Annotated in this window: 50 protein-coding genes, 2 tRNA genes and 2 pseudogenes (1 of these 54 running past the window's edge); 42 read left to right on the top strand and 12 right to left on the bottom strand. The window is 41.4% G+C overall.

What is annotated here, in order from left to right; translation table 11 throughout:
• Positions 1-650: the 3' portion of a replication-associated recombination protein A gene (locus AB9N12_RS18215; protein WP_369893514.1), read on the top strand. It extends 622 nt beyond the left edge of the window; only the last 650 of its 1,272 coding nucleotides appear in the window; its start codon lies off the left edge, out of view; it ends in the stop codon at positions 648-650.
• Positions 651-750: 100 nt separating this feature from the next.
• Positions 751-1,707, top strand: a complete 957-nt coding sequence (locus AB9N12_RS18210) for a D-2-hydroxyacid dehydrogenase (RefSeq protein ID WP_369893513.1) — start codon at positions 751-753, stop codon at positions 1,705-1,707.
• A gap of 151 nt (positions 1,708-1,858) precedes the next feature.
• Here AB9N12_RS18210 and cydB read toward each other — a convergent pair whose 3' ends face one another.
• The 3 genes from cydB to AB9N12_RS18195 form a co-directional block, all read right to left on the bottom strand.
• On the bottom strand, positions 1,859-3,001 hold the full coding sequence (gene cydB / locus AB9N12_RS18205; RefSeq protein ID WP_369893512.1) for a cytochrome d ubiquinol oxidase subunit II: 1,143 nt from the start codon (positions 2,999-3,001) through the stop codon (positions 1,859-1,861).
• Between the two features lie 70 nt (positions 3,002-3,071).
• Positions 3,072-4,616, bottom strand: coding sequence for a cytochrome ubiquinol oxidase subunit I (locus tag AB9N12_RS18200; protein ID WP_369893511.1), 1,545 nt, complete (start codon positions 4,614-4,616; stop codon positions 3,072-3,074).
• Positions 4,617-4,636: 20 nt separating this feature from the next.
• Positions 4,637-4,873: a DUF4492 domain-containing protein gene (locus AB9N12_RS18195; protein WP_004300334.1), complete on the bottom strand. Its 237-nt coding sequence runs from the start codon at positions 4,871-4,873 to the stop codon at positions 4,637-4,639.
• Positions 4,874-5,090: 217 nt separating this feature from the next.
• Between AB9N12_RS18195 and AB9N12_RS18190 the strand changes: the two genes are divergently transcribed.
• Genes AB9N12_RS18190 through AB9N12_RS18165 form a run of 6 tightly spaced genes read left to right on the top strand, consistent with a single transcriptional unit; the run spans position 5,091 to position 11,616 of the window.
• A complete protein-coding gene (locus AB9N12_RS18190) occupies positions 5,091-6,488 on the top strand; it encodes a TolC family protein (RefSeq protein ID WP_369893510.1) in 1,398 nt (465 codons plus the stop codon).
• A gap of 16 nt (positions 6,489-6,504) precedes the next feature.
• Positions 6,505-7,725, top strand: coding sequence for an efflux RND transporter periplasmic adaptor subunit (locus AB9N12_RS18185; RefSeq protein WP_369893509.1), 1,221 nt, complete (start codon positions 6,505-6,507; stop codon positions 7,723-7,725).
• 13 nt (positions 7,726-7,738) lie between these two features.
• A complete protein-coding gene (locus AB9N12_RS18180) occupies positions 7,739-8,485 on the top strand; it encodes an ABC transporter ATP-binding protein (protein ID WP_369893575.1) in 747 nt (248 codons plus the stop codon).
• A gap of 58 nt (positions 8,486-8,543) precedes the next feature.
• Positions 8,544-9,764, top strand: a complete 1,221-nt coding sequence (locus tag AB9N12_RS18175; RefSeq protein WP_369893508.1) for an ABC transporter permease — start codon at positions 8,544-8,546, stop codon at positions 9,762-9,764.
• Between the two features lie 49 nt (positions 9,765-9,813).
• Positions 9,814-10,875, top strand: coding sequence for a sensor histidine kinase (locus AB9N12_RS18170; RefSeq protein WP_369893507.1), 1,062 nt, complete (start codon positions 9,814-9,816; stop codon positions 10,873-10,875).
• Positions 10,876-10,917: 42 nt separating this feature from the next.
• On the top strand, positions 10,918-11,616 hold the full coding sequence (locus tag AB9N12_RS18165) for a LytR/AlgR family response regulator transcription factor (protein WP_369893506.1): 699 nt from the start codon (positions 10,918-10,920) through the stop codon (positions 11,614-11,616).
• A 268-nt stretch (positions 11,617-11,884) separates the two neighbouring features.
• On the opposite strand, the gene AB9N12_RS18160 is transcribed toward AB9N12_RS18165, so the two are convergent.
• Both AB9N12_RS18160 and AB9N12_RS18155 read right to left on the bottom strand, forming a co-directional pair.
• Positions 11,885-12,868: a transposase gene (locus AB9N12_RS18160; RefSeq protein WP_369893505.1), complete on the bottom strand. Its 984-nt coding sequence runs from the start codon at positions 12,866-12,868 to the stop codon at positions 11,885-11,887.
• Positions 12,834-13,220 (bottom strand): hypothetical protein, encoded by a 387-nt coding sequence (locus AB9N12_RS18155; RefSeq protein WP_369888972.1) that lies wholly within the window; start codon positions 13,218-13,220, stop codon positions 12,834-12,836. The genes AB9N12_RS18160 and AB9N12_RS18155 overlap by 35 nt, the downstream gene beginning before the upstream one ends.
• Positions 13,221-13,524: 304 nt before the next feature.
• On the opposite strand from AB9N12_RS18155, the gene AB9N12_RS18150 reads away from it, so the two are divergent.
• On the top strand, positions 13,525-13,677 hold the full coding sequence (locus AB9N12_RS18150) for a hypothetical protein (protein WP_369888915.1): 153 nt from the start codon (positions 13,525-13,527) through the stop codon (positions 13,675-13,677).
• A gap of 163 nt (positions 13,678-13,840) precedes the next feature.
• Here the strand turns inward: AB9N12_RS18150 and AB9N12_RS18145 are convergent, their stop codons facing one another.
• The gene (locus tag AB9N12_RS18145) at positions 13,841-15,091 is read right to left on the bottom strand and encodes an ATP-binding protein (RefSeq protein WP_369888914.1); all 1,251 of its coding nucleotides are present in this window, start codon (positions 15,089-15,091) and stop codon (positions 13,841-13,843) included.
• 399 nt (positions 15,092-15,490) lie between these two features.
• Between AB9N12_RS18145 and AB9N12_RS18140 the strand changes: the two genes are divergently transcribed.
• The gene (locus tag AB9N12_RS18140) at positions 15,491-15,943 is read left to right on the top strand and encodes an Arm DNA-binding domain-containing protein (RefSeq protein ID WP_369888913.1); all 453 of its coding nucleotides are present in this window, start codon (positions 15,491-15,493) and stop codon (positions 15,941-15,943) included.
• A 93-nt stretch (positions 15,944-16,036) separates the two neighbouring features.
• The gene (locus AB9N12_RS18135) at positions 16,037-17,281 is read left to right on the top strand and encodes an ATP-binding protein (RefSeq protein ID WP_369888912.1); all 1,245 of its coding nucleotides are present in this window, start codon (positions 16,037-16,039) and stop codon (positions 17,279-17,281) included.
• Between the two features lie 949 nt (positions 17,282-18,230).
• Here AB9N12_RS18135 and AB9N12_RS18130 read toward each other — a convergent pair.
• The gene (locus tag AB9N12_RS18130; RefSeq protein WP_369889013.1) at positions 18,231-19,073 is read right to left on the bottom strand and encodes an IS3 family transposase; all 843 of its coding nucleotides are present in this window, start codon (positions 19,071-19,073) and stop codon (positions 18,231-18,233) included.
• Positions 19,074-19,108: 35 nt separating this feature from the next.
• Positions 19,109-19,486 carry a hypothetical protein gene (locus AB9N12_RS18125; protein WP_369889012.1) on the bottom strand — a complete coding sequence of 126 codons (378 nt, stop codon included), beginning with the start codon at positions 19,484-19,486 and terminating at the stop codon, positions 19,109-19,111.
• A gap of 850 nt (positions 19,487-20,336) precedes the next feature.
• Between AB9N12_RS18125 and AB9N12_RS18120 the strand changes: the two genes are divergently transcribed.
• From AB9N12_RS18120 to AB9N12_RS18010, 23 genes and pseudogenes are all read left to right on the top strand, one after another.
• Positions 20,337-20,693, top strand: a complete 357-nt coding sequence (locus AB9N12_RS18120) for a LytTR family transcriptional regulator DNA-binding domain-containing protein (protein WP_369893504.1) — start codon at positions 20,337-20,339, stop codon at positions 20,691-20,693.
• 2 nt (positions 20,694-20,695) lie between these two features.
• Positions 20,696-21,382 carry an FHA domain-containing protein gene (locus AB9N12_RS18115; RefSeq protein ID WP_369893503.1) on the top strand — a complete coding sequence of 229 codons (687 nt, stop codon included), beginning with the start codon at positions 20,696-20,698 and terminating at the stop codon, positions 21,380-21,382.
• Positions 21,379-22,125, top strand: a complete 747-nt coding sequence (locus tag AB9N12_RS18110; protein WP_369893502.1) for a caspase domain-containing protein — start codon at positions 21,379-21,381, stop codon at positions 22,123-22,125. The genes AB9N12_RS18115 and AB9N12_RS18110 overlap by 4 nt, the downstream gene beginning before the upstream one ends.
• Positions 22,126-22,247: 122 nt before the next feature.
• Positions 22,248-24,260 (top strand): protein kinase, encoded by a 2,013-nt coding sequence (locus AB9N12_RS18105; protein ID WP_369893501.1) that lies wholly within the window; start codon positions 22,248-22,250, stop codon positions 24,258-24,260.
• A 64-nt stretch (positions 24,261-24,324) separates the two neighbouring features.
• Positions 24,325-24,825, top strand: a complete 501-nt coding sequence (locus AB9N12_RS18100; protein WP_369893500.1) for a hypothetical protein — start codon at positions 24,325-24,327, stop codon at positions 24,823-24,825.
• 24 nt (positions 24,826-24,849) lie between these two features.
• Positions 24,850-25,284 carry a hypothetical protein gene (locus AB9N12_RS18095; RefSeq protein WP_369893499.1) on the top strand — a complete coding sequence of 145 codons (435 nt, stop codon included), beginning with the start codon at positions 24,850-24,852 and terminating at the stop codon, positions 25,282-25,284.
• Positions 25,265-27,688, top strand: a complete 2,424-nt coding sequence (locus AB9N12_RS18090) for a protein kinase (RefSeq protein ID WP_369893498.1) — start codon at positions 25,265-25,267, stop codon at positions 27,686-27,688. The genes AB9N12_RS18095 and AB9N12_RS18090 overlap by 20 nt, the downstream gene beginning before the upstream one ends.
• A gap of 249 nt (positions 27,689-27,937) precedes the next feature.
• Entirely contained in the window at positions 27,938-29,935 is a 1,998-nt protein-coding gene (locus tag AB9N12_RS18085) for a serine/threonine-protein kinase (RefSeq protein WP_369893497.1), read from the top strand.
• 18 nt (positions 29,936-29,953) lie between these two features.
• Positions 29,954-30,613 carry a hypothetical protein gene (locus AB9N12_RS18080; RefSeq protein WP_369893496.1) on the top strand — a complete coding sequence of 220 codons (660 nt, stop codon included), beginning with the start codon at positions 29,954-29,956 and terminating at the stop codon, positions 30,611-30,613.
• A gap of 180 nt (positions 30,614-30,793) precedes the next feature.
• A complete protein-coding gene (locus AB9N12_RS18075) occupies positions 30,794-31,165 on the top strand; it encodes a hypothetical protein (RefSeq protein ID WP_369893495.1) in 372 nt (123 codons plus the stop codon).
• Positions 31,166-31,167: 2 nt separating this feature from the next.
• A complete protein-coding gene (locus AB9N12_RS18070) occupies positions 31,168-32,778 on the top strand; it encodes a serine/threonine protein kinase (protein ID WP_369893494.1) in 1,611 nt (536 codons plus the stop codon).
• A gap of 61 nt (positions 32,779-32,839) precedes the next feature.
• Positions 32,840-33,766: a hypothetical protein gene (locus tag AB9N12_RS18065; protein WP_369893493.1), complete on the top strand. Its 927-nt coding sequence runs from the start codon at positions 32,840-32,842 to the stop codon at positions 33,764-33,766.
• Between the two features lie 13 nt (positions 33,767-33,779).
• Positions 33,780-34,328, top strand: coding sequence for an FHA domain-containing protein (locus tag AB9N12_RS18060; RefSeq protein ID WP_369893492.1), 549 nt, complete (start codon positions 33,780-33,782; stop codon positions 34,326-34,328).
• 4 nt (positions 34,329-34,332) lie between these two features.
• A pseudogene (locus tag AB9N12_RS18055) lies at positions 34,333-34,977 on the top strand (PP2C family serine/threonine-protein phosphatase); the annotation flags it as partial.
• Between the two features lie 273 nt (positions 34,978-35,250).
• Positions 35,251-36,129: a penicillin-binding transpeptidase domain-containing protein gene (locus tag AB9N12_RS18050; RefSeq protein ID WP_369893574.1), complete on the top strand. Its 879-nt coding sequence runs from the start codon at positions 35,251-35,253 to the stop codon at positions 36,127-36,129.
• A gap of 14 nt (positions 36,130-36,143) precedes the next feature.
• Positions 36,144-36,884, top strand: coding sequence for a hypothetical protein (locus AB9N12_RS18045; protein ID WP_369893491.1), 741 nt, complete (start codon positions 36,144-36,146; stop codon positions 36,882-36,884).
• A 7-nt stretch (positions 36,885-36,891) separates the two neighbouring features.
• Positions 36,892-37,266 carry a hypothetical protein gene (locus AB9N12_RS18040; RefSeq protein WP_369893490.1) on the top strand — a complete coding sequence of 125 codons (375 nt, stop codon included), beginning with the start codon at positions 36,892-36,894 and terminating at the stop codon, positions 37,264-37,266.
• Between the two features lie 44 nt (positions 37,267-37,310).
• On the top strand, positions 37,311-38,399 hold the full coding sequence (locus AB9N12_RS18035; protein ID WP_369893489.1) for a hypothetical protein: 1,089 nt from the start codon (positions 37,311-37,313) through the stop codon (positions 38,397-38,399).
• Entirely contained in the window at positions 38,371-40,533 is a 2,163-nt protein-coding gene (locus AB9N12_RS18030; protein ID WP_369893488.1) for a hypothetical protein, read from the top strand. The genes AB9N12_RS18035 and AB9N12_RS18030 overlap by 29 nt, the downstream gene beginning before the upstream one ends.
• Before the next feature lie 8 nt (positions 40,534-40,541).
• Positions 40,542-41,144, top strand: coding sequence for a hypothetical protein (locus AB9N12_RS18025; RefSeq protein WP_369893487.1), 603 nt, complete (start codon positions 40,542-40,544; stop codon positions 41,142-41,144).
• Positions 41,145-41,500: 356 nt separating this feature from the next.
• Entirely contained in the window at positions 41,501-42,775 is a 1,275-nt protein-coding gene (locus AB9N12_RS18020) for a DUF1810 family protein (protein WP_369893486.1), read from the top strand.
• Between the two features lie 120 nt (positions 42,776-42,895).
• Positions 42,896-43,210 carry a hypothetical protein gene (locus tag AB9N12_RS18015; RefSeq protein ID WP_369893485.1) on the top strand — a complete coding sequence of 105 codons (315 nt, stop codon included), beginning with the start codon at positions 42,896-42,898 and terminating at the stop codon, positions 43,208-43,210.
• Between the two features lie 4 nt (positions 43,211-43,214).
• The gene (locus AB9N12_RS18010) at positions 43,215-43,814 is read left to right on the top strand and encodes a hypothetical protein (RefSeq protein WP_369893484.1); all 600 of its coding nucleotides are present in this window, start codon (positions 43,215-43,217) and stop codon (positions 43,812-43,814) included.
• Positions 43,815-44,324: 510 nt separating this feature from the next.
• Here AB9N12_RS18010 and AB9N12_RS18005 read toward each other — a convergent pair.
• From AB9N12_RS18005 to AB9N12_RS17995, 3 genes are all read right to left on the bottom strand, one after another.
• Positions 44,325-46,319, bottom strand: a complete 1,995-nt coding sequence (locus tag AB9N12_RS18005; RefSeq protein ID WP_369893483.1) for a fructose-1,6-bisphosphatase — start codon at positions 46,317-46,319, stop codon at positions 44,325-44,327.
• 163 nt (positions 46,320-46,482) lie between these two features.
• A complete protein-coding gene (locus AB9N12_RS18000; RefSeq protein WP_369893481.1) occupies positions 46,483-48,147 on the bottom strand; it encodes a putative transporter in 1,665 nt (554 codons plus the stop codon).
• Positions 48,148-48,408: 261 nt separating this feature from the next.
• Positions 48,409-48,852 (bottom strand): hypothetical protein, encoded by a 444-nt coding sequence (locus AB9N12_RS17995; RefSeq protein WP_369893480.1) that lies wholly within the window; start codon positions 48,850-48,852, stop codon positions 48,409-48,411.
• A 166-nt stretch (positions 48,853-49,018) separates the two neighbouring features.
• On the opposite strand from AB9N12_RS17995, the pseudogene AB9N12_RS17990 reads away from it, so the two are divergent.
• From AB9N12_RS17990 to AB9N12_RS17965, 6 genes and pseudogenes are all read left to right on the top strand, one after another.
• A pseudogene (locus AB9N12_RS17990) lies at positions 49,019-49,244 on the top strand (hypothetical protein); the annotation flags it as partial.
• 380 nt (positions 49,245-49,624) lie between these two features.
• A tRNA-Ser gene (locus tag AB9N12_RS17985) sits at positions 49,625-49,711 on the top strand.
• Between the two features lie 65 nt (positions 49,712-49,776).
• Positions 49,777-49,848 (top strand) — tRNA-Glu (locus tag AB9N12_RS17980).
• A 34-nt stretch (positions 49,849-49,882) separates the two neighbouring features.
• A complete protein-coding gene (locus AB9N12_RS17975; RefSeq protein ID WP_369893478.1) occupies positions 49,883-50,467 on the top strand; it encodes a Crp/Fnr family transcriptional regulator in 585 nt (194 codons plus the stop codon).
• A 107-nt stretch (positions 50,468-50,574) separates the two neighbouring features.
• The gene (locus AB9N12_RS17970; protein WP_369888970.1) at positions 50,575-51,726 is read left to right on the top strand and encodes an IS4 family transposase; all 1,152 of its coding nucleotides are present in this window, start codon (positions 50,575-50,577) and stop codon (positions 51,724-51,726) included.
• Positions 51,727-51,900: 174 nt separating this feature from the next.
• Complete coding sequence (locus tag AB9N12_RS17965; RefSeq protein WP_369893477.1) at positions 51,901-54,033, top strand: Tex family protein; 2,133 nt, start codon at positions 51,901-51,903, stop codon at positions 54,031-54,033.
• On the opposite strand, the gene AB9N12_RS17960 is transcribed toward AB9N12_RS17965, so the two are convergent.
• Entirely contained in the window at positions 54,005-54,901 is an 897-nt protein-coding gene (locus AB9N12_RS17960) for a CPBP family intramembrane glutamic endopeptidase (RefSeq protein WP_369893476.1), read from the bottom strand. The genes AB9N12_RS17965 and AB9N12_RS17960 overlap by 29 nt on opposite strands.
• 103 nt (positions 54,902-55,004) lie before the next feature.
• On the opposite strand from AB9N12_RS17960, the gene AB9N12_RS17955 reads away from it, so the two are divergent.
• Both AB9N12_RS17955 and AB9N12_RS17950 read left to right on the top strand, forming a co-directional pair.
• Positions 55,005-56,054, top strand: coding sequence for a leucine-rich repeat protein (locus AB9N12_RS17955; RefSeq protein WP_369893475.1), 1,050 nt, complete (start codon positions 55,005-55,007; stop codon positions 56,052-56,054).
• A gap of 382 nt (positions 56,055-56,436) precedes the next feature.
• On the top strand, positions 56,437-57,588 hold the full coding sequence (locus tag AB9N12_RS17950; RefSeq protein ID WP_369888970.1) for an IS4 family transposase: 1,152 nt from the start codon (positions 56,437-56,439) through the stop codon (positions 57,586-57,588).
• The last annotated feature ends 83 nt before the right edge of the window (positions 57,589-57,671 follow it).

Below are 57,671 nucleotides of genomic sequence, written 5' to 3'. Positions count from 1 at the left end.
AGGCGGAGGAAACTGTTGTCATCACCGATGAAATGGTGACCGAACGTTTACAACAAAATCCACTGGCGTATGACAAAGATGGGGAGATGCATTATGACATTATCTCAGCCTTCATTAAGTCTATCCGCGGCAGTGATCCTGACGGAGCAATCTACTGGCTGGCGCGTATGGTGGAAGGAGGCGAAGATCCTGCTTTTATCGCCCGCCGGCTCGTGATTTCAGCTTCCGAGGATATTGGTTTGGCGAACCCCAATGCATTGCTTCTCGCCAATGCGTGCTTTGATACATTAATGAAAATCGGCTGGCCCGAAGGACGGATTCCTTTGGCTGAAACAACGATTTATCTGGCTACCAGTCCTAAAAGTAATTCGGCATACAGTGCAATTAACAATGCATTAGAGTTAGTCAGGGCAACCGGTAATCTGCCTGTCCCCTTGCATCTGCGCAATGCTCCGACCCAACTGATGAAACAGTTGGGATACGGACAGGAATATAAATATGCGCACAACTATGAGGGTAACTTTGTCAAACAACAGTTTCTTCCGGATGAGCTGAAAGACAAACGGATATGGCAACCGCAAAACAATCCGGCAGAACAGAAGCATGCCGAGAGAATGATACAGTTGTGGGGAGACAAATTTAAGAAATAAGAAACAAGTATAAAGTATATACATAAATACTCAAATCACTGACAGCCACAATTGTAAGACTAAAAAAACATTGATACTTAATACTAAATACTTTAAATATATGAAGATTGTAGTTTTAGATGGCTATGCCGCCAATCCCGGAGATTTATCCTGGGAAGGTATGAAAGTGCTTGGAGAATGTACTATTTATGATCGTACAACTCCGGAAGAGGTATTAGAACGTGCAGCCGGTGCAGAAGCAATTCTGACTAACAAAGTAATCATCAATGCAGACCACATGGCTGCACTGCCCGAATTGAAATATATAGGTGTGTTGGCTACCGGATACAACGTGGTAGATACAGCTGCTGCAAAAGAACGGGGAATCGTTGTTACCAATATTCCTTCATACAGCACCGCTTCCGTTGCTCAAATGGTATTTGCGCATATCCTGAACATCACTCAACAAGTGCAACATCACTCTGAAGAAGTGCATAAAGGTCGTTGGACCAACAATAAGGATTTCTGTTTTTGGAATACTCCGTTGATGGAACTGCGGGAAAAGAAAATCGGTCTGGTAGGACTGGGACATACCGGATATACCACAGCGCGTGTTGCAATCGGTTTCGGCATGCAAGTGTATGCATTGACTTCTAAATCTCACTTCCAGCTGCCACCGGAAATCAAGAAGGTGGATTTGGATCAGTTGTTCAGCGAATGTGATATTATCAGTTTGCACTGCCCGCTTACTCCGGAAACACGCGAAATGGTAAATGCACGCCGTCTCTCTATGATGAAGCCGACAGCTATCTTAATCAATACCGGTCGCGGACCACTTATCAACGAACAAGACCTTGCAGACGCTTTAAACAGTGGTAAGATTTATGCAGCCGGAGTAGATGTACTTTCCACCGAACCGCCTTGTGCCAACAATCCGTTGCTAACTGCAAAGAACTGCTACATCACTCCGCACATTGCCTGGGCAACCATCGAGGCTCGTGAACGTCTGATGAATATTGCAATCAGTAACCTTCAGGCTTACATTGCCGGAAAACCTGAGAATATAGTCAATAAATAAAAAGCGCTCTAAAAAGGTTTATACATCAAAAACTCCCCTCATTTAACTTCTCTATCATGACATAGCGAATTAAATAAGGGGAGTTTATTTGTTCCTGCAAGAATCTCAATGTTGAAATTCCATACGGACAACAGATGAGTCGGACAAAGTTTTAATATGAGTGTCCTCCTTCATCCATTTCTTTCTCGGTAATCTTATGACAATCGATACTACGCCAAGCATAGAAAATATAGGCAATTACAAACGGAACAAGAACCGAGACATACGCCATTGTCTTTAGTGTAAATTCACTGGAACAGCTATTGGCTAAAGTCAACGAACTTTGCGGGTCTGTATATGACGGATAATAAGCAGTATTGTTGTACCCTGCTACCAGCAATAAAGATAAAACTGTCAGTACTGTACCGATTCCCGTAAACCAGATTCCTTTGTCAAACGTTTTTTTAAGCAATGTCTTTCCTATGCCGAAAAGAACCAGTACCACACCCATCAGGAATAAAGCCAGCACCACCGGCATTTCGATAAAGTTAGTGAGATACTTATATGGTTGCATATAGATTTCCTGTGTATCCGGATTGACGGCAAAGCCATCGGATACCAATGTACGAATGACAAATGCCAAAAAGAATACAAGGAACAAAACCGTATTATTACGTGCTGCACGACGACATTTATCGGTCAACTCTTCATCATCAATATTGTTAATGAAATAAAGAGATCCCAACACACGTGCAAGGAAGAAGACAGCCAATCCAAGAATTACATTCCAAATGTTGGTCAGCGCATCCAATCCGTGCCACCCATTTCCCCAATGACTGATTACCGGCATAATAGTTTCTGTCATATTGGCCTTATTGATGTAGAAATCGGAACCGGTAAAGAATGTTGCCACTGCCCCACCCAGTAACACAGGACCTACCACTCCATTAATCACCAAAAAAGTCTGATATGTCTTTTTGCCTAACAGATTTCCGGCTTTACTCTGAAACTCATAACTGACAGCCTGCAATACAAAACTGAAAAGTATAATCATCCAAAGCCAATATGCACCACCGAAACTGGTACTATAAAACAACGGAAAAGAAGCAAAGAAAGCTCCTCCAAACGTAACCAATGTGGTAAACGTAAACTCCCACTTACGTCCGGTAGAATTCACCATCATCTTACGATGCTCTTCGTTTTTACCCAGACAGAACAACAATGAATTACCACCTTGTACAAACAATAAAAACACGAGTATGGCCCCTAACAAGGAAACGACAAGCCACCAATATTGTTGTAAAAATATATACATATAGCTAAAATATTAAGTAATAAGAAATAAGTCTTAAGTGATAAGTATTAAGTATTAGAATACTTAACACTTAAAATGGTCCTTTTTTAATAGCCTTTACCATAATCCCGACACCTGCAATCAGCATCACTGTAAACAGGAACAGGAAGATAAAGAAAGTCGTTTGTACAGAACTTACATCCAGTTTGGAGATGGCAGCCATTGTTGGCAGCATATCACGGATCGCCCACGGTTGACGGCCACACTCGGCAACCACCCATCCGGCTTGTCCGGCGATGTATCCCAAAGGAATCGTCAGCAGAGCAATCCAGTGCATCCAACGCATCCGGCTCAAATCTTTCTTATAGATAAAGAAGAGAACAAGAATAAAGAACAAGATGAAATATCCGCCCAAGATGACCATTATACGGAATGCATAGAAGTTCAGAGGAACATTCGGAACCAGTTGGTTCACATCTTTAATATACCCGTAACCGAAGTATGGAATATTTTCCTGCAAGACTTTATATGCAACTTGAGCGTCTTCCTCGTGTCCGGCACTCTTTGCTGCACGATAGGCAGCCAATGCAGTGATAGCCTTTTTTCCACGTTCTATCTTCTCGGCGGCAGAGAGAGCCGTTGATCCGTCTTTCTGTTGATAGCCCCCCTCGATGATATTCTTGATACCCGGAACGTACCCGTCCACATCACGTTCTGCAAGGAAAGAAAGCATGCTGGGGATTTCCAAACGGAAGAGGAAAGGAGCTTTCCCATCATCGTAAGTCTTCTTTTCAGGGTTCAACACTCCGATTCCAACCAGGCCTACATGGGTACCACCTTCATACAAGCCTTCCACAGCAGCCAGTTTCATCGGCTGTGTCTGAGCTATCTGATAACCGGAACCGTCACCTGTCCAAGCTGAAAGTAACGACGCCACTAATCCGAAAATCGCACCAATCTTAATGCTGGCAAGTGCAAACTCACGATTGCGTTTCTTCAACAGATACCAACAGCTGACACCGACAACAAAAACGCCGCCCAACACCCAGCCAGACAATACCGTATGGAAGAATTTATTGACCGCTACGGGTGACGTAGCCACTGCCCAAAAATCTACCATCTCATTACGAACCGTATCAGGATTGAATTCCATGCCCACCGGGTGCTGCATCCACGCATTGGCAACGAGAATCCACCAAGCGGAAATCGTAGCCCCCAATCCTGTCAGCCAAGTGGAAGCCAAGTGGAAACGTTTGCTTACTTTTCCCCATCCAAAGAACATGACAGCGATAAATGTGGCCTCCATAAAGAATGCCAAAATTCCTTCAATAGCCAGCGGAGCACCGAAGATATCCCCTACAAACCACGAATAATTGCTCCAGTTCGTACCGAACTCAAACTCCAGAATCAAACCGGTTGCCACCCCAATGGCAAAGTTAATCCCAAAGAGTTTCATCCAAAACTGGGCAGCCTTTTTCCAAAAATCATTGCCTGTTTTATAATACAATGTCTCCATAATGCCCATCACCACTGCCAGTCCCAGTGTAAGAGGAACAAAAATCCAGTGGTACATGGCTGTCATCGCAAATTGGGCTCTCGACCAATCGATCAGTGAGGTGTCAATACTTTCAATCATAATCCTATGTAGTTTAAAAGTTAAAAATCTGTGGATTTACCGGGGATAGCACGTTCTATCAGTTCATTTCCCACGTATGTTCCCTTGTCATCATCCGTAGGATGATCACGGAGGAAATCAGGGAAAAAGAACATTTTGAGGATGAAGAACATGACGAATAATTTCAGCAGAATGATTACCCAAAGGGTACGTCCCAAGGTCATACTACGGAAGCCCTCCAAATAGAAGTTCCAGATCGTAAGTAGTGTATTCTTCATATATTGACGTTATAATTTGTAATGAGTACAAATATACATTTTTTATAATTAAAACAAGCAACTAGTCAAAAAAGTTGTGTGATTTATTATGTTTTTCTTCAAAAAACAACCTATCGACAGAAAAAAATCATTTAACGATGAAAACATGTTATCCGTCTATCGTTTTTGCGTCATATATAATATGTACATACCTTCGCATCAGTAAATCAATAGAAGTATGAATATGATCAATGTAAGAAGATTGACAGTGATGACGTTTCTTGGAGCAGGTATGCTGTCCGACATATCCGCTCAAGTTACTCCACAGCAAGTCGGTACGCAGAAAGAAACGAAAATTCCGGCTCAATGGGATTTGCAGTCATGCATCGACTACGCAAAAGAACAGAACATCACGATTCGCAAGAACCGGATCACTGCGGCCGGCACGCAAATTGATGTGAAGACAGCTAAGGCTGCCTTGTTTCCCAGTCTTTCATTCTCTACCGGCCAGCAGGTGGTGAACCGTCCGTATCAGGAGACGAGTAGCAGGGTGAGCGGCAGCGAAATTATCAGTAGTAACAGTAAAACAAGCTACAATGGCAATTATGGACTGAATGCGTCGTGGACTCTCTATAATGGTAATAAAAGGCTGAAAACCATCCAACAGGAAAAGTTGAACAACCGGGTTGCCGAACTGGATGTGGCAACTTCCGAAAATAACATTCAGGAGTCTATCGCCCGGATTTATATCCAAATTCTTTATGCAGCTGAGTCTGTCAAGGTAAACAAAAACACGTTGCAAGTCTCCATTGCACAGCGTGACCGCGGACAGGCACTTCTGAACGCCGGAAGTATCGCTCAAAGTGACTTCGCCCAACTGGAAGCACAGGTGAGCAATGACCGATACCAACTTGTTACAGCGCAAGCCACTCTTGAAGATTACAAATTACAACTGAAACAACTGCTCGAACTGGATGGAGAGAATGAAATGAACATCTATCTCCCCGCCTTGTCCGATGAAAATATACTGGCTCCGTTGCCTGCCAAGAAAGATGTGTACATCAGCGCGTTGAGTCTTCGTCCGGAGATTGAAGCAAGCAAACTTAATGTAGAAGCTTCCAACCTGGGAATCGATATTGCCAAATCGAGTTATTTTCCCACGATCAGCCTTAGTGCTGGAATCGGCACCAACCATACCAGTGGCAGCGACTTCACTTTCGGAGAGCAAGTGAAAAACGGATGGAACAATTCTATCGGATTGTCTGTCAGTATACCTATCTTCAACAACCGTCAAACAAAAAGTGCCGTACAGAAAGCGAAATTACAATACGAAACGAGTATGTTATCTTTGCTGGACGAACAAAAAAAACTGTATAAGACCATTGAAGGACTCTGGCTGGATGCCAACAGCGCACAACAACGTTATGCGGCAGCAAATGAGAAACTAAAGAGTACACAAATCAGCTATGAGTTGATCAGCGAACAGTTCAATCTGGGAATGAAGAATACCGTAGAGCTCCTTACAGAAAAGAACAACTTGCTGCAAGCACAGCAGGAACAACTCCAAGCTAAATATATGACCATACTGAATATGCAGCTGCTGAAGTTCTATCAGGGAGATCAATTAGCAATTTAAAAAACAGAATAAACGAATGAAAACAAAAAAGATTATCTTAATCGCTGTGGCAATCGTTGTGGTAGCAGGTGCAGGAATCCGTTTCTTTGCAGGCTCACCTTCCAAGCATAAAGTCACCTATGCCACTGCCAACGTCAGCAAAGGCGATATTTCAAGTTCGGTGACTGCTACCGGAACCATCGAACCGGTGACGGAAGTAGAAGTCGGTACGCAAGTTTCCGGTATCATCGACAAGATTTACGTAGATTATAACTCGGTAGTAACCAAGGGACAGTTGATTGCCGAAATGGACCGTGCCACATTGCAAAGTGAACTGGCATCACAACAGGCAACTTACGACGGTGCAAAAGCCGAATATGAATATCAGAAAAAAAATTATGAACGTAGCAAAGGCTTGCATGAAAAATCACTGATTAGTGATACGGATTTCGAACAGGCTCTCTATAACTATCAGAAAGCGAAAAGTAGCTATGACAGCAGTAAAGCATCACTCACAAAAGCGGAACGTAACCTGTCTTATGCAACCATCACCTCACCGATTGACGGAGTAGTCATCAGCCGTGATGTGGAAGCAGGACAAACCGTTGCTTCCGGATTCGAGACCCCGACATTGTTCACCATTGCTGCCGACCTGACACAGATGCAAGTGGTAGCCGATGTGGACGAAGCCGATATAGGCGGTGTAGCAGAAGGCCAGCGTGCCAGCTTCACGGTAGATGCTTACCCGAATGACGTATTCGAAGGGGTAGTTACACAGATTCGTTTGGGAGACACCAGCAGTACGAGCAGCACGAGCACCAACACTACCGTGGTTACTTATGAAGTTGTCATCTCCGCCCCCAACCCTGAGCTGAAATTAAAACCTCGTTTGACAGCCAACGTCACAATCTATATTCTTGATAAAAAGAATGTGTTGTCCGTTCCGAACAGGGCATTACGGTTCACACCGGAAAAGCCGTTAATCGGTAATAATGACATCGTGAAAGACTCCGAAGGAGAACATAAACTCTGGACCCGTGAAGGAACCACATTCACCGCTCATCCGGTAGAAATAGGAATCAGTAACGGCATATCCACAGAGATTATCAGCGGTATTTCCGAGGGAACAAAGGTAGTGACCGAAGCTACCGTAGGAACAATACCCGGTGAAAATATGGCTGCAGAAGGAGATCGGGGAAGTGGTGGAGAAAGAAGTCCGTTCATGCCCGGCCCTCCGGGAAGTAAGAAGAAAAAATAGTACATTATTTATGATGAAAAAAGTAATTGAAATACAAAATATCAAACGCAACTTTCAGGTAGGCGACGAAACGGTCCATGCATTGCGTGGCGTCTCGTTCAATATCAATGAAGGAGAGTTTGTCACTATCATGGGAACTTCCGGTTCAGGAAAATCCACGCTCCTCAATATATTAGGTTGCCTGGATACCCCGACCAGTGGAGAGTATTTGCTCGACGATATTCCCGTACGTACGATGAGCAAGTCTCAACGTGCGATACTAAGAAACCGGAAGATCGGCTTCGTGTTCCAAAATTACAACCTGTTGCCTAAAACGACAGCAGTGGAAAATGTGGAACTACCGCTTATGTACAACTCTGCCGTCAGTGCTGCCGAACGTCGCCACCGTGCCATCGAATCTTTACAGGCCGTAGGATTGGGGGACCGTCTGGAACATAAATCCAACCAGATGTCCGGCGGACAAATGCAACGCGTTGCCATTGCACGCGCATTGGTCAACAATCCGGCAGTGATTCTTGCCGATGAAGCGACCGGAAACCTTGACAGCCGTACCTCTTTCGAGATACTTGTCTTGTTTCAAAAGCTCCATGCCGAGGGACGAACGATTATCTTTGTGACACATAATCCTGAACTTTCGCAATATAGCAGCCGGAATATCCGCCTGCGTGACGGTCATGTGATAGAAGACACGACCAATCCGAAGATTCTTTCGGCTGCCGAAGCACTGGCTGCTTTGCCGAAAAACGACGAGGATTCATAAATCGAGTTTCGGATATGCTGTTTTTCTGCACGAATAATTCAGTTAATAATTATCAATTATGAATGGAACAAATTTATTTAAGATAGCTCTCCGTGCATTGGCGAACAATAAGCTGCGTGCTTTTCTAACTATGCTCGGTATCATTATTGGCGTAGCTTCCGTCATCACGATGCTGGCTATCGGACAAGGTTCGAAGAAAAGTATCCGGCAGCAGATTTCCGAGATGGGTTCGAACATGATTATGATTCATCCGGGAGCCGATATGCGTGGAGGTGTCCGGCAGGACCCGTCTGCCATGCAGACTCTGAAGCTTTCCGACTACAAAGCCTTACGCGACGAGACAAGTTTCCTGTCCGCCATCAGTCCCAATGTTTCAGCATCGGGGCAACTCATTGCCGGCAACAACAACTACCCGGCTTCTGTGAACGGTGTCGGAACAGAATACCTCGACATCCGACAACTGACTATTGAAAACGGAGAGATGTTTACAGAAGCCGACATACAGAGTTCAGCCAAAGTGTGTGTAATCGGAAAGACAATAGTAGACAATCTTTTTCCGGATGGAAGTGATCCGGTAGGTAAGATTATTCGTTTCAACAAAATACCGCTTCGTGTGGTAGGCGTGCTCAAAGCCAAAGGCTACAACTCTATGGGACAAGATCAGGATGCAGTAGTGCTTGCGCCATACAGCACGGTAATGAAACGACTACTTGCCGTTACGTATCTGCAAGGAGTGTTTGCTTCTGCCCTTACCGAAGACATGACGGAGTACGCTACTGACGAAATCAGTACAATCCTCCGTCGCAACCATAAACTGAAAGCTTCGGATAACGATGATTTCACCATCCGTACCCAGCAGGAATTGAGTACGATGCTCAACTCAACCACCGACTTGATGACAACCTTGCTGGCTTGCATTGCAGGTATTTCACTGGTGGTGGGTGGTATCGGAATTATGAATATTATGTATGTATCTGTTACGGAGCGTACCCGTGAAATCGGCCTGCGTATGTCCGTCGGTGCACGTGGAGTCGATATTCTAAACCAATTCCTCATCGAGGCCATCATGATTAGTATCACGGGAGGTATCATCGGAGTGATTATCGGTTGCGGTTCCAGCTGGATTGTCAAGAGCGTGGCACATTGGCCCATCTATATCCAGCCGTGGAGTGTATTCCTCTCCTTCGCAGTATGCACCGTTACGGGAGTCTTCTTCGGATGGTATCCGGCTAAGAAAGCAGCAGATTTGGATCCGATAGAAGCCATCAGATACGAATAATTGATTGACAACAGTCGGTTTGTCAATCAAAAAAATTATCTTTGTCTTTATGAAACAACCCTTTACATCTGCACGTCGTCCCCTGGAGATACTGATACACGTTATCAGCTGGGGGATTATGTTCGGTTTCCCGTTCTTTTTCGTCGAACGTGAGAACGGGAACATTAACTGGCTGGCCTATACGCGCCATCTTGCCGTCCCCCTTTCGTTCATGATTGCGTTCTATGTGAATTATTTCATTCTTGTCCCACGCTATCTGTTTCAGAGTCAGGCTAAAAGATATATCATCTACAACATAATCTTTTTATGCATCATCGGCATTCTGTTACATTTCTGGCAAAGCTTGACATTCGATCCGTCATGTACACCCAAAGCCAAAAGACCGGGTATGCCTCCGGGATGGTTGTTCTTCCTTAGAGATATGTTGAGCCTCGTATTCACTATCGGACTAAGCGCCGCTATTCGTATGAGTGCACGATGGGCACAGAACGAAGCTGCTCGCAAGGAGGCGGAACGAAGCCGTGCGGAAGCGGAACTGAAGAATCTGCGGAATCAGCTGAACCCTCACTTTCTGCTGAATACGCTGAATAATATCTATGCACTGATTGCATTTGATTCGGACAAGGCGCAACAAGCAATTCAAGAGTTGAGCAAACTGCTTCGTTACGTGTTATATGATAACCAGCAGACATACGTTCCTCTTTGTAAGGAGGTTGATTTTATCCGTAATTACATCGAATTGATGCGTATCCGCCTATCAGCCCATGTACAGGTGATTACTAAATTCGATATCCGTCCGGACAGCCAGACACTGATAGCCCCGCTTATCTTCATCTCGTTAATAGAGAACGCCTTCAAACATGGCATCTCTCCTACTGAATCGAGTTTCATCCGTATTCATCTTTCGGAAAATGACAGAGAGGTGATTTGCGAAATCCACAACAGTAATCATCCAAAGACAGTAGAGGATAAAAGTGGCTCGGGAGTGGGACTGGAACAAGTCAGCCGCCGGTTGGAGATTCTTTATCCCGAGGCTTATACTTGGTCGAAAGGCATCTCAAAAGATGAAAAAGTATATGAATCGCGATTAAGTATCAAGATCAGAGAGTAAATTTCAGGAGATTGAATTATAAAAACTTTAGATATAAAAGTTATGGTATTACGTTGTGCAATGATTGACGATGAGCCACTAGCTCTTAGTTTGTTAGAGAGTTACGTGAATAAAACTCCGTTCCTGCAACTCGTTGGAAAGTACTCCAGTGCGGTTCAGGCAATGAAAGAATTGCCGGGCGAAGAGGTCGATCTCCTGTTTCTGGACATCCAGATGCCGGAGCTTAATGGTTTGGAATTCTCAAAAATGGTAAATCCGCACACCCGCATTGTATTTACTACTGCTTTCGGACAATATGCCATTGACGGTTATCGTGTCAATGCACTCGATTACCTGCTGAAACCGATCTCGTACATCGATTTCCTGCAAGCCGCCAACAAGGCCGTTCAATGGTTCGAACTTGTACAGAAGCCGGAAAAGATAGACAGTATCTTTGTGAAAAGTGACTACAAGCTGGTACAAGTGGACTTGAAGAAAATCATGTATATCGAAGGACTGAAAGATTATATTAAAATATATACAGAAGACACTTCCAAACCCATTCTATCACTGATGAGTATGAAAGCAATGGAGGAACTCTTACCTTCCAGTCATTTCATACGCGTGCACCGCTCATTCATTGTACAAAAAGATAAGATACGCATAATCGACCGCGGACGTATTGTTTTTGACAAGACATATATTCCTATCAGCGATAGTTACAAGCAAGCTTTTCAGACTTTTCTTGACGAAAGGAGCTGATGATTCATAAATTTGTCGACAAAAAAGTAAATTTTGTCGATTATAGTTTGTCAAAAACCGTTTTATATCTACCTTTGCAAAACAAAAAGGAATTGTGAAATTCCAAGAATAGAATAGTTTAGTTAAGTCTAGTTTAGTTTTTGTGTTGAATGGCTTCCTCGTCGGCGGACGAACAAGGAAGCCATTTTTACATACTATAAACCTGCTATATAGCTATTTTTGGGTCACCGGTAAAGTCTTGTGGGGTCATCGATAAAATCCTGTGGTTTTATGCATAAATTTTAGTTAGTCTATACAAGAAAAAGGGTATGTCTATAACCCCTCTAAGTTGTGCTCTGAACTGTTTAACTTTCGCATTAAATGATTCTGCAGCAGCATTTGATGCCCTATTAATATAGAAGTTTAGTATCTGCTCACTTCTGTCATATAATGTAGCAGCTATTGTGTTAAACGATTCAAATCCAGATTGTTCTACTTCTTGATACCACTTCGCTAAATTGGTTCTTGCTCCTGCCTTTATCGATCGTTTATTAAAAATCATTCTTAAAGAATGACTAAGTGAATATGCCCGTTTAATATCCGGATATTCTCTGAATAAGACTGTAGCTCTGAGCTTCTGTGCTTCAGTCCATTTTTCAGCAGATTTGAAAAGCAGATACCGGCTCCTTGCCAATAATTCCTTGCGTGTATCACCATTCTCAAAGGTAAAAGGGGTATATTTCTTTTTCAGACCTTTAGCTTCCTGCCTGACATCAGTCTCTTCTTGTATAGCTTCCCAACGGTGTCCGATTCTAATTTCCTGTACAGCATCACACGCCAGCTTTTGAATATGGAAGCGATCTATCACACGGATAGCCGAGGTGAAACATCTGCGAACGATCTTGCGCATACTTTCTGACAAATCAAGAGTGACCTCCCGCACCATCCGAAGTGCTTCTTCAGGGATTTGTTCTAGCACAGCTATGACATCGTCAGCCTTGGTACCCTTGACAATAGCCACGATAGCACCTTTACCACCGTGTGCCTCTCTGTTGATGATTATAGTATATAACTCACCATTAGAAAGGGAAGTTTCATCAATACTCAAGTACGGTCCCAGGTTCTCGGAAAACAGCAGCCAGTTTGCGGCATGGGACAGTTGATCCCACATGCAGTAGTCACTTAGATACTCTTTATATTGCCGCTCAAACTGATCACCGTCAATATGATAATAACGTTCAAGAGAGCGGGCCGTAATCGGGTATTTCTCCAAGCAATCCTTTTAAAAAAGACGCGAATTCTTTTGAATGTCGCGTTCCCTGAGCGGTAAGCTCAAAAGTGTTACAGATGATAGAACCAGTTTCCTTGTCGAGCCATTTACGACGCCGTACACATAAGCTTACCTTACGGTCACGGATAGGAAAATCACGAATATAAACCGGAGGAAGAAAACCTTTGGACTCTAAAGAGTGAACCCTAGAGGACAAGGGAGGAAGATTTTGCTCATCTAAATGAATGGTTAACATTTCAGCGGTGTTCTCTATTTTAACAATATCAAAACACTCCAACAGGTCAGCTGGGAGTATGAAGCGAGCAAGAACTAAAAGAGTATCGTAACTAGTCATAAGAGTTTTTTGAAGGCAAAGATAAGAATTGGAGAGAAGAAGACCACATGATTTTACCGGTGAACCGTAAATTTTCTAACAATAACGAGTTGGCATATGCAAATGAGTAATTGCACTCGTTTCATATACCAGTTTTATTGTGGATTTTCCATTCTGCAACCTAAAATTCATCCATTTAGACATAAGATGGCGCATAGTAACAACCCTGTGTAATCTCTCAAAAATCTATAGTTTTGCAGAAAGAAACGAATACAATGGGAAAGAACCCTTACATAGAGTTGGCAGAATGCCTGTTCTAGAAGAAATGGTTAAGTATTTCAAAAGTGTAAAAGTAGAGAAAACCGCACATACCCTTGATGTCACGTTAAAGGAACGAGATAATGGCTTTGACGGATATCCGGCAGAGGGTCTTCGTCCCAACGGCTTCTATGAAGAAAGTGCAGTCAAGGATTCCTAACAGGGGACATAAGATGACGTTCCATATAAAGCGCTTTTAATTCCGTCAACAGGTGAACAAAAATTTCCTTCTATACTTTTCCATTTCTTGAGTATTCCTTTCTGATTTTCCTCCTCAAGAGCCTACAACGCTTTCGATTTCTGTTTCGTCATTTCCAAGAATACTAAAGTTCCAAAGAATTCTCTTTCAGCAAGAAATCAAAAATACTCATCGTTGTAATTCCCTGTTCATCCCGTGTCACCGGACACTCCTCACCAAGAACTATAATCTTCTTGAAAGAATCTTCCACCTTTAATAACGAAGCCCGTTCCTGCTTTATTTTTTCTTCGGACTCCATTCTATACGCAGATTGAATGTAGTACCTACGGCTTCCCAAATTGCAGACGAAGTCCACTTCTAAATTGGCACGTTGTGGCTTTCCTTCCTCATTCTTTGTGTAAGTGGGCACTGTACCGACATCCACATTGAAGCCCCGTACACGCATCTCATTGTAGATAAGATTTTCCATCAGATGACTTTTCTCATATTGTCGAAAGTTGATACGAGCATTGCGCAGCCCTAAGTCCATGAAATAATATTTATAGGGAGAATTAACATAGCGTTTGCCTTTTATATCGTAACGGGTAGACTTTTCCACAAGAAACGAATCACACAGATAATCAATGTAATCTTTGATGGTATCGTATGATATTATAGACTTCTTTTCGCTGCGGAAAGTGTTTGCCAGCTTGTTGGGATTGGTCAAGGCACCGATACCAGAAGCCATAATGTTGATAAGTTCCTCCAAATCATCATCCTTGCGTATATCATAGCGGTCTTTAATATCCTTGATGTAAGTCTCGTCAAACAATGTTTTTAAGAACTTTGTCTTTTGTTCTTCCGTTGTATATGACAATATTTGCGGCAATCCACCATACAGCATATATTCATTCAATCCGGCTTGAACCGAACCTTTGTATGCCGACATATATTCGCGAAAACACAAAGGATACATCTTCACCTCATATCCGCGCCCCCGAAATTCCGTAATGATGTCCTTAGATAAAAATTTGGCATTACTACCTGTAACATATACATCCACATGCCGCATCTTTAGGAAACCATTCAGCACATCCTCAAAGTGTTCAAGCATCTGCACCTCATCCAATAAAATATAGTGCATCCGGTCATCCGTAATACGGCTTTCCACGTATGAATACAAATTATCAGGATTACGCAGCCCCCTGTTCTTAAAGTCTTCAAGGTCAACCTTAATGATATGGTCAGGTGCTATTCCTTGTCCTTCAAGATAAGACACAAATATATCAAACAGCAAATACGACTTTCCACATCTGCGCATTCCTGTTATGACTTTAATCATACCGTTCCCCTGTAAGGAAACAAGTTCGTCCAAATAATGATTACGTTGTATCATCGTCGTAGTCGAAAATTATGTGATATTCATCAGAGATTTCGATTACAAAGTTAAGTCCTTTTCCTGAAATGCCAAACAACTAATCGAAAAAAAACGTTACTATACACATATTTTTAGAGTAGAAACAGTGCATTACTCAAAAAATAGTATTACCTTTGCATCAACCAAAAGCCAAAGAGTGGTGCGCAAAACACAGAAAGTATCACACTGCGAAATCGGTGGAGATTATTTGGAAGATTAAAATCCGAAACTGAATATCAGGAGATTACAAGACACAGGTGAGCCCCAGGCGGATCACTTAAAAATCAGGCAGTTATCTAAATAGGATAGCTGCTTTTTTCTTTATAAATACTACGTTTTTCACTCCAAAGTTAAACCAAGAGTTAAACCGGAAATCGTATGAGTGAAACTATAAAAGTAGTGTGTTACAAGTACAAAACTCTTAGTAATGGGGAAAGCCCATTAATGATTCGTATCTGTAAAGACGGAAAAAAGAAGTACCAAAGTCTTGGCATATCCGTTAAAGCGGAACAATGGGACTTTAAGACAAACCAGCCAAAGGATAAATGTCCGAACCGTGAAAGAATAGCCGTTCTCATAAGCGAAAAAATCAATGAGATACAGAAAACCGCTTTGGACAAGAGGATAGCAGGCAAAGACTTTACGGCTACAACTCTTATTGAATCTGCCACAAACAAAACAACCCATAAAACGGTGGGTGAATACTATCTGACCTATATCCGGAACTTGCAGAAAGAGAACAGAATCAGATATGCAGGAATGTTCGAGGTGTCCTATTCGTCTTTTATAAAGTTCAACAAGCATCTTGACATCTCAGTTTTTAGTCAATAGCATCTTCGTATTGAATAAAATATATGCTTTTTTATTCAATATAGAGGTTTAATTGAATAAAAAGAGCTATATTTGCACTCTAATAAGACGGCAATGAAAAATATAATCTTCAATCAAAAGACTGAGCGCGATGAGCTGATGGCTCGTCCGTACCAACAACGGCAAACCAAACATGATGTTGAGGAGCTTCTCACCAATCCGTTGATTAAGCTGATCACCGGGGCACGACGCGTTGGTAAATCTGTGTTTGCATTGCTAATGTTGCAGGGAAAGAACTTTGCCTACCTGAATTTCGATGATGCACAGTTGTTGGAGAATTGGAATGAGGATTTGGTGATGTCGGCTCTTGATGACATATACCCCGGATATGATTATCTACTTCTTGATGAGGTGCAGAACCTGCCCAACTGGGATATGTGGGTAAGCAAATTGTATCGTCGCGGTAAAAATTTAGTTATCACCGGAAGCAACGCAAAACTCCTGAGCAGTGAAATGACGACATCGCTGACCGGACGCTATCTGAAAATAGAAATGCTCCCTTTCAGCCTTGATGAAACAATGAGCTGGAATGACATCGACATTCATGCGCCGCGTGAGGAACAGCTTGCCAAAGCTACCGTACTCGCCGATGATTATATGCGCAACGGCGGTTATCCAGAAACCATAAAGGCGAGAGCCATTACAAAGAACTATCTTTCCACATTGTTTGACTCCATATTGTTGAAAGATGTTGCGAAGCGACATAAGGTAAGGAACACAACCGATTTGTATAACCTTGCCATATACCTACTTTCCAACTTCTGCAACCCGATTTCCTCAAACGAACTTGCGGTAGAGTTAGGACTGTCAAGTGTGGCAACCACCAAGAAATTCTGCGACTATCTTGCCGAGTCTTATCTGTTCTTCTATCTTCCACGCTTCAACAAAAAGCTGAAGCTGATGAAGAAAGCTCCGCGCAAGGTCTATGTAGTGGATAACGGATTTGTGCAGAGCACCGCATTCAATCTCAGCGAGAATCTCGGACGCCTTTTGAAAAACCAGGTGTTCGTGGAACTCATGCGCCGAGGCTATGAACCCGGCAACACATTGTTCTATTACCGCACCCGCAACGACAAGGAGATAGACTTCGTGACCCGTCGCGGCACAAAGGTCGAGCAACTGATCCAAGTATGCTACGACATGACCTCCGAGAAAACCCGCAAGCGCGAACTCGATGCCCTCGTCGAAGCCGCCGAAGAACTCCACTGCGACAACCTCCTCGTCATCACTAATGACTTAGAAGAAATGACTATATGGAGAAATAGCAGCATCAGAATAGTTTCCATCAATCAATTTTAGTCCATCCATTTACACCCAAATAAAATTACGATTATGAGTGTTTTTTATATGAACTCCCGGAAGAAAACGGATTTTTTGATGCCGTATTGACGGTGTTGAAATTGGATCCAAAATATTGAATATCCTCTTTTTTCTTTATAAAAATAACGTTTTACAGCATTTGTGTAAACCAGTGTGTAAACCGGAAAACCGAATGAGTGAAACTTATCAAACATTTTATGATTTTAATGCAACTATCCCACGGCTCTTTCCATTTAAGATAAAAATATAGCCATACTGCCCCTTATCCGGTCCAATGCGAGCCGGGTAATCCGGAGGAACCTACATCCGATTCCTATACAAAAGAATATATTTATGGTAATTATCTGCCATCTGCAACAATTTCGTTGTATCTAATTGAAATATAATGGCTTATGGCGTTGCAGATACCTGTTGCAGATAGGTTGCAGGTCAAGTATCTGCAACATATCTGTTTTAGCTCATGATGGTCTGACAACATGATAAACTACTCTTTCAATCTCACAAGTAAACTCGTATGTTTTGCTATTTTGTATTTGTTGTTACTTCAGAACCACTTTGTTTCAAGGCGCTGAACACTTTGTTTCAATACGGTGAACACTTTGTTTCAATACGGTGGAACACTTTGTTTCAATACGGTGGAACACTTTGTTTTGACTTATACTAGAAATGGTTGTCACTTTTAGAGGCTAGTTACTAAATAAGTTGTCACATTCTGTTATTCATAACTAAAACAGTTGTTAGTTTCTTCCCTTTGCTCCTAAGATAGTTGTCATACGTAAAAACAATGGACAAATCTGAGTGTGCTCGGGCTCTCGGTAAAAGTCAATAGGGTTCGACACCCTATTGGCTTTTGTGAGACAATGGCTTAAACCGTCATGTCCCGGGTTCTCGGTATCGCAAATATAGTATTTATTTATCATATGGAACCTTATTTTTTCCACAATGATTTTCCCGGCACCTCTCCATGATATACGTCCATGGGTTTTTTCATACCTATGCTCATATGCGGTCGTCCATTATTATAGAAGTCAATCATTCGCGTAATCTGCTCCCGTGCCATCTCTTTATCCCTGAACAGCGACATGCCGTATATCCATTCCGTTTTCAGGATGCCATTCATCCTTTCTGCTACCGCATTGTCCGTCGGGTTGTAATCTTCAGTCATGCTCACACGTATATGATGAGTGACCAGTGTGTCGATATAGGCATCGCAGGCATACTGTACCCCCCGGTCGGAATGGTGGATTGTGCCGCAAAGATTGCCACCTCCGGCCTCATTGATGGCCTGTTCCAGTGCCTGTAGCGTATATTCGGCATGCAAACTGGGAGAGAGCACCCATCCTAAAACGGCATGTGAGTACATGTCCGTTACAAGATGGAGGTAGCATACGCCACCTTCAATCCAGATGTAAGTGATGTCACATACCCAGATATGGTTCGGGTATTGTGCCGTTACCCCCTTGATCAGATTCGGATACTTCTTGTAAAGATGGTGGGAGTCCGTCGTATGCCTGGGTTTCTTCGGGGGCAGCATAAGGCGTTCCGAACGCAGCAGATGAAGGAAGGCATCCCGCCCTCCGGTTATCTCGCTTCCATAAAGGGAGCGGAGCTCATGGTATAATTTCAAACCACCGATGCCCGGAGCCTTTGAGCGGTAGAAGAAGACGGCATCCAAGATGGCTGTTCTGATCTGATGACGCGACAAAAGATTTTTTTTCTTTTTGTAATAGGCCTGGGAAGACATGCCAAACAGTCCGCAAAGGGTTTTCACACTGATGTGAGGAAACTCTTCACGAAGGCCGGTGACTATTTGGCACCATCTTTTTTTAAGATGGAAATCCCTTCTTCTCTTTCTGTGAGTTCAATCAGTCTTTCAAAGGCATGGGAACGAAGTTTTTCAAGTTCCAAAGCCTTTCTCAGACGCAAATTTTCCGCTTCAAGAAGTTCTTCTTTAGATTTTGATTTTGGATTCTTTTTCATTTGAAGATCTGACAGAAGTTCGGGGGACAAAGATAAGGAATCCGAATCAATTGCATAACACTTTTGCCAACGCAGAATATAAGTATGGTTGGGTAAACCCCATTTCTTGGCAGTAGCAAACATTGACAAACCGCTACTGAAGTAATCACGGAGAACTTCCAATTTGAAAGTCTCAGAATAAATCTTACGAGATAATTTAGACATAATTTTTCTTTTTTTATGTCTCTAAAAAGGTGTCAACCTAAATCCGTATAAGACATTTTATCGGTTTGAATACTTGTTTGCACTACATAAACATTGTGCGGTGTGTAGGCAAACTGTACTAATCCGGTATTTGAATAGTATGTTGCAGATAACTTTATCTGCAACATACTGCAACAGGTATCTGCAACAGCATAAGTCTCTTGTGTTCATCGATTTAGCATGATTTTGTTGCAGATGGCAGATGTTTTGTGCCTTTCAAACATAGAGAAGAACTCCTGATATGATGTCTTTCTGCATCGACATGGTGTCGGCTGTGGCCCATAAAATAAGACCATTTTTGAGAAAACAAAACAGGTTTTAATGGAAAGAGCCGTACAACTATCCTGCTTTTTCAGGGTAAACTATTGTTTTAGAGGAAAATGTTTTTTACTTTTGCGATGTTTCCTACGCCGGTGCTTTGTTTTTATGAAAGCGGTTGGGTGGGGAAACGGACATATATTAAGAAAGACGTTTACTTGACGTTTTGTTCTTGGCACATCAAGACTTCGCAACTTTTGACCATCGCCGAAACAAAGCAACAGTAGGTGTCTGCGGGATATGTTTATGTCCTTGGTGTGCCTAAACTAAAAAGGTACATCCAAGTTGTTATACATATCGGCGTGGGCTTCTGCGTTGCTCGTTTAGCGATGGTGGGCAATGCGAAGGCCTTGATGTGCAGGACGAGTAACAGGTACAGATTCCCGCGCTTTTTCTTTATATATGCGTATCCTTTAATTAAAGTTTAGAAATTCCGGTCCGGGAGTCTGTCGGTAAAAGCCTATAAGAGAAAACGTACATCGTTGCATAAGCCATGGAAATACTACTATTTAACACAAGGGACGAACTGATAAGAGTGGATTTAAGCCATGTCGTCTATTTTGAAGCGGATGGCAATTATACTCACATTATATTTTCGAATGCAGCAAAAGCGACTTTGCTATATAGTTTGGGAAACATCGAAACGCTGATTGACGAAAAATTGAAAGGGCAAACGCAGACTTTTATCCGCATCGGAAAACGCTATATTGTCAACAGTACATGTATCTTTCAGATTAATACTTTGAAACAGAAACTGCTTCTTACCAATTTCGAAGCTCCTCACCTGTTTACTCTTTCAGTTTCAAAAGAAGCTTTGAAGAACCTAAAAAACTTATATACACAGAAATAGCCATGGAAATCATTGTTGGACGTAAAGGGCAACAATCGGTTGCTATTACCGATTTAAGCGTCAGCAGGGAACATTGCAAGTTAACTTCCAATTCGGACGGGACTTATACCTTGGAGAATTTGAGTGTCAACGGAACTTTTGTAGATGGGAAAAGCATTGTCCGTACACAGGTGACCGTTAATACCGAAATTCGCTTGGGCAGCAGTTTCATTGTCCGTGTAAGGGATTTGTTGCCTTCTCCTGTTTCTGTCCCTTCGGGACATTCATCGCAGGCAGCAACCCTGAGTTCCATTGAAAAAGAGTATCAGGAAAAGTTCCGCAAGCTGAAAGCTGTGTACGACCGCTACTCTGCGGATAAAATTGCCATTCAGAAGGAAGCCGGGATAAACAATTTTTATAGGATGCTCCCTATGACGTTGATGTCACTTGTGGGCCTGACGGCAGCCGTCTTGCCGGGACTGGGTAACTTCGCCCCTGTGGTAGGTACGGCTGGCATTGTTTTATTGATATATTCTTTAGCCAAATCCTACAAAGGAAGCAAAGAGAATCCGGAAAAAATGGAGGCGCTAAACAAGCAGTTCATGATTGATTATGTCTGCCCCAAATGTGGAAATTTCTTAGGCTTTGTTCCTTATGAGACATTGGCAAACAAATCGGTATGCAGTTTCTGCAAATGCAAGTGGACATGAACAGACTGGTTTTATTTTTCTTATTCCCTTTCCTTTTTGTATGTTCCGAAGGAGAGGCTAAAGGCGATGTTTATGTAGTAGTGGTAGGCGTGTCAGGCTATCAGGAAATTCCTTCCTTAGTACTTCCCGAGAAAGATGCGAAAGCTATAGCCGCTCTATACAAACTTCAGACCAAGCATGTCATTCTGATAACCGGCAAGTATGCCACCAAAGCTGTATTGCTGAAAAGCCTGAAAGACCAGTTCTCCCGTGCCAAGGAGGACGACATGGTGGTATTTGCTTTTAGCGGACATGGTTATGCGGACGGCATTTGTCCTTATGATATGCCAGCGAAAGGAGGAAAAGGGATTACTTATCGAGAGATACAGAGCATCTTGAAACAGTCACGTGCAAGTCGGAAAGTCCTCTTCCTGGATGCTTGCTTTTCGGGCGGCATTCGGGGAAACGCCTCCGGCATACATTCCCACGCTGTAAATACTCCCGATGTCTTGCTGTTCCTCTCTTCGCGTACCGGAGAGGCCTCCATCGAGAGCCCGTTCATGGCGAACGGGGTGTTCACCACTTATCTTTTGAGAGGGTTACGTGGTGGAGCCGATGCGGACAAGAACCGGAAAATTACGGCTAAGGAGTTGTTTCGATACGTCAGCCGGAAGGTTGGGGAAAAGACCGATGGCAAGCAGCATCCCGTGATGTGGGGAAAGTTTGAAGATGATACAGTGCTGTTCGACTGGAACAGACGATAGCGTATCCTTATTTCATTTCATCAACTAATCCGCACAACTCATCCATTATTCTGTTTATAAATTGTTTGTTCCATTCATTCTCCATTAATTTGTCTTGATAAGTAAAAAAGACAAATTAGCAGATGCGACAATTAAAGATGAACACCCTCCTTCAGGGAGGCAAATACAAAATAGAGAAAGTGCTGGGACAGGGTGGCTTTGGCATCACCTACCTTGCCACACAAGAGTTGTTGAATCGCAAGGTCTGCATCAAGGAATTCTTTTACAAGGAGTATTGCGAACGCGACGAAGCCACCAGTCATGTCACACTCGGCACACAGAGCAACCGGGAAGTGGTGGAACGCTTTATGACCAAGTTCATCAAAGAAGCGCGCACCATCTCGCAACTTAACCATCCTCATATCATCCGCATTCACGATATCTTCAAGGAGAACAACACGGCTTATTATGTGATGGAATATATCGAGGGGGAATCCTTGGCAGAAAAGGTGAACCGCGATGGCATGTTGTCCGAAGCGGAAGCGGTGGATTATATCAGGCAGGTGGCGGATGCGCTGAGTTACATACATGGCAAAAACCTCCTTCATTTGGATATCAAGCCGGGGAATATCATGGTAGATTGTTCCGGTCATGTCATTCTCATTGATTTCGGCCTCTCCAAGCAATATGATTTTGGCGGTGACCAGACAAGCACGACTCCCGTAGGCATCAGCCACGGTTATGCCCCGATGGAGCAATACAACGTCGGCGGTGTAAGCAATTTCTCACCTCAAACGGATATCTATTCTTTAGGGGCAACGCTCTACAAGCTGGTGACAGGTGATACCCCTCCGCAAGCAAGCGATGTATTGAACGAGGGACTTCCCGTATTACCTTCCCGTCTTTCCGATGGAGTGAAGAATGCCATAGAATGTGCTATGCAGGTGAAGAAGAAAGACCGGCCGAAAAATGTGGATGCTTTTGTTTCTCTGCTGGATATGCATGACAGTTATGTTTTGGAAGAGAAACATCAATCATCGGAAACGGCCTATGAGGAAAAGGAGACGAAAGTGATTCAGGCTGAGAATGCAAAAGAGCCGGAGCAAACTCTATCTATTTACTCTTCCGCTGAAGATTTATATCAGAAAGGAATGGAATATTATAAAAATTCACTTTATACGGAAGCAATTCCTTTTTTGGATAAAGCTGCCAATCAAGGATATGTGGTTGCGCAATGCAAATTGGGAGTTTGCTATGATTACGGTAACGGTGTGGAAAAAGATTCGGTAAAAGCGGTGGAATGGTATAAGAAGGCCGCTGAGCAGGGGAATGCAGAAGCGCAATACCGCTTGGGGATGTGTTATAATATCAGTGAAGGCGATTGGGTAAAAGCGGTGGAATGGTATAGGAAGGCCGCTGAGCAAGGAAATGCAGGTGCGCAATACTGCCTGGGGATTTGTTATAATTACGGTAAAGGCGTGGAAAAAGATTCGGTAAAAGCGGTAGAATGGTATAGGAAGGCCGCTGAGCAAGGAAATGCAGGTGCGCAATGCAAATTGGGAGTTTGCTATGATTACGGTAACGGTGTGGAAAAAGATTCGGTAAAAGCGGTGGAATGGTATAGGAAGGCCGCTGAGCAAGGAAATGCAGATGCGCAATGCTGCTTGGGAATTTGTTATAATAGCGGTGAAGGCGTGGAAAAAGATTCGGTAAAAGCGGTGGAATGGTATAGAAAGGCCGCTGAGCAAGGAAATGCAGATGCGCAATGCTGCTTGGGAATTTGTTATAATAGCGGTGAAGGCGTGGAAAAAGATTCGGTAAAAGCGGTGGAATGGTATAGGAAGGCCGCTGAGCAAGGAGATGCAGATGCGCAATACTGCTTGGGAATTTGTTATAATAGCGGTGAAGGCGTGGAAAAAGATTCGGTAAAAGCGGTGGAATGGTATAGAAAGGCCGCTGAGCAAGGAAATGCAGATGCGCAACTTAATTTAGGACATTGCTATTATAACGGCGAGGGTATAAAAAAGGATATAGTAAGAGCTGTAGAATGGTGGAAAAAGTCTGCTGATCAAGGAAATGAAAGGGCGATAGAAGCATTAAAGAGATACAACAAAAAAACTCTGAAATCATGGATAATGAAGAAACTAAAATTCTGAATCAGCCCTAAGAATAGAAAATAGCAATTTACAAAAAAGAAATCACTACTTTAAATAATGAACTATGAATATATATCATGTAGTCAGTAACGATAATTACTGTAAGTATTATGAGAATTGCAAAGCTATTGATACATCAGCAATAAATCGAGATATAAATAAACTTTCTGAGAAGAAGAAGAAATTGGAGAGTTTGTTTGAAGACGTTCGAGTAAATCAGTTTGCAGATTGTCCTTCAAGATTGACATCCTTATTTGTATTTTCTGATATAATGAAAGATGAATATGAAGCAGAGTGGGCTAATGTGTTTGGCAACCCCCAATATATACTTCTGACATTAGAAATAGAAAAAGGTTGTGTTAAATGGTTTGATTCATCAGTATATATGATTAATGGGATAAATGCCCAGACAGCAACACAATATTGGAAAACGTCTTCCCTTAATTTTGATGAAATTAAATCAGATTCTGTAGAAGGACTATTTCAAGGGGTTGCAAAAATCATAAAAAGGGAGAGTAAGTTTTATACAAAGGGACAAGGAATAGTAATGATGGAAGAGTTGTAAGGTACATAAAATATCTCAGGAAACATGGATAATTGTTTAAATAGGTTTAGATGTCAATATCAAAAGGGACAAAGTGACTATGTTTCAGAATTGGTTGAATCTAAGCGACCAATTTCAAGTGCACAGATTATTGTTGCATTAGCAAGTTTAGCGTTAAAAGTAAGAGATAAATTTGGGAAGAAAAAAGGAGGGAAAGTTGCATTGCAAGTTCTCAGAATCCATGAATATATAATAAAAAACATACATAATACAATGGGATCTGGAACAGGTGCTTCAAAGAGCTATTATCTTGACAAAAGGAATAAAAACAAGCAAAATAGAACGGAAAGAATAGACATAGAATTCTATGGTGAGTATGGATTTGAAGACAAAAGTCATATTTTAAATCCATACATCATTAAATATAGGGAAACAAAAGGTTGGTTCAAAAATAGTAATAATGCAACAATTACCAATTAATGTCCTCCTTCAAGGAGGCAAATACAAGATAGAGAAAGTGTTGGGGCAAGGTGGTTTTGGAATCACCTACCTTGCCTCACAAGAGTTGTTGGATCGCAAGGTCTGCATCAAGGAATTCTTTTACAAGGAGTATTGCGAACGTGACGAAGCCACCAGTCATGTCACGCTCGGCACACAGAGCAACCGGGAAGTGGTGGAACGCTTTATGACCAAGTTCATCAAAGAGGCGCGTACCATCTCGCAGCTTAACCATCCTCATATCATCCGTATTCACGATATTTTCAAGGAGAACAATACGGCTTATTATGTGATGGAATATATTGAGGGGGAATCCTTGGCTGAAAGGGTGAACCGCGATGGCATGTTATCCGAAGCGGAAGCGGTGGATTATATCAGGCAGGTGGCGGATGCACTGAGTTACATACACGGCAAAAACCTCCTTCATTTGGATATCAAGCCGGGGAATATCATGGTAGATTGTTCCGGTCATGTCATTCTCATTGATTTCGGCCTCTCCAAGCAATATGATTTTGGCGGTGACCAGACAAGCACGACTCCCGTAGGCATCAGCCACGGTTATGCCCCGATGGAGCAATACAACGTCGGCGGTGTAAGCAATTTCTCACCTCAAACGGATATCTATTCTTTAGGTGCAACGCTTTACAAGCTGGTGACGGGTGACACCCCTCCGCAGGCAAGCGATGTGTTGAACGAAGGGCTTCCCGCATTGCCTCCCCGTCTTTCCGATGGGGTGAAGAATGCCATAGAATGTGCCATGCAGGTGAAGAAGAAAGACCGGCCGAGAGATGTGGATGCTTTTGTTTCTCTGCTGGATGTGCATAACAGTTCTGTTTTGGAAGAGAAACATCAATCATCGGAAACGGTCTATGAGGAGGAAGAAGAAACGAAAATGATTCAGGCTGAGGATGTGAAAGGAACTGTTCATTCTGAACCACAAGCTATTATTACTGATACAAAGAAGAAGGAAAGCGGTAAGCATAAAAAAGTTTGGTTTTTAGTCTGTCTTTTAGGTATAACAGGTGTATTCTTTTCTATTCGCCCTTTTGCTGAAGATTTGTATCAGAAAGGAATAGAATATTATGAAAATTCACTTTATGCAGAGGCGATTCCTTATTTTGAGAAGGCTGCCAAAAAAGGAAATGCAAGTGCACAATTCAAGTTGGGAGTTTGCTATGCTTACGGTGAAGGTGTGGATAAGAATCCGGTAAAAGCAGTAGAATGGTTTAGAAAAGCCGCCGAGCAAGGACATGCAAAAGCGCAATTCAATTTGGGAGTTTGCTATGCTAACGGTGAAGGCGTGGATAAGAATCCTGGAAAAGCTGTTGAATGGTATAGGAAAGCCGCCGAGCAAGGAGATGCAACAGCGCAATACAATTTGGGAGTTTGCTATGATAACGGTAAAGGTGTGGAGAAAAATCTGGTAAAAGCGGTAGAATGGTGTAGAAAAGCCGCCGAGCAAGGAGATGCAAGTGCGCAATTCAATTTGGGAGTTTGCTATGATAACGGTAAAGGTGTGGAAAAAGATTTGGTAAAAGCGGTAGAGTGGTATAGAAAATCCGCTGAGCAAGGAAATGCAGAAGCGCAATGTAATTTGGGCTATTGTTATGAATACGGTGAAGGTGTGGAAAAAGATTTGGTAAAAGCGGTAGAGTGGTATAGAAAATCCGCTGAGCAAGGAAATGCAGTTGCGCAACGCAATTTAGGGCTTATGTATGAATATGGATATGGAATATCTCAGGATTATGTAAAAGCCTTTGAATGGTTTAGTAAAGCCGCAGAGCAAGGAGAAGAACTAGCAAAAAGTAATGCTATGCAATTAAAAAAGTATATGGTGGTTTATGGTAAAAATTCAATGGGAAGGATAAATAAATATGAGTATGTTGATATTGGATTGAGTGTCAAATGGGCAACACGTAATATTGGAGCTAATTATCCATATGATTTTGGTGATTATTACTCATGGGGAGAAACTTCAACTAAAGCTAAATATGGTATCAATTATAGTAATATAAAAGAATTATCTAGTATGGATATATCAGGTTCATCGATTGATGTAGTACATAACAAATGGGGAGGAACTTGGAGAATGCCTACAAAATCTGAATTTATTGAGCTTAAAGACAAATGCGATTGGGAATGGTTTGATGAAAATAATATAAAAGGTTATATAATTACTGGTCCTAATAGTAATTCCATTTTTCTACCTGCAGGTGATAGTAAAACAGAAATATCATATAGGGATAAAAATGCAGGCGATTATTGGAGTAGTACATCAAATGATGATAATTCAGCATTTGCACTTTTATTCGGAAAAGAATATTTAACCGAAGTAAGACTTCTTCGGTTTGGATATGGATTAACGATTCGTCCTGTCTCAAATTAACAATATAGAATGAAACAATGTTTGTAAAATATTCCACTTGCGAGCCCTCGGCAGCTCAAAAATTTGCCGGGGGCTTCTTGCTGTTCACGTAAGCGGCCGAGCAAGGGCATGAAGAAGCGAAAGATGCATTAAAAAAGTACGGAATAAGTTATAAATGAAACAAAAGATTTTATAGACACTTATTCAGGTGTCAAATCATCTATTCAATAGCTTGGATAATTCGTAAAACAACAACAAATAAGTCAGCAGATGCAACAGTTGAAGATAAACAGCCTCCTTCAGGGCGGCAAATACAAGATAGAGAAAGTGTTGGGGCAAGGGGGCTTTGGAATCACCTACCTTGCTTCACAAGAGTTGTTGGACCGCAAGGTCTGCATCAAGGAATTCTTTTACAAGGAGTATTGCGAACGCGACGAAGCCACCAGCCACGTCACACTCGGCACGCAGAGCACCCGGGAAATGGTGGAACGCCTCATGACCAAGTTCATCAAAGAGGCACGTACCATCTCGCAGCTTGATCATCGTAATATCATCAAGATTCACGATATTTTCAAGGAAAACAATACGGCCTATTATGTGATGGACTATGTGGAAGGGGAATCATTGAATGATATGGTTAATCGCAGAGGTGCATTGCCCGAAAAAGAAGCTGTGTCATATATTGAGCGGGTGGCAGATGCTTTGAAGTATATCCATCAACATAACATTAATCATTTGGATATTAAGCCGAGTAATATCATGATTCGTCAAGGAGATTACAGAGTGATTCTCATTGACTTCGGTTTATCCAAACAATATGATGCCCAAGGTGGACAGACAAGTACCACACCGGTTGGTATCAGTCATGGCTATGCTCCGATGGAACAGTATAAACAAGGTGGAGTGAGTGCCTTCTCACCGCAAACTGATATTTATGCTCTTGGTGCTACTCTTTATAAATTGGTAACAGGTAATACTCCTCCACAAGCTATGGATATATTGGATGAGGGATTGCCTTCATTGCCAACTTCCCTTTCATCATCAGTTGTGGAAACCATAAAGAGAGCGATGCAGCCTCGTAAGGTGGATAGACCGAATAGTATTGATGAATTTTTAAAAGACTTAAATGTTTCAACTCAAAATACAGATACTGTTCAAGATGATGTTAAGGTTCAGTATAAGCAGAGTGAAAATGAAGCTACAATGATACTGAATCAACCAGAAAATAAGGAAAGAAAACAACTATCTGAATATGTTGATGATAGATCAAAGCCAACGATTTCATTTGAACCAACGGAAAAGCAGAAAGAAAAATTTTCTTGGAAATGGTTTATAGCTCCATTCTTAGTCTTTGTTATTACCTCTTATTTTTGGAATGACTCTGAGAAATCAGAAGAAACCGACCATGTAACAAAGGTCATAGAGATGAAGCAACAATTAATTAATGATTCTATTGCAGCTGCTCGTATGAAAGAAATTGAAAAGAAAAGAATAGATTCCATTAATGCTATTGAAGAACAGGCACGACTTGCTGAAATCCGTAAACAAGAAGAAAAGAAACGGTCAGAAGAAACGCCAGAAGAACTTTATAGCAAAGGATTGAGGCTATATAATAATAGTCAAATACCTATCAAAAAGAAAGCTATACCTTTATTTGAAAAAGCAGCGAAAGAAGGGCATGTGAAGTCTATGTATTATTTAGGAGAATGGTATACATGGGCAGGAGGAAATAAAGATAATGGAGTTATGTGGTGGGAGAAAGCTGCAGATAAAGGTTCTTTTGATGCTATGTACAAATTAGGGAGACTGTATCTTAGCGGTGGTATTGGACTTCATTCTCTTAATTCTACGGATAAAGAAAGAGGATATAGGTGGTTAGAAAAGGCGGCTTCTAATGGACATCTTGAAGCACAAACTTTTTTGGGAGAATGTTATTTTATGGAGGGGCTAGATACAAATGCTCTTTATTGGTGGCAAAAAGCAGCAGGGAAAGGTTATGCACAAGCTTACCAAGAATTGGGAAATTATTATAGGGGTGTAATTAGAGGTAAAGTTATTGACTACAACAAGGCTATTGAATGGTATGAAAAAGCAGCTAATGTAAAAACTAGTGAAGGACGTGCTGCTCGTTCTATATTGGTGAACATATATTATAAAAAAGAGGAATATCGGAATTTAAATAAAGCAAAATATTGGTGTCAAGTAATGATTGCTGACGGATGTCGTCATCAGATTGAAAATGAAATATTGGATTATTTCGGATTATAAAGTAGAATTATCAGTATTATGAAAAATCCTAGTGAAAACATAAGAAAGAGAAAACCTGATTTGTCTCCCTATTTGTTCCATTTTACAAGTATCGAAGAACCTATAGATATAATGATAAATATCTTATCTGAAAGATGTTTGAAATCAAATGAACTTGAATATATCTGTTTTACAGAATCTCCGCTTAGTCATTCTATAGAGCAATTTAACTACATGTATTCATTCTATCCTTGGAGGAATCCGATGTATTCTAAATTTGGCATAGGTTTTGATAGAGATATGCTTATTAGAGAATATAAAGCTCGTCCTGTAATATATGGTGATTTGAAAGAGTATAATTTATTGGACGATTCTTTAAGGTGGAGATTTGAGAAATTAGACTTAGACGAACATGATTATACATGGTTGAGAGAATGGAGGATAAGAGGAAATAGTTTTGATTTTTCAAAGGTTTCACCGGATGATATTATTGTTATAGCACCAACGAAAATAGATTTAGCACAACTCGTTTTAGAAAAAGAGTTTGATGAGTTAGATTTCAATTTTGAGGATGGAACCTGTTATCCTTATCCAATTTATCGTTTAGCAAAAGTATGGAAATGCATAACAATTGAAGAAGCGAATACCTATCCAAATGATTATAAAGTTAAAGAAATAGTAGATAAACAACAATTATAGGTGATATATGCAACAATTACCTAAAAACAAATTCCTCCAAAGGGGAAATATAAGATAGAGAAAGTATTGGGCCATGGTGATTTTGGTATCACTTACCTTGCTATTCAATATTTGTAAAAATATTTATAAAACAGTATGGTAGCAATTTGGTAGTTCTTTTATTGATTAAATATTAAGCATATGATAGTACGTATAATTAACGAAAATAATAAAATAATATCCGAAGATTTGTATGACGAGCAATCAAAATTGATATTATGTAGTTTATATTGTATCAGAAGACCATTAACTAAATTACATTTGTTTTTTAACAAAGAACGTATCTTGATACTTGCTGCACTCACAAGGGAAAACAGGTTGAAAGAAGTTCATTTTTCAGATAAAATCAAGGAAAGCATATACAATGATTTGTTGACTAAAAAAGACACAAATGCAGGTTGTAACTATATGCTTAAATGGGAGTTTTTAGAAACTAATAATTTAGGTTTTGGTATAACTCCTGTAGAAGAAGCTGAACTAACCAAGCTACTTGTTAATAAGCAAATTATATAATTATGCAACAACTTCATAAAAACACGCTCCTTAAAGGAGGAAAATATAAAATAGAAAAAGTATTGGGTCAAGGTGGTTTTGGAATCACCTATCTTGCCTCACAACACGTTGTCATTGAAGGCTCTATCGGAAAGATAGAGACAGACATAAAAGTGGCTATCAAAGAATTCTTTATGAAAGAAATTTGCTACAGAGAAGAAGGAAACGATGTCGTAACGATTCCTTCCATTGGTAGCAAACAGCAGGTAGAACGCTTTAAGCAGAAGTTCATAAAAGAAGCTCATAACATAGCCAAGCTGAATCATCCACATATAATAAAGGTAGTGGACATTTTTGAAGCAAACAATACGGCTTACTATGTAATGGAATATCATGACAAAGGATCGTTGGGCGACTATATCAAGGAGAAAGGGACTCTTTCTGAAGATGAGGCACTTTCGTATGTTCTGCAAATAGCCGACGCTCTTGATTATATTCATCAACAACAAATGAATCATCTGGATATAAAGCCCGACAACATATTGCTGAATAAAGAAGGAAAAGTTGTATTGATAGATTTTGGGTTGTCTAAATGCTACGATGCAAATGGAGAACAGACGAGCACAACTCCAGTCGGAGTAAGCGTGGGCTATGCACCTTTGGAGCAATTGCGCATGGGAGGAGTAGGTACGTTCTCTCCTACTACTGACATATATGCCTTGGGAGCTACTCTCTATAAAATGCTAACTGGACAAACTCCTCCTGATGCAAGTGTTGTTTTGAACGAAGGATTGCCGGAGATGAGTGGTAGTATAAGTTTAAAGGTGCAAAAAGCCATTGCTAAAGCGATGGACCCAGTCAGAAAGAAACGCCCTCAAAACATTACAGAGTTTTTGAATCTATTTGAACTGGTAAATCTCCGAGAAAAGCAGCATAGAGTTTGCAATGCTTTTGATGCAACATCCGGTACATCATTTTCAAAGGAACAAAATCCATTTGAGGTTCCTCTTATAGCCAATAGGGAAGAAACACTATTGCTTCATCCTTTCAAGAAAGGCTTTGAAGAAATAAGTTTTTCACTTTCATCTTTAGGGGTGCAGGATTTAGGAACACTAACCGCAGTGGATTTAGGATTGAGTGTAAAATGGGGCAGTTGTAATGTGGGTAGCCTGTGTACAGCGGATAAAGGACCATTGTATTGTTGGGGAGATGTCTCCGGTGAGGAAATGTCTGAAAGTTATTACTTGGACGGCCGTTCTTTTCCCGACAATATTGCAGGAACTGAATATGATATTGTTACTCATCGGTTTGGAAAAGATTGGTGTCTTCCTACTCCGGATCAATGGAATGAATTGATTCTTTGTTGTAACTGGGAATGGGTTGAATTGCCTTCTATCTCGGGTTACATCATAACAGGTAGCACACGGCAAAAGATTTTCTTGCCATGTGCGGGACGTCGTTATGGTTGTAAAACCTATTTCTCTGAGAATTATGGCTATTATTGGAGTGCGATGGTTGATAAGTCTCATAAGCATCAGGCTGTTTATTGTATCATTGCCAAATGCGGTGTGGATGCTTATTCTACGGCACCCTATTATGTCGGGCGCTCTGTAAGAGGTGTTACAAGCAGATGAGAAAACAAATGTTTAAACAAATATTGATATATAGTAAAGTGACGATTAAAACTCTGAGATCATGGATAAAGAAGAAACTAAAATTCTGAATCACCCCCAAGAGGAAACAGAGAACAACAATCCACAGAAAAGAAATGTGGGTGGGAAAATGGCTTATGCCGTAGGCGGATATGCCACCGGTGTGGCAAGTGGTGTTACCGGTAGTGCTTTTGCAGCTACAGGTCAGGCAGAAACGGAAGAGATTGTTCCTTCTGCCGAAACGCAAGTGGAGGAAACGGCGCAAAATACAGCCGAGAATGTACAAACGGAGGTGCAAGAAGAAGTTGTCGCGTCCGTGCCCAACCAAGAAGATGTACTATTGGCTACGAATGAAGGAGTGCGCATTGCGCAAGTGAATGATGACGCCTCGTTTGATGAAGCCTTTGCCGATGCGCGAAGGCAGGTAGGTGCGGGAGGCGCGTTTGAATGGCGGGGACATGTATATGGCACGTATTATGAAGAAGAGTGGAACGGTATGTCTATGGAGGAACGGGCACAGTATCAGGCTAAAATAGATTATCGGACAATAGCTGGGGAACCGGAGGAAAGAACCGCTGTGGCAAACTCAGGGATGGAAAAGCCACGGATGGAGAGCCATGCGGAACTGGTGGATGAACAGTCTGCCACCAATGAGAGCATAAAGATACTGGGCGTAGAGGCTGTGACGGATCAGCAAGGGAACCCCATGACCGTGGCTGCCGTGGAAGTGGAGGGGAACCAAAGTCTGCTGGTGGATGTGGACAACAACGGGATGATGGATGTAATCATGATAGACGAAAACCGAGACGGACAGATAAGTGAAAATGAGATCTATGATGTGTCTGATGCCCGTATCACTACTGCCGACTTGCAACAGATGATTTCAAGCCCAAACCCGGGGATGATGACTGCTTGTAATGACGGGATGCCGGATTATGTGAACGATGCAGACATTAGTTCAATGGCATGAGTGATAGAATCGTATGAGAAAGATGTTTTTAGTTTGCCCCAATTGCCGCACCCGTCTCTCTTTTCCGGAAGCGCCCGGCTATGAGGAGAAGATAGTGGAATGCCCCATTTGCCATTTCAAGGCAAAGGCCAACGTGTATCAGGGCGGTGCGATTGCAAAAGGCGGTCTGGGAAGCGCAGAGGAGGAGACGCAGTTGCCGGGATACAGGGTGCCGCAGAACTTTGATATCGGACAAATAAGAGTCGATGGTACAGAACAACATTGCCCGCTGAAAATGGGAGTGAACATCATCGGGCGCATTGCTAAAAACAGCGATGCGGATATTCAGATTACTCATGACGAATACATGAGCCGTCGCCACCTTCGGATAGACGTGGTGAAAACAGTGCATGGCATTGAGCATCACCTTGTGGAGATAAATTCAAAGAATGTCATTGCCCTGAATGGAAAGCCCATTCAGCGGAATGATATTTTGAAACTACAGTTAGGTGACAAGCTAACCTTAGGAAAGACGGACGTCTATCTGGAGGCGACAGACGAAGAAGCGACTCAAATAGTATAAACGTATGAATATAACTATCAGAAAGCCAATTGGATTTAGCGAAATAGGGCAAAAAGACAATCAGGAGGATTGCACCTATCCTTCTATGAAACAATTAAACCCCAAGAACCGTCTCTTTATTCTGTGTGACGGCATGGGAGGGCATGAGCATGGAGAAGTGGCGAGCCGGACGATATGTATGGCATTGGGACGGTATTTGGAATGCCACTATCCGAAAGATGGATTCATGTCTCCGGAGCTTTTTAAAGAAGCATTGGACCGTGCATACGACGAACTGGACAAAAAGGATGACAATGCGATGAGAAAGATGGGAACCACCATGGTTTGCCTTTGCCTGCATCGGGGTGGTTATCTGGTTGCCCATATTGGTGACAGCCGCATTTACCATATCCGTCCTTCGTATGTGGATAAAGCCAATGACCGGCTCGGCATCTTGTATCAGTCTTCCGACCATTCGCTGGTTAATGACCTACTGAAGGCCGGTGAGTTGACGGAAGAGGAAGCACGGAATTTCCCTCAGAAGAATGTGATAACCCGTGCCATGCAACCCAACTTACCACATCGCTCCAAAGCTGATGTATTTAATTTTTCGGATGTGGAAGAGGGAGATTATTTCTTCCTTTGCTGCGACGGTGTTTTGGAGCAGTTGACGAATGACGAACTGTGTTCGATATTGGCAGACAAAAAGCTTACTGACACCGAAAAGTTGCAAGCAATCAAGGACATCTGCAATGGCAGGACAAAAGATAATTATACTTGCATTCTCATTCCGGTTGATAAGGTGGAGAGAGGAATAGAAGAGAAGGACGTAGTGAATGATTTGATGGTGGCTTCGGTAGTGGCTGAACATGCTGAGAAAGAAGCCTCACCTCATGATCGGACTAAGGGAGGGCTGACAGGATGGAAAACCATTATAGTTTGTATGGTAGGAGTTTTGCTGATATTACTTGTCGTCTTTACGGCTTACAGGTTTACCAAGATAAGTGCAGCCCCGGTTTCTACCATAGACAGCACATTGCAGGTGAAAGTTGATTCCATCCTGCAAAATAAGTTGTCCGAACTTAACGCTATATCGGGTCAGGTTATTGTAATGGAAGTTCAAACGGGTGAAATCAAAGCTTCTGTCGGTTCTGATTCCATCCTGCAAGAATCGGGATTGGTGCGCATCGCCTCACTTTTGGCTGCACTGGAGACAAAGACAGTCAAACTATCCGATACGGTGGATGTTGGAAATGGAATTTTAGTTATTGATAAAGATACATTATTAGACCGTAATTGGCATCGGGGTGGATATGGAGAAATTACAGTGGAGCAAGGTGTGGGAGTCGCTTCCAACATTGCCAATTATAAAACTGTCAGAAAGGCGTTTGGGGATGAACGAGCCTTTGCGGAGACACTTGCCAGATACGGTTATCAAGTGAAAGACACAAGCTTTGTTTATAATCCTCTGGGATATGGCATCCTCACCACTCCATTGCAGAACCTGACCTTCTACAATGCCATTGCCAAAGGTACTGCCGCATCCGTTGACAGTGTGAAGCAGACATTGGAATATGCCGTTACCGATGGATTAGCCAAACCTGCCAAATCTGATAAGGTCAAAGTGGCAGGAGCAACGGGAACAGTCCGCCTTCCAAATGATGAATATGCTGTGGAGTTTTGTGGTTACTTCCCTACCGATAGCCCGAAATACAGCATTATCGTTTCCATTCGCAAGAAAGGATTGCCTGCAAGCGGTGGATTGATGGCAGGGGATGTGTTTAGGCAGATTATGAATGATATAGTAGAAGAAGAATTATAGACACAGCTATTACTTTGATAGTATCAAGTGCAATAACGAATACTCTTGGCTATAGGGTTGCATATAGCCTACCACAAGATGGAATACCCAAAAAAGTTGAGTGTACAGAAATAAATCATAATGGTAAAATAGAAATTGAAGCGATGGGAAATTGGAATATAGTAGAAGCGACAAAAGCGTTGTTCGATGGAACAATTGGAATCGAACAGTTTTTGGAAAAATATAATATGGAAATCCGTTCAATGGAAAAAGGACAAAATCGCAATGAAGTCCTCTCATTGGTAGGCGTCTATTTTCAATATGGAAAAAATCTTGCAGAAAACGGATATTGTAAAGACTCACTATCTTATATTGATGATGCTTTATCTGTTTTGGGAAAAGGAATAAACCTCATTAGCAAAGAAGATTACAAAGAAATATATGAAGCGATTTTAAATCTTAAATCAACAATTTTACTCAGATTGGAAAGATATATGGGGGCTTTAAAATATCTGAAAGAATTGAAACAACAATACCCTACTAAAGATGAATACAATATTCATTATCACAATTGTTATCAAGCAATGATTAACAAGTCCACTTCTCCTCTTTACGTTTTTATAATTCTTTATTGGGCTGTTTACGTTATAGACCATTGGCTTCTAAATACAGATTTTCTCCCATCATGGACTTTTAACATGTGTTGGCATATGTGGCTTGTTTTAATTGTTATTCAATTTGGGTGGACTTGGATTGTAAACGTAACAGATAAATAAAAAGATTATGAAAGAACAAAGAACAGAACAAGAAAATCAAGATTTAGTCAATCAAATCTATGCTTTTGCTGCCGATTTATTATTTAAACAGCATCGGACTATAAAAGATGTGAAAAACATCTTAGCAGAAAAAGGATTAAATGCAGAAGATGCGAACATAATAGTGTCCAATCTTCAACAACAGATGAAAGAAGCAAAAAGCAAGGCTGCTAATAAAAATATGTTATATGGTGCTTTATGGTGTATTGGAGGATTGCTGGTTACCGCTGTTACTTATTCCAATGCAGCCCGTGAGGGTGGAACATATATTGTTACATGGGGAGCCATCATCTTTGGGGCAATTCAGTTCTTATCAGGTCTTTATCAGAAGATAACGGCTTGATGTAAAGAATTTGAGTCAATAATCAGATTAGCAAAGAAAAAATTATGAATAAGATTAAGAAAGGGATGGGATCTCTTGTCCTACTATTCTCCAATACTACGCACCCGTTTGCAGACATAGGTAATCGTGGTAAACATGTGCTCACACTGATTAAAAATAACGATATGAACCCACTTAAAGTTTGGTTGATATTAGCCGCCACCGTTATTTTTATCTGTTGCGGTCGCAAAAACAATTCTGTAACCGAAGAGAGTGTCAACGTAACAAAACACAATTCTATTTATCACTGGAAAACCGTATTCGATATTGACTCCATCGAGACATCATTCCTGCGAAAGCACAACATCAAACGTATTTATGTGCGTATGTTTGATGTTGCTACCGAGCAGAACTATCAAACAGGAAGTGTTGATATTGTACCAATCGCCACAACCAAGTTCTTGTCGGCCGTTCCAGACAGTTTAGAGATTATACCAGTAACATACATTACAATTGATGCCCTCCGAGCAATGGGTGGCAGGGAAACAGAGTTTGCCTCACTTATTACTGAAAGGTTATTGGCCATGAGTTCATACAATGAGTGTGGTGAGATTCGGGAAATTCAACTCGATTGCGATTGGACGGAATCAACAAAAGACAGTTATAGCCGATTGTGCCAAACCATAAAGGACTCTTTGCATCCAAAGAATATTGAGCTGAGCATAACGGTAAGGTTACATCAGTTGCAAGAAATGCCCCCCACTGCAGATGGAGGAGTGCTAATGCTTTACAACACAGGAGCACTACAGAATCCCAATACAAAAAACTCTATTTTGGATATTGCTGATGTAAGACCATATATCAAGCCCATAAAATACCCGATCCCTCTCGATTTCGCTTATCCGTTTTTTGGTTGGGGGGTAAAGTTTGAAAACAATAAGTTCGTATCAATAGTGTCGGCGGACAGTGCGACATCTTCTGGTGACAGACATATCAGATACGAAAGACCTACGCCATCTGAAATTTTTCACGTCAAGGGGCTTATTGAGCAAAATTTAGGGAAGCCACACAGAGGCAACATACTTTATCATTTGGATGAAAAACAATTAAAAAACTATACAGACGATGAAATCGACCGGATACTTTCTCTTTAGTCTCGTTATTTTACTTGCTACTAATGAGGCACTGGCTTGTTGGGGACCATGGTACTCTCCAGAAGGATATTATATGTACAGGGTACACAATAGCCACCCAAAGGCAGAACTAGAAATTAAGGGATGTTATCCCGGTGCTAACAGGAACTGCAAGGAGTGGCAGAAACTGACCTCTCATACCATCCCATTGAAAGATATCTATCATGTCGTTTATGAGATGCCACTCGAAGAGTTTGAGTTACTTTATGACAATAAAGCAACCACCGGTAACAATAAATTTGTAAAGTGGATAACCCAAAGAGACACTTCGATTTTGGATTTCCTCCTTTTAGCAAAGACAAATGAGTACATCCGTCTAAAACGTAACTCACGCTGGTATTATCCTTCGATGAAAATTGGAGCAAGAATGACACTTGAAGAGATTGCAGAAAAATCATTGTCTGTGAATGATGCAAGACTACGCGACAGATATCTATTGCAAGGCATTAGAGCACTGTTCTCACTGGCCAGATATGAAGAGTGTATTGATTTTTGGGAATCAGAAGTTACCCTACTTTCTGAGAATAATCTTATGCGCCAACTTATTTATCCCTACATAGTCGGTGCTGAATTCCATATAAAACGTTCTGAAAAAGCTATGGAATATTTTGCCCAGCTTGGTGATGTGCAATCGATGCTTTTCTGCGCAGGACGCACAGGAGAGAAACTGTCTACAGTGGAAGCTCTTGAACTTGTATGTGAATACGCTCCAAACAGTAACTATATAGCAGAGACCCTGCAAGAATATGTAAGAAAGCTTGAGCCATTAGGGGAGTTTGATTGGAATCCTAAATTTGAGGTGACAACAGAACAGAACAAGCTATATTCTCTTTGTTTGAAAATGGCTGGAAGTGGCAGAAGTGACAATCCTGCAACGTGGTATTATACAGCAGCATTTTTGGCAGACCTTAAAGGTGAGACCACTAAAGCATCTTACCTATTGGAATTGGCCGAAAATAGCCGTTCTTCAGAATTTATCAACGAATCGGTACAAGTGTTCAGGATGTATTTGGATGCGAAGCTGCAACCATACAATTCAGCCTATGAGAACAAGTTGTTCAGTCAATTAAAGTGGCTTGATTTAAAAATCACCGAGAATATCGACGAGAATGTTCGCCTTGAAACCGCAAGAGGTTATATGTTATCCTACTGTGAAAGTTATTACTATTGGAATGACATGATGCGCAGAATATTATTGGCAGAGGTATGTCCTCGAATGATTAAGGCGGGCAAGACTATCCGAGCGTTACAACTTGCAAATATGGCAGACAATCGCTTGCTTAACCTTGTAAACAAACAAGAACTAGATGAAGTAAACGGGAAGCATGAATATATGCCTGTAACATATACGATGTCAGAATATCGATATTCTAACAATTTCAATAGCTACGACTATAGTAATCACTTCTTTGAGATGATAGATAGCCTTGGAGTGAACACTGCCATTAAATATGTACAGTGTGTGCAAAAGCCAAAGTCTGAATTTGACCGCTATCTTAATGCACGAAGCTATACAGGCACTGATTATTTAAATGACATTATTGGTACACTATGCCTACGCAATATGCGGTATGCCGAAGCCGTAGAATATCTTGGGGCAGTCAGTAAGGCATATAAGAAGCACCTCAATGTCCATATGGGATATGATCCTTTTAGCGTAATGCACAAAAAGAGAAAAATAAAGTCGAATTTCAGATATGATTTTGCAAGGAGAATGTACTCTTTGGAACAAAAAATGAGCCTGACCACGGAACCCAACCATAAAGCCCAACTCATGGTGAGATATGCCATCGGACTGCAGAACTCATTTAATTGGTGTTGGGAAATTACCCAGTATTACAAAGGTGCCAGTTATTTGGGACAGGTATGTAAAAAAAGAGACTGGGAGAATGATGAGTATACAACAGCTGCCAAGAATAGAGCAAAACAATTAATCAGACTTGCTTGTGAAATTGTAACAGATGATAAGGTTGCTGCAAATATCCATTACGAATTATGCAATTTTAAAATGGTGGCAAATAAATATCCCAACACAGAGAAAGGACAATTAGTCAAAGGTAAGTGCGATAGCCTTTATGATTATAACCTATTATAACTCAAAACATGGAAAGCTGGATAGTATTAGGCATTATATTTATATTTGCCGCTTATTTCTTTGGCAGAGTGGGATATGCCATTGAAAATGATAAAAACAAGAAATCTGATTACGAAAAAAAGAATGAAGCCGTTAATGATGCTATCAACAAAGAAGAGAATCAGACGAGAAATTTGTTAATTAAAACGCTAGCAGATATTGGTTGCCAATATGAAATAAACGATGAAAATAGCATCTGTTTTAAATATCAAGGAGAGGAATTTAAGATAGATGCGAGTAATGATAGCCATATCATTTGGATTTATGATGTTGCATGGGGAGGAATAAACATAAATGACCCTGATGCAGACTATCTGAAACAAGCCGTTAACAAAGCAAATGAAAGTAGCGCAATCACAAACTTATATACTATAAATAAGAAAAAAGGATTCATTGCTACACATTGTCAAATGGTAACATATTTTGCTTGCAATATCCCTAATTACAATGAGTATTTAAAATCTATTCTTGACGGATTTTTCATTGCCCAAAAACAGGTGAGAGATGAATTTGCAAACTTGTGCAAAAATCAAGAGCAAAAGAATAGAATAGAAATAAAAGGATTTAGATAAATAAGTAGTGCTTATGAAATTATTAATACATTGTGAAAATCCCATCTTGGCAGATGAATACAAAGCGAATCTTGAAGCCAAAGGAATATCATGTCATATTCAAAATCCTATATTGCTATTTCTTATATGGTTTAAAAGTTACAAAGAGGACATTTATCATTGTAACCAATGCAGAAAGGATTTTAAGAGAATGTAAAGCGTCAGCAAAATCTGTTAATTCAAAATAAAAGCTGACTATTTCCATAGGAAGAGTTTAATTTATTGGATCTTATAGTCGGACAATACAGATTGGATAGTATTTGGAGAAAATTAAAAAAGTCTTTATCTTTATAGGAATTTAATAAAATGTTCTGATTATGTTTAAATGGTTTGATAAACAAAAGAAATCCCTTCAAAAGATACAAAACAAACCAAGGGAGGAGTACTCTTTGAAACGATTTGTTGATGCACAGGAACGAACGTACGAGAGTGCTTTAACAGAAGTGAGGAATGGACGAAAACTGACACATTGGATATGGTACATATTCCCACAACTGAAAGGGTTGGGAACAAGCGATAATTCCACTTATTATGGCATTGAAGATTTGGAAGAAGCCAAAGCTTATTTGCAGCATCCAATACTTGGAGCAAGATTAAGAGAAATAACAACGACATTCCTCAACCTGCAAGGTGTCAATGCCAAAGATGTTTTTGGAGATTTGGATGCAATGAAAGTTCATTCGTGCATGACTTTGTTTTGTGAAGTTGAAGAAGACAATTTGTTTCAAAAAGTACTTGAACGCTATTTCAATGGATGTAAGGATATAAATACATTAAGATTGTTAGGGATATTAAACACTACAGCTTTGTTAGGAGCTGTGGCTGGCGACATGATTGGCTCTTTTTACGAAACGTATCATAAAAAAAACTTAAATTTCAATCTTTTCACTCCATTCTCAAAGTTTACAGATGATACAGTAATGACTGTTGCTAATGCTGATTGGTTACTGACCAATGATAGTTTATTAGGTATTATGCAAGACTACGGGAACCGCTATCCATCGGCTGGATATGGAAAAATGTTCAGAAGTTGGCTAAGAAGCGAAAATCCACAACCTTACAATAGTTTTGGGAATGGTTCAGCTATGCGTGTAAGTCCTGTTGGCTGGGCATTTGACACCTTGGAAGAAACATTGCAAAAAGCCAAAGAAAGTGCTGAAATCACCCATAATCACCCTGAAGGGATAAAGGGAGCGCAAGCCACGGCTGCTTGCATTTTTTTGGCTCAAACAGGAAAAAGTAAGGAAGAAATCAAGAACTACATAGAAATGTCTTTTGGTTATAATTTAAGCCGAACTTGTGACGAAATCCGCCCCACCTATCAGTTTGATGCTACTTGTCAAGGGTCGGTACCGGAATCTATCATTGCATTTTTAGAAAGTACAGATTTTGAAAATGCAGTCCGCTTGGCTGTTTCATTAGGAGGTGATGCTGATACAATGGGAGCCATTACTGGTGGAATAGCAGAAGCCTTTTATGGTGGTGTGCCTGAACCTATTAAAGAGGAAGTTATCAAAAGATTGCCTGTTGAGTTTGTGGAAGTAATGCAAAATTTTTACAAGAAGTTTGTGAAAAAGGAAGTAGAACAATGAATAAAATAACAATTTACCATCAGCCAAGTGATACATACCTTTATATAGAAAGTCTTGATGAATATATGAAAGAAATGAAAGGCGACTTTTTAACTTATGAAATTTGAGAAATAGAAAAACATGGAAATAAATTCATTAATTCAAAATGTGCAAAACAATTGCGATGCTATTACAAACTTTGGAATAGAATTTTTATCACATGTTAGCAGGACGACAGGAATCTCCTATGGAGAATTAAATGTTTACTTATTCTTAGTTATTTATCCACTTGTATTGATTCTTTTTATTTTGGCTTCTTTGACAAATAAGAAAAAATTTAAAAGAATACTTATACTTACTGGATTTAGTATTATAGGAATTATATTTTTTCTTGGAGTATTTTTTATGACTGATGCTATATTAGTAGCCAACTTTGAAGAACAACTTAAAATATAATATCATGAAAGGACTATCAACGAAAATAAATAAAGGAATCGGACGAATAATACTTGTTGCCATAGGTATTTTGGCACTTGTCGTTTTTGTTACTATTGAATTCTGTCAAGAACACAGTTGGTGGCTAAATGCGGTATTTATTGCAGCGGCGTTGTTCTCTTCCTTGACAGTCCTTTTTTTTACTCTTCTTTTTATAAATGCAGAGATTAAAGAAAATGATATAAAAGAACGGTATGGGGGACACTGGTCTGAACTTGAAATAATTCCCTGCAAACCTTCTCAGCCATTATTAGCAGATTCTACTTCTGAAAAAGTCTTAGGGTTTCAAATCCCGGAATACAAAATAATTTCTTCCATGGGATGCCCACCAAACTTTAATGGAGATTACTCAGAAGAAATAATTCTTGAATTTATTCATCCGCTTGAAGATACATTGCTCCAAAAAATAGAGTTAATGTGCAACTCCCCAAACAGTCAATGGTCTAAAGAGGGGCAACAATATACTTTAACCCTTGCAAAAGTTGACTTGGATAAAAGAAAAGATTTCTGGCATGAAATAACATTGTGTGCATCGGGAATGACTATTTCCGTAGGCAGAATTTAGTTCACCATATCATCGGATTTTATAGTCAGACAATGCACAAAGAAAATATCAAAAAGGAGAATATAAAGATACCATTTTTGAACACATGACTGTAGAAAAATGGTTAAGCCCTGCAAGAGAACTTTCTGAATATTAAGAAGCCGATTATAACGATATTAATGATGATACGCGGATGCAATTGGAACTCATTAAGCACCTTAAAACATCTTGAAACAAAGGATTCTGTTTTAGTTGACAGGATTACAGTTTAATCCTATAGGACATTGTCTGAAATTAGGAATTATGACTAGTAAACAAATATGCTGATAGATTATTTTTTCATTGGGATGATTAAAACAAACATCTCAATGATTAAAAACAAACATTGGGATGATTAGAAACAAACATCGTAGTGTTTTCTACCATTAACCCAATGATTGCAGAAAGTACTGCAATGATATTTTTCGGAATGAATGTATCTATGAAGGATACGCATATCCTCCATAGAAAAATCAAATTTGATTGTCTTACTCATACTTTTTCTTTTATCAAACCGGTACGATAAGCAACAAGCAATTTCTTCAAATCCTGTATTTGAGTCACCAGTTCTTTTCCCTTATCGGTATCTTTCACCATCATCCGTTGCGAATTAAATTCAAGAACGAAATTGGTGGACTTGATATCCAATCCCTCTTCAATGGCTTTCTGACGGGACTGGAACGGTTCGTGCTGTACAAGCTGCATACCATGAGAATGATAGACAAGCGTATATCCCGCAATTCCCGTTTCCGGCTGATAGGCTTTTGAGAAACCACCATCAATAACAAAAAGCTTGCCATTGGCTTTCATGGGCTGTTCTCCCTGAATCGTTTTCACAGGCACATGACCGTTGATAATATGCGAGTGAGGACCTGAAGCTCCAAACTCCGCCAAAATCCGGTCACAAATATCTTCCCGGTCACGCAATGTGTAATAATAGCCTTTCTTTTCTTTATGCAACTCTTTATCTTCTACAAAATAACGCTCAAAAGTCGCCATCTTATCCTTATCAAACAAGGGAGCGTCCGGACCGCACCACATATACCAAATATAATCCATAGCAAACTCCTTATCTTCCTCTCCTTCTTCATCGAAGTAAGCAGTACGGATCAGTTGATCGGATTTATCCAGCAATTTACGTCCCCAGTATTCTTTTCCACGTATCTTGACATGCTTAAAGCTACCATCCTCATTCAGAGGAACAGAAGCATGGTAAAGAAGATTCGAATTTGAAACCAGATACATGCCGCCATAGGTAAACAGACAGCGCATGTGCTTCTTCAATTTCTCACTATTCATAAATGAATAATGAATCTTTTCTACCAACTCGCGTTCTTCTTCAGTCAGCCGGTAAGGATCTGCCGGATCTACAGTCGGGAAGTTGGTATCGCGCAAAGCATATTCTTTTCCTTCATATACAAAGACGCCACGTTCAAAATCAATCTTCTCCAGAAGTTTACGGTTAGCCATTCCAAACTCCGGACGACGGTCGATGATTTCGGCTTCCAGCTTAAACTGAATAATGGTGATGGCTTTATGCATTTGAGTAATCAGACGCAAAGTCTTCTCATTATAATGAGCATCGGCAAAGTTTATTTTCGGCATGAAAATCGTACAAGGATCATCGGCATACGTATCCATTGCAAAAGTAGCCAATGGAAGCAGATTGATTCCGTACCCGTCTTCAAGCGTGCCCAAATTACCGTAGCGCATGGACATACGTATCACGTTGGCAATGCAACTATCATTACCGGAAGCTGCCCCCATCCAGAGAATATCATGATTTCCCCACTGGATATCGAAGTTGTGGTAGTTGCACAATGTGTCCATAATGATATGTGCACCGGGACCACGGTCATAAATATCGCCTACGATATGAAGAGAATCGATAGTCAGACGCTGAATCAGATTGCACATAGCGATAATGAAATCGTCGGCACGCTTCGTAGAGATAATCGTACTGACAATTACATTAATATAAGCATGCTTGTTCGGTTCGATAGACGATTCGTGCAATAACTCCTGAATGATATAAGAGAATTCGGCAGGCAGTGATTTGCGTACCTTCGAACGGGTATATTTGGAAGATACGTTCTGACAGACTTTTACCAGTTGGTTCAACGTTATCAGATACCAGTCGTCCAAATCCTTCTCGCGGGCTTTCACCAATTGGAGCTTTTCTTCGGGATAGTAAATCAATGTACAGATTTCTTTCTTTTCAGCTTCACGGAGAGTGTTGCCGAATATTTCATTTACTTTACGTTTTACCGCACCCGAAGCATTCTTCAGCACATGCTGGAAGGCTTCATATTCACCATGTACATCGGTCAGGAAATGCTCTGTCCCCTTAGGCAGATTCAGGATAGCCTCCAAATTAATTATTTCCGTACTGGCATCGGCAATGGTAGGGAAACTTCGGGAAAGCAGTTGCAGATAACGAAGATCACCCACGATGCTTTCAGGTGTTATGTTACTTTGAGCAGTCATTTTATTTACTTATTTTACTATTTACAATTTACTAGCGCCAAATCACTATTTAATAACTCAAAGAGGGTGTGTCAAAATTCCCTTTTTGAAGAAATGCCCCCTGCTATAGCTATCTGTGGCAGGGGTAAATCTTTATATTCAGGCATTATGACACACCCTCCTCTCAGTTCAACAAGAACATCAGCAACACTTGAGCGATAATTACCCGCAAGAACATACACAACGGATAAACTGTCGCATAGGCTACAGATGGATTGTCACCGGGAATGGTATCGTTCACATAGCTCAATGCCATCGGATTGGCCATACTACCGCACAACATACCGGATACAGAGCCGAAATCTATTTTCATCATCTTAAAAGCCACGAAACCAACCAAAACTGTTGGAATAATGGTCAATCCGGCTCCCAAAGCAATCCATAATAACCCTTCGGGACGGAATACGGTGTCGAAAAATTGAGCTCCGGCATCCAGTCCCAGGCAGGCGAGATACATGGAAAGTCCTAAAGCACGCAACATCAAGTTCGCACTACGGGTAGTATAAGTAATCATATGTATTCTGGGTCCAAAAGTGCCCAAAAGAATACCGACAATAATCGGCCCTCCTGCTAATCCCAGCTTCACAGGAGTGCTGACACCCGGAAAGGAAAAAGGGATGGCTCCTAATGCCAAACCAAGCACGATGCCGATAAATATGACAACAAGATTAGGTTCTTTCAAGCTTTTCACGGCATTTCCCAATACTTTTTCCACATTTTGAATGGCAGCGGCCTCTCCCACTACCGTCAAACGGTCGCCCAACTGAAGTATTAATCCTGGAGTAGCAAGCAGTTGTACCCCCGAACGATAAACACGACTGATGTTAATGCCGTAATGGTTTCTCAACCGGAGTGAACCAAGCCTCTTCCCGTTCAGTTCGGGACGGGTAACGACGATACGCTGTGAGATCAGTTCACTGTCAATCGCATTCCAGTCAATGTCCTCTTTATTCCAATCTGTATTCTCTTGTTCACCAAAAAGTACGGTCAGTGCCAAAGCATCCTTCTCTGCTGTTATCACCAGCAAACGGTCGCCTTCTTTCAATATTTTGTCCGAAGTCGGAATACTGACATGTCCGTCACGCCATAAACGGGATATCACAAACTTCGGATAACTCATGTGAGCGATATCCTTGATGCTTTTATTGAAAATAGCAGGATTGTGTACTTGAAACGCAGCAATATAGGTTTTGTTCGCATCGTCTTTCTCTTTTATTTCCAAATCTTCCTTGCGAACCAATATTTTACGGATTAACAGAATAGCCAGAATCACACCGACTACCCCCATCGGGTAAGTTACAGCACATCCCAAAGCAGGACTACTGCTATCCATTCCCATCTGTTTCAATGTTTGTTGTGCAGCTCCCAATGCCGGAGTATTTGTCGTTGCTCCACAAAGTATACCGACCATGTCGGGAAGCGGTATGCCTGTAACATAACTGGCTATCACTGTCAACAATGTCCCTAACAGGACGACTCCCAGCGCCAACATATTCAACGTCACTCCTCCTTTACAGAAAGAGCTGAAAAAACCGGGCCCCACTTGCAAACCGAGAGAATAAACGAAGATAACCAATCCGAAACTTTCTGCGTAATTCAGCATCTGCGAATCAACCGATAACCCGAAATGTCCGGCCAGAATACCTGCAAAAAAGACAAAAGTGACTCCCAGAGAAATGCCCCAGAAATGCACCCTTCCCAAGCCCAGACCAATAGCAGAAATCAGAGAGAGTACCACAACAGCCTGTAAGGCAGAATGTTCGACAAATAGACTATATAACCACTCCATGCATATAACAAACTAATAGGGCGCAAAGATAAAAACTATTTAGTCCGGTTCAAAACTTTTAAGCTTTCATTTCACGCCCTATTGATCCTCTAATTCGTATATCCTGAAATCTTATCGATTACACTTTTACTTCGTTACCTATTCTTTTGTTCCTAATAACTATCCTATTTCTATCTTAACTTCCTCATCCTCCTCTTTTCACCTGTATATTGTTATCCTTCAAACGATCTTTTCCCTCTGTTTCTTTCCTTTTCATCTTCATCATTTCCCCTGAAACTCTACAAAGTTATTTCGTCCGTCCAGATAACCGCTTAACCTGTTCCCACCGATGTACACATCATCCAAAAATGAAACATCATTCGGTCCGTATGACATACGAATGGAAGTCTGTGCATAATTTTCCCAGCTCCAACGGAAATTATATTCATGTTGCTCTACTGCTCCGTTAGGATATTCCACCCGTATATAGTCAATTCCGGTACGATCTAAAAAGAAGTCCAATTCCTGACGACAATAATTACCGTTCATGTCCCGATAGAAACTAACCCAGATACGGCTACATAAATTTGCCGAACGGTTATAGTACCCTGCACCATTATGATCATCATCATAGAAACTGTCTATTTCCACTTCGCAAGAGGTAAAACTGACCATTAATATAGCCATCAAAGCCAAACCGAAGTATTTAAATGTGTTCGTTTTCATATTCCTTTATTTTTAACGGTTCTCTAATTATTATCTATCATTTATCTTTCGATAAAACAAAAGTAGAGAATGAATTTTCCTTATGAACCTGAAAACTCCTACTTATCGGGAGGAAATTGCCTAAATCTAAAGGTAAATCCCCCAATGAGATCTATTTCAAAGAATTCTTGTCTCTTTCTCCGATGATATTGAGTGCATTGAAATAACCGATTCAGGAAGTAGCTTTGACCGCCTTGTAGATTTCCTAAGCCAGTTTTTTCCATAGTGGAACAGAAATGACATGCAAAAGTAAAACAGACAAAGATGCATGCCATTTCTTTAGGAGGCAAAAGTGCCGAGACCAGTTATGTGAAATTCTTAATAAAAATAGAATTGAGGAATCAAATATTTAATCAATGTTATAAAACTCCTCTTTTTTCTTGTTTTATTTGCAAATTCGCTAGAAGTCCGTACATTTGTACTGTGTTTTTCATAGTATTAGATTTAAGGTTAACAAAAGATTGGCTGTCTGGGATAGATAGCCTTTTTTATGTCCTTTCCCAAGGTCAAATATACCGTCACTGTAATGAACGGATAGCGTCAAGATGTTTCAAGTCCTCCGTTCATCGATCAAAATTAAAAGCTTTCGAAAAAAATCCTCCGTTTAACATTTGAAACATAGCTGGTTATCTCATTTCACAAAAAAAGGTAAAAAAAATCTTGCTAAAAGATTTGCGTAGTCCAAAAGTTCCCCCTATATTTGCACCGCATTTAAGAGAGAATGCGGGTTCAAGGAAGTTTGGGTGAGTGGCTGAAACCACCAGTTTGCTAAACTGACGTACTCGTTAGGGTACCGGGGGTTCGAATCCCCCAGCTTCCGCAAAATATCAAAATAAAAGAGCTAAGTTTGATTGACTTGGCTCTTTTTAAATCTATTAAAACTCCGGTGGGTTCGTCTAACGGTTAGGACACATGCCTCTCACGCATGCAATACGGGTTCGATTCCCGTACCCACTACTTCCTCCCCTCCAACACACCAAGACAAAAAGAGATGGATACACTATTAAGAGATACTGTAAATGCTGTTGTTAATTCCCGCTTTCCGGAAATGAGCATAGAAGGAAGGCGACAGATAGAAAACATACTGATTCGTAAAGAATTTCCCAAAGGAGCAATAGCACTGCATGAAGGAGAAGTAGCTCACGAACTCGTTTTTGTGGGCAAAGGTATGTTAAGGCAGTATTATTACAAAAATGGAAAAGACATAACCGAACATTTCTCATACGAAGGTTGCATCGTGATGTGTATCGAAAGTTTTTTAAAACAAGAACCTACGCGGCTGATAGTGGAAACCCTGGAGCCATCCATCATCTACCTATTCCCCCGTAATATGATACAAAAATTGGCAAGAGAAAACTGGGAGATCAATATGTTCTACCAGAAAATACTGGAATACTCTCTAATCGTATCACAGATTAAAGCAGACTCCTGGCGTTTTGAATCCGCCCGCGAGCGCTATAACCTCCTGTTCGAAACACATCCGGAAATCATCAAACGTGCACCTTTGGCGTACATCGCCTCCTATCTTCTAATGACACCGGAGACATTAAGCCGTGTACGTTCCGGTGTTTTATAATTTTAGCCAATATTGTCCTAAATAAATTGGGGGGAACAAATAAAAAGGAAGTAGAACTAAGGTAAAATGACTACCTTAGTAGCAAGCTACCAACTCATCTACTTCCTATGGCAAATATAACACTTTTCGCACAGGTAATATCACATCTCCCGAAAGAAAATATCAGGAAAATCATAAAATCTTCGGGGTCAGACAAGCATTGCAAGGGCTACAATACATGGAGTCAGTTTGTTAGCATGATTTTCAGCCAATTCTCAGGATGTGATTCAGTCAGAGATATCTCAAACGGGCTGAAATCAGCCACCGGCAACCTCAATCATTTGGGAATCAACCGTGCACCATCCAAGTCAACGGTAGCATATCAGAACGCCAACCGAGACAGTTCGGTTTTTCGCGGCATATTCTACTCGTTGTTTCAGTATTTCGGACAGCAAGCCCTATGGCAACGAAGAAAGTTCCGTTTCAAGATGCCGATAAAACTGCTCGACTCCACATTGGTGTCATTGACTCTGTCAATATATGACTGGGCACATTACACTACCACCAAGGGGGCGGTCAAGATGCACACGCTATTGGACTATGACAGTCTTTTGCCGGAGTTCGTGAATATCACCGATGGCAAAACCACCGACAACAAAGCTGCTTTTGATATTGAGTTACATCCGTATAGTATTGTAGTAGCCGACCGAGGCTACTGTGACTACTCATTGCTGAATAATTGGGACAGCAGCAACGTGTTCTTTGTAGTGCGTCATAAAGACAATATCCGGTACAAAGCCATAGAGGAGTTGCCTTTGCCTGAAAAACACGCTCAGAATGTACTTATTGACGAAATAATCGAGTTCGAACTCTCGGCGGCCAAATCCAAATATCCCAAACGTTTACGTCGCATCGCAGTATGGAACGATGAACACGGTTTTGAAATTGAGTTACTCACAAACAACTTCACATTGGCAGCATCAAGCATAGCGGCTCTGTACAAGGCTCGGTGGAACATAGAAATCTTCTTTCGCAACCTCAAGCAACTGCTACGCATCAAGAGCTTTATCGGCACATCCCGCAATGCCGTAGAGACCCAAATATGGACTGCTATGACTACAATGCTGATTCTGACATGGCTAAAGCACATCGCAAGATACAAATGGGCATTGGCTAACCTTGTGGTCACGCTCCGGCTGAACACATTTACCAAAATCGACCTCCAAAAATGGCTTGATCAACCATTTACACCACCTCCCGAAACCATCGAAAACGATTAGGGGGGATTGATTTTGAACTCTCGAGGCTATACTTAACAGTATAGTCAGTTAGCTCATGCTCAAAATTTATTTAGGACAATATTGAATTTTAGCGGCTTTTCCGGTATTCTTTAGGAGACATACTGGTGTAATATGATTATCTTTGTCGCTTATTTACTCTCAAAAATACAAATTATGGAATTATTTCACAAGATGATTTCCGGCTTGCTGGGTATACCGAAAAGACAAATAAGCAGTACGCTCCACCTTTTAGGTGAAGGTGCTACAATTCCCTTCATCAGCCGTTATCGTAAAGAAGCCACCGGCGGACTGAATGAAGTACAGATAGAACAAATCAAAGAGCAACACGATAAGTTGTGCGACATAGCCAAACGGAAAGAAACGATTCTCGGCACCATCAACGAGCAGGGCAAACTGACTGCCGAACTGGAAAAACGTATCAACGACACTTGGAATCCGACGGAACTGGAAGACATTTATCTTCCTTATAAACCCAAGCGGAAGACACGTGCCGAAGTAGCCCGTCAGAAAGGGTTGGAGCCGCTTGCCCTCCTCCTGATGCTGCAAAAGGAAAACAACCTTAGCTCCAAGGCTGCGACCTTTGTGAAAGGAGAAGTGAAAGATGTGGAAGATGCCCTGAAAGGTGCCCGTGATATCCTTGCAGAGCAGGTGAACGAAGACGAGCATGCCCGCAACACGGTACGCAATCAGTTCAGCCGCCAGGCAGAGATTAGTGCCAAAGTGGTGAAAGGGAAAGAGGAAGAAGCGGCGAAATACCGGGATTATTTCGATTTCTCCGAAGCACTGAAACGCTGCACGTCCCACCGCCTGCTGGCCATCCGCCGGGCAGAGTCAGAAGGCCTGATGAAAGTGTCTATCAATCCCGATGACGAGGCGTGCATCGAACGCCTGGAACGTCAGTTCGTACGTGGCAACAACGAGTGTAGCCGACAGGTGAGAGAAGCCACGACCGATGCTTACAAGCGTCTGCTCAAACCTTCCATCGAAACAGAATTTGCCGCTCAATCCAAAGAAAAAGCTGATGAGGAAGCTATCCGGGTATTCACCGAGAACCTTCGCCAGCTTCTTCTCGCCTCTCCATTGGGACAAAAACGGGTACTCGCTATCGACCCCGGATTCCGTACAGGGTGTAAAGTTGTCTGCCTCGACGCACAAGGCAATCTGTTGCATAATGAGAATATTTATCCTCATCCTCCGATGAACAAGACAAGAGAAGCGGCTTCCAGACTCCGTAAAATGATTGAGGCCTATCGGATCGAAGCCATCTCTATCGGTAACGGAACGGCAAGCCGTGAGACAGAAGATTTCATCAACAGCCAGAGCTTCGACCGTCAGATACCTGTGTTTATAGTCAGTGAGCAGGGAGCTTCCATCTATTCAGCTTCGAAGATTGCCCGCGACGAGTTTCCGGATTATGACGTTACGGTACGTGGAGCAGTCTCCATCGGCCGCCGCCTGATGGACCCATTGGCAGAATTGGTAAAGATAGATCCTAAATCCATCGGTGTAGGGCAATACCAGCACGATGTAGACCAGACGAAGCTAAAAAAAGCACTTGATCAGACAGTAGAAAATTGCGTGAACCTAGTCGGTGTAAACCTGAATACAGCAAGCAGCCATCTATTGACTTATATCTCGGGACTGGGACCGCAACTGGCTCAAAACATCGTCAACTACCGGGCGGAAAACGGTGCTTTCGGTTCACGGAAAGAGTTGATGAAAGTCCCGCGTATGGGTGCCAAGGCTTTCGAACAATGTGCCGGATTCCTCCGCATTCCCGGAGCCAGGAATCCACTGGACAACACCGCCGTACACCCGGAAAGCTACCACATCGTAGAACAAATGGCCAAAGACCTAAAATGTACCATCGATGAACTGATAGCCGACAAGGAACTCCGACGGAAGATTAACATCTCCGACTACACCACTCCTACCGTCGGCCTGCCCACCTTACAAGATATCCTGCAGGAACTCGACAAGCCGGGACGTGACCCGCGTAAGGCTATCAAAGTATTCGAATTCGACAAGAACGTACGTACCATAGCCGACTTGCGCGAAGGAATGATTCTTCCGGGCATCGTTGGTAACATCACCAATTTCGGAGCGTTTGTCGATATCGGTATTAAGGAGAATGGACTGGTACACCTCTCTCAATTAGCGGAACGGTTCATTTCCGATCCGACGGAAGTGGTATCCATCCATCAACACGTCATGGTCAAAGTGATGAATGTAGATAATGACCGGAAACGGATTCAACTTAGCACGATCGGAGTACCGCAAGACTGATTGCTTCTCTTTTTTCTCCCCACCACACCATCAGAATTGTAAAAACAATCATAAGTACTGTGCAAATGAGTGAGCCTTCAAAACCGAAGGCTCCTCCATTCAGTATATTTTTTTCGGGTATACGCAAAGTCAGCATGCTCGTCGTGAAATTATTTCCACTTACCTGATAACCTAGAATCGGACCTTGAATCCAATTCCAGAAAAGGTGAAGGGAGATCGGGAAACACAGATTCCGGGTATATAGATAAGAAGTACCCAACAGCATACCGGCAAGTAATAGATTAAGCATCGGCAGAAAAGCTATTTCCGGATTAAAAATATGCATAAACGCGAATAATGCTGACGAGGCGAAAATTGCCAGAAATTTATTCATATGAGTATGAAGCAGATGTCCGAGAATATAGCCGCGCATCAAAATTTCTTCAAACAACGCCACTAACAGAAAAAATACCCACGACTCCCACAAATCCAACGGATTAAACTGAAAACCGATGACTTCTATTCCTCCCCCAACAACAGAGATTCCGAAACCCAGCAGATAGAGGAAGATTGCCATCAGAAGACCATACCACACTCCACTGGCATGTCCTTTTAGGGAAAGTCCCAAATCAGAAAAAGGACGACGTTCGAGACGAAGCAAGATTACGGCAGCAGTAAGAACGGCCAAAAGCATACCGACCTCTACGAAAATATACCCTACGACTCCCGAATGACGGGCCTCCGCCCCAAGAACCAACGACAAGCATCCGCTGACCAGTGTACCATACAATCCAATAAAGATGGAAAGTACCACAATAAACAGTGGGATACATGCCCACACAGGAAGTCTTGAGGGCCCTTTCCTCCCACCCATATTGTCTGCCTCCATTTTTACAATTTGTTAATCCGGCTACAAAATTAGATATAAAACATAAAAAAGCATCATGTATTCTCTATTTTTCCTATATTTGTCAGAACAAATCTACAAAATTATGAAAATTAAACTACTATTGATAAGTTTCTTACTGGCCGCTAACACATTAGAAGCCGCAGCCCAAGTGAGCAAGACGTATTATGTGAGTAAGCCCGGTACGCTGATTTCCATGATGACCGAAGAGGAAGCCAACAGTGTCACCCACCTCACATTGACCGGAAAACTGAACGCAGAGGACTTCCGGCATCTCCGTGACGAATTCGACCATCTGAAAATATTGGATATCTCGAATGCAGAAATCAAGATGTACAGCGGAAAAGCCGGTACTTACCCTAATGGAAAATTCTACATTTATATGCCGAATTTCATCCCAGCCTATGCTTTCTCGAATGTGGTAGGCGGAGTAACCAAGGGTAAAACCACACTGGAAAAAGTGATCCTTTCCGAGAAAACGAAGAATATTGAAGATGCCGCCTTCAAAGGTTGTGAGAACCTGAAAATCTGTCAGATCCGGAAAAAGACAGCTCCCAACCTGCTGCCGGAAGCATTGGCAGACAGCGTTACCGCCATTTTCGTCCCTCTGGGCAGCAGCGACTCTTACCGCTATAAGAACAGATGGCAGAATTTTGCTTTCATCGAAGGCGAACCGGTAGAGACTACCCTGCAAGTGGGTGCAATGGGTAAACTGGAAGAAGAAATTCTGAAAGCGGGACTGCAACCCAAAGACATCAACTTCCTCACCGTTGAAGGGAAACTGGATAACGCCGACTTCAAACTTATCCGTGATTATATGCCGAATCTCGTATCTGTCGATATCTCCCAAACGAATGCAACGGCTATCCCCGATTTCACTTTCTCACAGAAGAAGTATCTATTGAGTATGAAATTGCCTCATAACCTGAAATCAATCGGACAGCGTGTATTTAGTAATTGCGGTCATCTTTGCGGCACGCTGGAATTACCGGCCAGTGTAACGGCTATCGAGTTCGGTGCTTTTATGGGATGTGATAATCTCCGTTATGTGTTGGCTACGGGAGATAAGATTACAACGCTTGGAGATAACTTATTCGGAGAGGGAGTTCCGAGTAAGTTGATTTATAAGAAATAGTACTTTCTAAAAAATTCCATAGTGCTAAAAAAAGAACAGCAACCTGCTGTTGAGAACAGGTTGCTGTTAAATCGGTTATTCTTCAGACCTCATATAGGAAAGTCAGGAGTTTTTATGCGTCCGTTACTTCGGGACATTCATTAAATATTATAAAATGAGCCAACTAATTCATACACAAATTATTGCGAATTAGTTGGCTTTTTAGTATCTTTAGGTATTCCCCCGAAAACAAGGTTTGACGGCCCAAACGGGGGAAATTCCCCAACTAAGATATGGCTAAGATCAATATTGTCCTAAATAAATTGGGGGAACAAATAAAAAGGAAGTAGAACTAAGGTAAAATGACTACCTTAGTAGCGAGCCACCAACTCATCTACTTCCTATGGCAAATATAACACTTTTCGCACAGGTAATATCACATCTCCCGAAAGAAAATATCAGGAAAATCATAAAATCTTCGGGGTCAGACAAGCATTGTAAGGGCTACAATACATGGAGTCAGTTTGTTAGCATGATTTTCAGCCAATTCTCAGGATGTGATTCAGTCAGAGATATCTCAAACGGGCTGAAATCAGCCACCGGCAACCTCAATCATTTGGGAATCAACCGTGCACCATCCAAGTCAACGGTAGCATATCAGAACGCCAACCGAGACAGTTCGGTTTTTCGCGGCATATTCTACTCGTTGTTTCAGTATTTCGGACAGCAAGCCCTATGGCAACGAAGAAAGTTCCGTTTCAAGATGCCGATAAAACTGCTCGACTCCACATTGGTGTCATTGACTCTGTCAATATATGACTGGGCACATTACACTACCACCAAGGGGGCGGTCAAGATGCACACGCTATTGGACTATGACAGTCTTTTGCCGGAGTTCGTGAATATCACCGATGGCAAAACCACCGACAACAAAGCTGCTTTTGATATTGAGTTACATCCGTATAGTATTGTAGTAGCCGACCGAGGCTACTGTGACTACTCATTGCTGAATAATTGGGACAGCAGCAACGTGTTCTTTGTAGTGCGTCATAAAGACAATATCCGGTACAAAGCCATAGAGGAGTTGCCTTTGCCTGAAAAACACGCTCAGAATGTACTTATTGACGAAATAATCGAGTTCGAACTCTCGGCGGCCAAATCCAAATATCCCAAACGTTTACGTCGCATCGCAGTATGGAACGATGAACACGGTTTTGAAATTGAGTTACTCACAAACAACTTCACATTGGCAGCATCAAGCATAGCGGCTCTGTACAAGGCTCGGTGGAACATAGAAATCTTCTTTCGCAACCTCAAGCAACTGCTACGCATCAAGAGCTTTATCGGCACATCCCGCAATGCCGTAGAGACCCAAATATGGACTGCTATGACTACAATGCTGATTCTGACATGGCTAAAGCACATCGCAAGATACAAATGGGCATTGGCTAACCTTGTGGTCACGCTCCGGCTGAACACATTTACCAAAATCGACCTCCAAAAATGGCTTGATCAACCATTTACACCACCTCCCGAAACCATCGAAAACGATTAGGGGGGATTGATTTTGAACTCTCGAGGCTATACTTAACAGTATAGTCAGTTAGCTCATGCTCAAAATTTATTTAGGACAATATT

This window comes from Bacteroides sp. AN502(2024) (assembly GCF_041227145.1).
Classification (GTDB): Bacteria; Bacteroidota; Bacteroidia; order Bacteroidales; family Bacteroidaceae; genus Bacteroides.
Note: the sequence above shows the minus strand (reverse complement) of the source record. Positions and strands in the feature narration are given on the sequence as shown.

What these genes read in the sequence shown, in the direction of transcription:
- AB9N12_RS18210 (WP_369893513.1), top strand. Translation starts at nt 751, where the DNA reads ATGAAGATTGTAGTTTTAGATGGCTATGCCGCCAATCCCGGAGATTTA.
- cydB (WP_369893512.1), bottom strand. Translation starts at nt 3,001, where the DNA reads ATGTATATATTTTTACAACAATATTGGTGGCTTGTCGTTTCCTTGTTA.
- AB9N12_RS18200 (WP_369893511.1), bottom strand. Translation starts at nt 4,616, where the DNA reads ATGATTGAAAGTATTGACACCTCACTGATCGATTGGTCGAGAGCCCAA.
- AB9N12_RS18195 (WP_004300334.1), bottom strand. Translation starts at nt 4,873, where the DNA reads ATGAAGAATACACTACTTACGATCTGGAACTTCTATTTGGAGGGCTTC.
- AB9N12_RS18190 (WP_369893510.1), top strand. Translation starts at nt 5,091, where the DNA reads ATGAATATGATCAATGTAAGAAGATTGACAGTGATGACGTTTCTTGGA.
- AB9N12_RS18185 (WP_369893509.1), top strand. Translation starts at nt 6,505, where the DNA reads ATGAAAACAAAAAAGATTATCTTAATCGCTGTGGCAATCGTTGTGGTA.
- AB9N12_RS18180 (WP_369893575.1), top strand. Translation starts at nt 7,739, where the DNA reads ATGAAAAAAGTAATTGAAATACAAAATATCAAACGCAACTTTCAGGTA.
- AB9N12_RS18175 (WP_369893508.1), top strand. Translation starts at nt 8,544, where the DNA reads ATGAATGGAACAAATTTATTTAAGATAGCTCTCCGTGCATTGGCGAAC.
- AB9N12_RS18170 (WP_369893507.1), top strand. Translation starts at nt 9,814, where the DNA reads ATGAAACAACCCTTTACATCTGCACGTCGTCCCCTGGAGATACTGATA.
- AB9N12_RS18165 (WP_369893506.1), top strand. Translation starts at nt 10,918, where the DNA reads ATGGTATTACGTTGTGCAATGATTGACGATGAGCCACTAGCTCTTAGT.
- AB9N12_RS18155 (WP_369888972.1), bottom strand. Translation starts at nt 13,220, where the DNA reads ATGACTAGTTACGATACTCTTTTAGTTCTTGCTCGCTTCATACTCCCA.
- AB9N12_RS18150 (WP_369888915.1), top strand. Translation starts at nt 13,525, where the DNA reads ATGGTTAAGTATTTCAAAAGTGTAAAAGTAGAGAAAACCGCACATACC.
- AB9N12_RS18145 (WP_369888914.1), bottom strand. Translation starts at nt 15,091, where the DNA reads ATGATACAACGTAATCATTATTTGGACGAACTTGTTTCCTTACAGGGG.
- AB9N12_RS18140 (WP_369888913.1), top strand. Translation starts at nt 15,491, where the DNA reads ATGAGTGAAACTATAAAAGTAGTGTGTTACAAGTACAAAACTCTTAGT.
- AB9N12_RS18135 (WP_369888912.1), top strand. Translation starts at nt 16,037, where the DNA reads ATGAAAAATATAATCTTCAATCAAAAGACTGAGCGCGATGAGCTGATG.
- AB9N12_RS18125 (WP_369889012.1), bottom strand. Translation starts at nt 19,486, where the DNA reads ATGTCTAAATTATCTCGTAAGATTTATTCTGAGACTTTCAAATTGGAA.
- AB9N12_RS18120 (WP_369893504.1), top strand. Translation starts at nt 20,337, where the DNA reads ATGGAAATACTACTATTTAACACAAGGGACGAACTGATAAGAGTGGAT.
- AB9N12_RS18115 (WP_369893503.1), top strand. Translation starts at nt 20,696, where the DNA reads ATGGAAATCATTGTTGGACGTAAAGGGCAACAATCGGTTGCTATTACC.
- AB9N12_RS18110 (WP_369893502.1), top strand. Translation starts at nt 21,379, where the DNA reads ATGAACAGACTGGTTTTATTTTTCTTATTCCCTTTCCTTTTTGTATGT.
- AB9N12_RS18105 (WP_369893501.1), top strand. Translation starts at nt 22,248, where the DNA reads ATGCGACAATTAAAGATGAACACCCTCCTTCAGGGAGGCAAATACAAA.
- AB9N12_RS18100 (WP_369893500.1), top strand. Translation starts at nt 24,325, where the DNA reads ATGAATATATATCATGTAGTCAGTAACGATAATTACTGTAAGTATTAT.
- AB9N12_RS18095 (WP_369893499.1), top strand. Translation starts at nt 24,850, where the DNA reads ATGGATAATTGTTTAAATAGGTTTAGATGTCAATATCAAAAGGGACAA.
- AB9N12_RS18090 (WP_369893498.1), top strand. Translation starts at nt 25,265, where the DNA reads ATGCAACAATTACCAATTAATGTCCTCCTTCAAGGAGGCAAATACAAG.
- AB9N12_RS18085 (WP_369893497.1), top strand. Translation starts at nt 27,938, where the DNA reads ATGCAACAGTTGAAGATAAACAGCCTCCTTCAGGGCGGCAAATACAAG.
- AB9N12_RS18080 (WP_369893496.1), top strand. Translation starts at nt 29,954, where the DNA reads ATGAAAAATCCTAGTGAAAACATAAGAAAGAGAAAACCTGATTTGTCT.
- AB9N12_RS18075 (WP_369893495.1), top strand. Translation starts at nt 30,794, where the DNA reads ATGATAGTACGTATAATTAACGAAAATAATAAAATAATATCCGAAGAT.
- AB9N12_RS18070 (WP_369893494.1), top strand. Translation starts at nt 31,168, where the DNA reads ATGCAACAACTTCATAAAAACACGCTCCTTAAAGGAGGAAAATATAAA.
- AB9N12_RS18065 (WP_369893493.1), top strand. Translation starts at nt 32,840, where the DNA reads ATGGATAAAGAAGAAACTAAAATTCTGAATCACCCCCAAGAGGAAACA.
- AB9N12_RS18060 (WP_369893492.1), top strand. Translation starts at nt 33,780, where the DNA reads ATGAGAAAGATGTTTTTAGTTTGCCCCAATTGCCGCACCCGTCTCTCT.
- AB9N12_RS18050 (WP_369893574.1), top strand. Translation starts at nt 35,251, where the DNA reads ATGGTAGGAGTTTTGCTGATATTACTTGTCGTCTTTACGGCTTACAGG.
- AB9N12_RS18040 (WP_369893490.1), top strand. Translation starts at nt 36,892, where the DNA reads ATGAAAGAACAAAGAACAGAACAAGAAAATCAAGATTTAGTCAATCAA.
- AB9N12_RS18035 (WP_369893489.1), top strand. Translation starts at nt 37,311, where the DNA reads ATGAATAAGATTAAGAAAGGGATGGGATCTCTTGTCCTACTATTCTCC.
- AB9N12_RS18030 (WP_369893488.1), top strand. Translation starts at nt 38,371, where the DNA reads ATGAAATCGACCGGATACTTTCTCTTTAGTCTCGTTATTTTACTTGCT.
- AB9N12_RS18025 (WP_369893487.1), top strand. Translation starts at nt 40,542, where the DNA reads ATGGAAAGCTGGATAGTATTAGGCATTATATTTATATTTGCCGCTTAT.
- AB9N12_RS18020 (WP_369893486.1), top strand. Translation starts at nt 41,501, where the DNA reads ATGTTTAAATGGTTTGATAAACAAAAGAAATCCCTTCAAAAGATACAA.
- AB9N12_RS18015 (WP_369893485.1), top strand. Translation starts at nt 42,896, where the DNA reads ATGGAAATAAATTCATTAATTCAAAATGTGCAAAACAATTGCGATGCT.
- AB9N12_RS18010 (WP_369893484.1), top strand. Translation starts at nt 43,215, where the DNA reads ATGAAAGGACTATCAACGAAAATAAATAAAGGAATCGGACGAATAATA.
- AB9N12_RS18005 (WP_369893483.1), bottom strand. Translation starts at nt 46,319, where the DNA reads ATGACTGCTCAAAGTAACATAACACCTGAAAGCATCGTGGGTGATCTT.
- AB9N12_RS18000 (WP_369893481.1), bottom strand. Translation starts at nt 48,147, where the DNA reads ATGGAGTGGTTATATAGTCTATTTGTCGAACATTCTGCCTTACAGGCT.
- AB9N12_RS17995 (WP_369893480.1), bottom strand. Translation starts at nt 48,852, where the DNA reads ATGAAAACGAACACATTTAAATACTTCGGTTTGGCTTTGATGGCTATA.
- AB9N12_RS17975 (WP_369893478.1), top strand. Translation starts at nt 49,883, where the DNA reads ATGGATACACTATTAAGAGATACTGTAAATGCTGTTGTTAATTCCCGC.
- AB9N12_RS17970 (WP_369888970.1), top strand. Translation starts at nt 50,575, where the DNA reads ATGGCAAATATAACACTTTTCGCACAGGTAATATCACATCTCCCGAAA.
- AB9N12_RS17965 (WP_369893477.1), top strand. Translation starts at nt 51,901, where the DNA reads ATGGAATTATTTCACAAGATGATTTCCGGCTTGCTGGGTATACCGAAA.
- AB9N12_RS17960 (WP_369893476.1), bottom strand. Translation starts at nt 54,901, where the DNA reads ATGGAGGCAGACAATATGGGTGGGAGGAAAGGGCCCTCAAGACTTCCT.
- AB9N12_RS17955 (WP_369893475.1), top strand. Translation starts at nt 55,005, where the DNA reads ATGAAAATTAAACTACTATTGATAAGTTTCTTACTGGCCGCTAACACA.
- AB9N12_RS17950 (WP_369888970.1), top strand. Translation starts at nt 56,437, where the DNA reads ATGGCAAATATAACACTTTTCGCACAGGTAATATCACATCTCCCGAAA.